Source organism: Acidobacteriota bacterium (assembly GCA_028874215.1).
In the GTDB taxonomy this organism is placed as follows: Bacteria; Acidobacteriota; UBA6911; order RPQK01; family JAJDTT01; genus JAJDTT01.
The window spans coordinates 1-57,671 of the sequence record JAPPLF010000072.1; the positions used below are offsets into that span (position 1 = coordinate 1).

Here is a 57,671-nt window from a genome sequence, read left to right on the forward strand (position 1 = left end):
GGAGAAGTGAGCGACCCCCCTGTTTTCGTGCCTCGCACGTCACGCAAGCGCTGCCGGTGTTCCACTCCGTTGGACACCGGCGCGGCATGCGCGGGGGGGGGGGGCGTTCACTTCTTCATTGATCCCTGCGGGAAGGCGCTAAAAACACCGATGGAGTGGGAACGTTCGGATTTGGAGAATACCACCACCTTATCGGAAACTTCAGATCGAGCCGTTCGCTTGGAAGTCCTTCAACGATGGGAGGCTTTCCGGTACTCTACAAGATAGTGCTGAGCGGTGCCTTGAATTACCCCGGCCGGAGGTCATCGCTTAAAGTGCGAAAGAGGCGCTCAGTTAGAGGAGAAACCTTTGCGAAGAACCAGGACACACTCCAAGCCCAGGCGTCAAGGCGCAGCCAAGGTGGGCTATGAGTCTCAGCTTTGGCAGATGGCTGACGCCCTGCGCGGCAGCATGGATGCAGCCGAGTACAAGCACGTCGTCCTGGGTCTGATCTTCCTCAAGTATATCTCCGACGCCTTCCAGGAAGCCCACACTCGCCTCGAGGCTGAAGTCGGTACGGGGGCTGACCCAGAGGACCCGGACGAGTACCGGGCCCAGAACATCTTCTGGGTGCCGGCCGAAGCGCGCTGGGTGAAGCTGAAGGCACAGGCCAAGCAACCCACCATCGGCCGGCTGGTGGACGATGCCATGGCCGGGATTGAGCGCGACAATCCGGCGCTGAAGGGAGTGCTGCCCAAGGACTATGCTCGGCCAGCGCTGGACAAGACCCGCTTGGGCCTAATTATCGATCTGATCAGCAACATCCGGGTGGGCGATGAGGAGGCCCGATCCAAGGATGTGCTGGGGCGTGTCTACGAGTATTTTCTGTCGCAGTTCGCCAGCGCCGAAGGCAAGAAGGGGGGCGAATTCTACACGCCGCGCTGCATCGTCAAGCTGCTGGTGGAGATGCTGGAGCCTTATCGGGGCCGGGTCTACGATCCCTGCTGCGGTTCCTCGGGGATGTTCGTGCAGTCGGTGGAGTTCATCCGCGCCTACGCCACCGGCAATGGCAACGGCGGGCAACTTCCCAGGGGCGCCCGGGCCGACATCTCCATCTACGGCCAGGAATCTAACTACACCACTTGGCGACTCGCCAAGATGAATCTGGCTATCCGGGGCATCGAGGGTCAGATCGCCCATGGAGACACGTTTCATAACGACCGCCACCCTGATCTGAAGGCCGACTATATCCTGGCCAATCCTCCGTTCAATGTTTCCGACTGGGGCGGTGCCCGCCTGCGAGAAGACCGGCGCTGGCAGTACGGGGTGCCGCCGATCAGGAACGCCAACTTCGCCTGGGTGCAGCACATGGTCCACCATCTGGCCCCCGCCGGCGCGGCCGGGTTCGTGCTGGCCAACGGATCGATGTCCTCCAACCAATCGGGCGAGGGAAAGATTCGCAAGAGCCTGATCGAAGCCGACCTGGTGGACTGCATGGTGGCCCTGCCGGGTCAGCTCTTCTACTCCACCCAGATCCCCGCTTGCCTCTGGTTTCTTGCCCGCGACCGGAAGGGCGGCAAGTTGCGCGACCGGCAGGGCGCGATCCTCTTCATCGACGCCCGCAAGCTGGGCCGCATGGTGGACCGAACCCATCGCGAGTTGACGGATGAAGACATTACTCGCATTTCCGAGACCTACCATGCCTGGCGCGACGGGGAGGATATAGACGAATATGCCGACGTGCCGGGCTATTGCAAAAGCGCGACACTAGAGTTAGTACGCAAGCATGGCCACGTGCTCACTCCCGGCCGCTATGTGGGCGTGGAGCCGCAGCCGGAGGACCTGGAGCCGTTCGAGGAGAAGATGGGACGCCTCACCGCACAATGGCGGGAGCAGCAAGCCGAGGCAGCGAAACTGGACGCGAAGATTGAGGCCAACCTTGTGGCGCTAGGATTCGGCAATCGGGAGTCATCGTAATGAAGCTCGATTATTCGTCTTTGGAACGTGCGGTTGCGCAATTACAAAAGAGCTTTGACTATCTTCACTCCGATCTGGCGCGGAAGGATGCCGGATTGCGTGAGCAGTTTCGCGCAGCCACCATCCAGGCGTTCGAGTTCAGCTACGAGTTGGCCATTAAGATGATCCGAAGACAACTTGCCCAGATCGTTGCCAATCCCGACGAATTGAAACAGATCGATTATGCTGACTTGATGCGCGACGCGGCGGACGCCGGCATCGTTCGCGACGTTTCAGCGTACTTGCGTTATCGGGAGATGCGCAACAAGACATCCCACACCTACAACGTGGACCGGGCGGAAAAGACCGTCGCGGCAATGGACGAGTTCCTGCGCGACGTGCGGTTCCTCTTGAAGGAGCTGGAGAGGCGTAACCGTGCAGCCGATTGATGTCAGTCCCACCAAATTGGAGACGGTGCGCGAAATCCTGGGACAGCACGTACCGGAGTTGGAGGTACGCGCCTTCGGCTCCCGTGTGGACTGGACGGCCAGGGAAACTTCCGATCTCGATCTTGTGCTAATGACCGACGCGCCAATGGACATTGGGAAAATGGTGGCGTTAAAGGCCGCCTTCACCAAATCCAACCTGCCCTTTCGCGTGGACATTGTGGATTGGGCGAGCACGTCCGAGAGCTTTCGGAACGTGATCCAGCGGGAGTACGTGAAATTGCAGCTTTGGGTACGTTCCAAACAGGTAGGTGTTCCGAAGAAGCGGCGGGAGGTTGTGCTTAGCGAGATTGCCGAATTGGTAATGGGTCAATCACCCCCTGGCTCGACGTATAATGATGCCGGAGATGGGCTGCCGTTTTTCCAAGGGGTTAAGGACTTTAACTACCGCTATCCGACTCCAAGGGTGTTCTGTTCGGCACCGGCCCGGATCGCCCAGCCCGGTGAGATCCTGTTAAGTGTACGAGCTCCGATTGGTCGAGTGAATGTTGCGGATCGGGAATGTGCTACCGGTCGCGGTCTTGCCATAATAAGACCGCTTGTGCCATCAGACGCTCGCTATCTTGAGTTTGTCCTTCGGCACATGGAGTCAAATTGGGATGTGCTTGAAAGTGGCGGCTCCGTGTTCGGAAATGCTACAAAGCGAGATCTTCAGTCTCTGCCTCTTCCATGGCCAAGCGATGGCACCGAGCGTCAAGCAATCGCTCACATCCTGGGCACACTGGACGACAAGATCGAACTCAACCGGCGGATGAACGAGACGCTGGAGGCGATGGCGCGGACGCTATTCAAATCGTGGTTCGTGGATTTCGATCCCGTCCGCGATAAGATGGAAGGCCGCTGGCGGCGAGGAGAGACGCTGCCCGGCCTGCCTGCCCATCTCTACGATCTCTTCCCCGACCGGCTGGTAGACTCGGAGTTGGGGGAGATTCCAGAGGGATGGGAGGTGAAGACGCTGGGGGATTGCTTCGACTTAACAATGGGGCAATCTCCTCCTGGCAGCACCTATAACGAACTAGGTGAAGGTTTACCTTTTTTTCAGGGCAACGCCGACTTCGGATCGCGGTATCCGAAGAAGAGAAGGCACTGCACTGCTCCAACTCGGCTTGCCCGTCCAGATGACACCCTTGTCAGCGTCAGGGCACCAGTTGGTGCGATAAATATGGCATGGGAACGTTGCTGCATTGGAAGGGGAGTCGGCGCTCTTAGACACAGATCCGGCTTGAGGTCATTCACCTATTATTCTATCTGGACACTGCAACCGGTACTAGCGGAGTATAAGCATACAGGCACAGTATTCGGCGCTATCAACAGAGAGCAGTTTGAGGCGCTAATGGTGATTGAGCCCCCACCGGATTTGATCAATTGCTTTGAAACCTATTCTCGGGAATGGGACGACCACATCCAGACAAATACATTGGAGTCCGGCGCCCTCGCCGCGCAAAGGGATGCGCTGTTGCCGAGACTAGTCTCGGGTAAGGTTAGAGTGGGTGAGGAACTCCAACATGCCGTATGAAATCAACCTTGAAAATCCACCGGCTGGTTATGCCATAACGCCGGCACGCGCTGGTGAGTGTGTTAAATATTGTATTCGCGAATTTACATCCACGGAAGACGGACAACATTTCATTCAAAGGCTTGAAGGCGGTCCTAGCATCATCCTGCAACGTTTGCCCACCGAGATTCGTCCGTCGAGTGTGGATAATATGTTGGTCATCTATGGTCGTGATGGGAAGGCTACTGTTTATGTGAATGAGCTAGAACTAAAGGCAGCGATTCGCGCTGCAAGGTCGGTGAAAGCCGGTGGTGTCGTGTTAAAGGACCATATTGCCGACGTAGAGTTGCTCGACCTTGGCGTAGAAGTACCCGACAATGCTGGTTTCCTTTTCATTTTTTCCATCGGCTGGCGGAAGGGACTCTTCTACGATTTAGGACCCCTAGGGCCAAATCGGGAGCCACGCATATATGACATCGCAGCAATCCTAGGCCAAGCTTATTGTCAGGTTCTCTTCCAAGAAAGGTTCAGCATTTCGGATTTAGAGTGGGACCGTTTATTGAAGGCGAAGTGGTTTCCGTTCGTAGGCCTCACCAACAAAACCATCGAGGAATTGGTTAGCCATGTCCGGTCTGGGTGGGATCCGGACGAAAAGCTCGACGATATAGTCTCCGAAGTCAGGGGCCGCTCTGCGAAAATGTTGAACATTTGGCGTGAAAATCCCTCACTCGTGGAACATATCGAGATACTCGAACGTGCAGTCGAACGTTTTCAAAACGACGATCCTATGAGCTGTACGAGCTTGTTATTTCCTCGTATTGAAGGAATTCTACGCACCCATCACAATAGTCTTGGGGCTGCGAATCAGCCTTCTCCGCAAAACCTTTCTGCATCAGCAGTAGCAACCGAAATAGATAGAGAAAAATGCCTGCTGTTACCCCACCGCTTTAACATCTACCTTGACAGGGTTTATTTCGCGGATTTCGATCCATCCACACCGAACATCGAAGTTTCTCGGCATAGCGTGGGGCATGGCGTTGCCAGTGAATCCGAGTTCAACAGAAAATCAGCTGCCATTGGCATACTCATCGTCCACCAGTTGTCGTACTTCTTGCAAACCGGGAAAGGCGACAGACTCAAGATGTTGCGGAAAACAGACTCTACCAAGACAAGATAAGGCAATGGTGTCACCATTATTACCGAAGCCGACACTGAGCAAACTGGCCTCGGCTGGCTGGAGCGTTGGGCATGGTCCGCGCATCATCCCTTAACAACCGGAACGCAAAGTGTAAACTCTCGTCATACTGGGGGTGGACTGGCTCTGAACTGGCATGAGTACATATCCGTCGGTCCGAACATCTGTCACGGCCAAGCCTGCATTACCGGCACCGTGTGATGCTCGCTGGCATCCTGGCCAATCTCGTCCCGTGGCTGACCACTGAGGAGATTGTCGAGACCTACCCGTCCGTTTCCGCCGATGCGGTCAAGGCGGCACTGCAATACGCGGTGGAGTTGGCCAGGGAGCGGATAACGCGTTTGGGTGCGTAGAGATTGGTCATGGTGGCTAGGTCAATCCCCAGAGGCCAGCTTTGGATTGTGGAATACGCACAGGTCCGAATCAGGCAGTAACTCATGACCACCCTCACCGAAGCCGATGTGGAGCAGGTGGCCCTCGAGTGGCTGGCAGGCCTCGGCTGGGAGGTGGCGCACGGACCGGACATCGCTCCGGATACGCCCAATGCCGAGCGTGACGATTACGGACAGGTGGTTTTGAAGAAACGGCTACGGGATGCCCTGGCCGACCTGAACCCCACCCTGCCCGCCGCGGCGCTGAAGGACGCCTTCCGCAAGCTGACCCGCCCCGAAGGTGCCACCCTCGAAGCCCGCAACCGGGCTTTCCACCGGATACTGGTGGACGGCGTGACGGTGGAGTACCGAACTTCCGATGAGCAGATAAGCGCCACCCGGGGAGCCCAAGTGCTGGTCATTGATTTCGATAATCCCTCCAAAAACGACTTGGTGGCGATCAACCAGTTCACCGTCAGCGAGAACAACAACACTCGCCGTCCCGACGTGGTGTTGTTCGTCAACGGCTTGCCGCTCGGGATCATCGAACTCAAGAATCCAGCCGACGAAGACGCCACCATCTGGACCGCTTGGCAGCAACTCCAGACCTACAAGGCCGAGTTGCCGGCGCTGTTTGCCATGAACGCGGCCCTGATGGTTTCCGACGGGGTGGAGGCGCGCATCGGGACGCTCACTGCCGGCCGAGAGTGGTTCAAGCCCTGGCGCACCATCTCCGGAGAGAGCTTGGCCGATCCCAAATTGACCCAACTCCAAGTGATGCTACAAGGTGTCTGCACACCCGGCCGGTTTTTGGCTCTGGTCCGGGACTTTATCGTGTTCGAGGACGACGGCAGCGGTGAACTGGTCAAGAAGATGGCTGGCTACCATCAGTTTCACGCCGTCCAGGTGGCCGTGGCAGAGACCGTCCGCGCAACCGAAATGCAACAGGAATTGGCGGCCGTCGCCGAGCCAACCAGCCCGTACGAACCGGTCCGGAAACCGGGCGGTGCTGTCGGGGACCGCCGCATCGGGGTGGTCTGGCACACCCAGGGTTCGGGCAAGAGCCTGACCATGGCGTTCTACGCCGGGCGCATCATCCGCGAGCTGGCCATGGAGAACCCCACCATCGTTGTCCTCACCGACCGGAACGACCTGGACGACCAGCTTTTTGGCACCTTTTCCCGTTGCCGGGACCTCTTGCGTCAGCCCCCGGTACAGGCCGAAAGCCGGGCGGATCTGCGCGCTAGGCTGGCGGTCGACGTGGGCGGGGTGGTGTTCACGACCATTCAGAAGTTCTTCCCCGAGGAGAAAGGCGATACCCATCCTTCGCTTTCCCAACGCCGCAACATCGTGGTGATTGCCGACGAGGCCCATCGCAGCCAGTACGACTACATCGACGGATTCGCCCGCCACATGCGGGACGCGCTGCCCAAGGCCTCCTTCGTTGGCTTCACGGGGACGCCCGTCGAGCTTCAGGACGCCAACACGCGGGCCGTGTTCGGTGACTACATCAGCATCTACGACATTCATCGTTCCGTCGAGGACGGAGCCACGGTTCCCATCTACTACGAGAGCCGCCTCGCCAAGCTGGCCCTGGACGAGACCGAAAAGCCTAGAATCGATCCCGAGTTCGAGGAGGCCACCGAGGGTGAGGAGATAGAGCGCAAGGAGAAGCTGAAGACCAAATGGGCCCAACTGGAAGCCCTGGTAGGGACGGAGAAGCGGTTGAAGCTGGTTGCTAAAGACATCGTTGCCCACTTCGAGAAGCGCCTGGAAGCGATGGACGGCAAGGCGATGGTGGTGTGCATGAGCCGCCGCATCTGCATCGACCTCTATCGGGAGTTGGTGAGCCTGCGCCCCGATTGGCATCATGAGGATGACGGCCAGGGAATTCTCAAGGTGGTGATGACCGGCTCGGCCTCCGACCCACACGACTGGCAACCGCACATCCGCAACAAGCCGCGTCGGGAAGCGCTGGCCAAGCGATTCCGGAACCCGTCCGATTCCTTGCAGATAGTGCTGGTTCGGGACATGTGGCTGACCGGTTTCGACGCACCCAGCCTGCACACCATGTACATGGACAAGCCGATGCGTGCCCACGGGTTAATGCAGGCCATCGCCCGCGTCAACCGCGTCTTCGGGGACAAGCCGGGCGGCCTGGTCGTCGACTACTTAGGCTTGGCCCATGAGCTCAAGCGCGCCTTGGCAACCTACACCGAGAGCGGCGGTAGCGGGAAGACCGCGGTGGATCAGAAAGAAGCGGTGGCCGTGATGTTGGAGAAGTACGAGATCTGCTGCGGTCTGTTTCACGGCTTCGACGGTTCCCGGTGGACTACTGGCACCCCCCAGGAGCGGTTGGGACTGCTGCCGGCCGCTCAGGAGCACATCCTGGCCCAAGAGAACGGCAAAGAGCGCTGCCTGATCGCCGTACGGGAGCTCTCGCAAGCCTTTGCGCTGGCCGTGCCTCACCCGGAAACGTCTCGAATTCGCGACGAGGTGGGGTTCTTCCAAGCGGTGCGGGCGATATTGATGAAACGTGCCGACTCCAAAGTAAGGTCGCAACAGCAACTGGATCATGCCGTCCGCCAGATTATCTCGCGCGCGGTGGCCTCCGAGGGTGTAGTGGACATCTTCACCGCCGCGGGACTGAAGAAGCCGGACATCTCGATTCTGTCGGAGGAGTTTTTGGCCGAAGTCCGGGGAATGCCACAGCGCAACCTTGCCGTGGAGCTGTTGCAGAAGCTGCTCAAAGGCGAGCTCGTCACACGTCGGCGCAAGAACGTGGTCCAGGCGCGTTCCTTTGCCGAGATGTTGGAACAAACCCTGCGCCGCTATCAAAACCGCGCCGTCGAAGCCGCACAGGTGATCGAGGAGTTGATTCAACTAGCCCGAGAGATGCGGGAAGCCAACACTCGCGGCGAGAGGCTGGGACTTTCAGAGGACGAACTGGCTTTCTACGACTCGTTGGAGACCAACGACAGCGCGGTGAAGATATTGGGCGACGAGACGCTGCGGGGCATCGCCCGGGAGTTGGTGGACACTGTGCGTAACAACGTCACCATCGACTGGACGCTGCGGGAAAATGTGCGGGCGCGCCTCCGTGTGCTGGTCAAGCGCATCCTGCGTAAGCATGGATACCCGCCCGACAAGCAGGAAAAAGCAACCCGGACGGTGTTGGAGCAGGCTGAGGTGCTGTCGCCCCAGTGGGCTGCCTGAATGGCCGAAATCACATCAAGATCTGGGGGCAATATTGGGGGCAACTCAATATATAGATGAACTCAAATCCAATAATATCAGTTGTTTAACTTGTACGTATGGTTCCCGCCCTCTCCGCCAGTTCGAACCGGCAGGTCACATCAGACCGCTGTGTGTAGAGCGTCATACTGCCGACACAGCTTGCCGCGCCACGTTTCCGACCCTGAGGAACGATATCAGCCGACCCTCTTCAACCCTCTCGATCTCCCTCGCTCGCCCCTGAGCAATGAGACGATCTCCCGGGTAGAAATGTTCACCTTGATCGAGGGCACGTCCAAGGGTGACGTGGGGGTCCCCTCCGGCACGAGAGCATAGGTCCTCCCGTCTCTTCGACGTATGAACACTTTTCCCGTTGAATCCGCCTCGTCCAATACGGTGGCAAGTTTCCGCCTGGCTTCCAAATAGGAATAGATCTCCATGTTGGTACTCCGAAACCATGACCTCGATTCCTGGTTCTTGCGCGTAAGGATGTGACTATCTACTTCAGGCATGTGCGTTCCACCGGACACTAGTCGACAGAATATCGCCCCGAATTTCGATCTTGTGTTTCAAGCTGCCGATCAGGTCCGCGCCATCCCGACCGTAGGGAAGAACCCGTGCAACCCGCTTGCCATGCCTGGTGACGATCGAGCCCTCCGCATCCAGCCGATCCAAAAGGTCCAAGCACTGCTCTTTGAACTTTGTGGTTCCAATTGTCTTCATCGTCCGAACCCCTATGGATCGGACATAACATATGAACAGTCACCCGTATTGTCCACTTTGAAACTTGCCTTCCATGGCTCGAATCGCGGGGAATCTGCTAGACTGACGCTCGCCGGACGCCCCGGCCCTGGCCGGCGGCGTTTCTCCGGTCTTCCAGCCGTGGGCCGTTAGCTCAGTCGGTAGAGCATCTGCCTTTTAAGCAGAGGGTCGCTGGTTCGATCCCAGCACGGCCCACCCCCATTTCCGAGAGAAGAAGAGGAAAGCTCTCCCGCTGGTCGGCGGGTCCGCGTTGGTGCTTGAGCCGGGGACAAGAGTGTCCTCTCTACTATTCAAGAGTGGGACTGACAGTCCCCCCTCCCAGGGCTTCGAGGATCAGAACCTCCACCCTGTTCCAGACCTCGGGATCGCGGTCCATTTTGGCGTGGGCGATTCGGGCCAGGGTCTTGTACCAGGGGAGATCGGACACGTCGATGGGACTGTCCGCGTAGTCGAAGCGGAAATTGCCGATAATCTCGGTGCGGCTCGGATCCACAGCCCGGATCGGCGCCTCCCCGCGGATCAGGCGTCCGTTGTCCTGGTAGATGTTGGCCGCGGTTCGGACGTTGGGAGGGATCATGCCGTCCCCGCGGCCGACGCTGTCCACCTGGACGGTGAGCAGGATCGGCACATTCAGCGCGTCGAGTTGGCGGGCGAACTTGACGACGGCGGCTCCTCCGAAGCTCTGTCCGTAAACCACGATACGCGCCTGAAGGCGCTCGGCGGACTGGAGCCGGCCGTCGCGGTTCGCATCCAATGCGGCGCGGACCAGGCGAAGGGCCAAATCCCGCTTCCGGTTCTCGACGGTCTCGATGTGTACTCCCGCAAGGCGTCGGTCACGTAGCCGCTGGGCGATGCGGCCCACGCCGACCTCGGTGTTTTTCCAGGAGTCGCGGCCGCCCATGAAACCCAGAATCAGGGTGGCGCCCTGCTTGATGGGAGTGGTTGTGGCGAAGTGGCCATACTGTTGGCCGGAGCGCAGGATGCAGGATGCTGCCGTGGCGGCGGCCAGGAACAGGATCAGGAAGAGCCGGAAAAGCAAGGACCGGGTCATGCGTGACATCACAGGTCCGGAGCCTTGGGCTTGATTTGAAGGCGGACTTGGGACGCCAGTCCCTGCTTGACCTCCAGCACGCGGGCCGTGACCTGTTCCAGCTCCAGCACGTCGCCTCTTGCGGGCAGGCGCCCCAGGTGGCTCACGATCAGGCCGGAGAGGGTGTCGACATGCGGAGCCTCCAGTTCCAGCTCCAGCTCCTGGTTGAGCCAGCCCAGAGAGATCTGACCCCGGACCCGGAATCGATCCTGGCCATCGGCCACAATGTCCGGCGCCTCCTGGTCGAACTCGTCCTGAACCGCTCCCACCAGTTCCTCCAGCACGTTCTCCAGGGTGATGACCCCCACCGCGGTCCCATGTTCGTCCACCACCAGGGCCATGTGGAGGCGTTCGGCCTGCATGCGCCGCAACAGCTTGCTCAAGGGCAGGGTTTCCGGGATCGCCGGGAAGGATCGGGCCAGGGAGACCAGGTCCGGGCTCTGATCCCGGGGGACATTGAGGAGGTCTTTAACGTGGATCAGGCCCATGGCGTCATCCAGCGACGTCCGGCAAAGCGGATAGCGGGAGTGGCGCGTCTGCCGCGCCAGCGCCAGGGCTTCGTCCAGATGATCGTCCAATCTCAGAAAGGCGACCTCGCGGCGCGGCACCATGGCCTGTCGGCAGACCATCTCGTCGAAGCGGAAGACGGAGTTCAAAAGTTGCAGTTCGGTGGGGCTCAACTCTCCCGAACGGGCGCCCAACCGGATCATGGAGAGAATCTCTCCCTCGGTCGGCTGGCCCACCGGAGCCCGGCGGGTCAGCAGCCGGGTCAGCCCCTCCAGAGACCGGATGACCGGGTAGAAGAGCTTCTCCATGCCCGCCAACGGCCAGACGATGAAGGGCCAGAGCCGGCGCCAATGAACGGCGCCGTAGGTTTTGGGCAGGATTTCCGACAACAGCAGAATTCCCAGGGTCAGGCCCCCTGAAAAGACCGGGACCCAGGACACCCCCAGGACCTGGGCGGCGTACATTCCGGCGATGGTGGCGCCGCCCGTATTGGCGAGGGTGTTCAGGATCAGGATGGCCGAGGTGGGGCGGGCGATGGACGTCTTCATGGTCAGGAAGCGCCGCGCCAAGTGGCGTCTCCGGCCTTTGGCCCGGGCGGCCTCGAGGCTGGGGACCGTCGTCGAGTACAGAGTCGCCTCGAAGAGCGAGCACAATCCCGAAATAATCAGTGTGAGCGCGGCCACCGTGAGCAAGGTGCCCATGCCGTAACTCCTTTCTGCGGAGATGAATAGCCGGTCAGGAGAGGATCGGTTTCACCAAGTGGCCATGCACGTCGGTGAGCCTGAAGTCCCGGCCCTGGTACTTGTAGGTCAAGCGGGTGTGGTCGATTCCCAGGCAGTGAAGGATGGTGGCCTGGAGATCATGGACGTGGACCGGGTCCCGGGTGATGTTGTAGCTGAAGTCGTCGGTCTCTCCATGGACGATTCCCGGTTGGATGCCCCCTCCGGCTAACCAGATGGTGAAGCAACGGGGATGATGGTCCCGCCCGTAGTCGTCCTCGGTGAGACGCCCCTGGGAGTAGACCGTTCGTCCGAACTCTCCTCCCCAGATCACCAGGGTGTCCTCCAGTAGCCCTCGTTCCTTGAGGTCCTGAACCAGGGCGGCCGACGGTTGGTCCGTATCGTAGCACTGGCCCCGGATCTGCTTGGGAAGGCGGTTGTGCTGATCCCAGCCCCGGTGAAAGAGTTGGATGAACCGTACGCCTCGCTCGGCCAGACGCCGCGCCAGCAGGCAGTTGGCCGCGAAGGTGCCCGGCTTCCGGGACTCGGGGCCGTACAGTTCGAAGATCCGCTCCGGCTCGTCCGAGAGATCGGTCAGATCCGGGACCGACGCCTGCATCCGGTAGGCCATCTCGTACTGAGAGATCCGCGTGTTGATCTCGGGGTCGTGGTACTCCCGGGCCTTGAGCTCGTTGAGGCGGCCCAGATCGTCCAGAAAACGCCGACGGCTGGCCCGATTCAAACCGGGTGGATTCGAAAGGTACAGGACCGGGTCTCCCACGGACCGGAACTTCACCCCCTGGTAGCGTGTCGGTAGGAAACCGCTGCCCCAGAGCCGGTCGTAAAGAGGCTGACCGCCGGGCGCACCCGTTCCCATGGAGACCATGACCACGAATGACGGCAGGTCCTCGGTGTCGCTGCCCAGACCGTAGGAGATCCAGGAGCCGATGCTGGGCCGGCCGGCCAACTGGGCTCCGGTCTGGAAGAAGGTGACCGCCGGATCGTGATTGATGGCCTCCGTGTGCATCGATTTCACGAAACTGATGTCGTCGGCGATCCCGGCCGTATGCGGCATGAGTTCGCTGACCCAAGCGCCTGACGGGCCGTGCTGGCCGAACTTGAACAGCGTGGGAGCCACCGGGAAGCTGGACTGGGTGGCCGTCATGCCGGTCAGGCGCTGCCCTTTGCGGATGGAGTCGGGAAGCTCCGTTCCTCGCAGGTCCTGCAGTCCCGGCTTGTAGTCGAAAAGCTCCATTTGCGACGGGGCCCCCGATTGAAACAGGTAGATCACCCGTTTGGCGGTGGGGGCGTAATGGGGAAGGCCGGGCAACCCGCCGGTCGTGTCCCCGGAGGAGGAGGCCCTTCCCAGAACCGCAGCGCCCAGGTCACGGTTCAGGAGCGTCGCCAGAGCCGCCGTCCCGATGCCTGTGCTCCCGAGCCCGAAGAAGTGACGCCGGGTCAGGAGCAGACCCATTTCAGGTCGTGGATCCATTTCTTATTCCTTGGAGATGGTCTCGTCCAGGTTCAGGATCAGGCTGGCCACTGTCGTGTATGAGGCCAGCTCCGCCAAGTCCAACTCCGGATTTCGGGCTCTCTCTCCCTGGCTCACCAGTTGGAGCGCCGCCTTTCGATCCTCTTCGTAATTTGACAGATGGTGGCGAAAGCTCTCCAGGAGGATCGCCTCTCTCCGGGCGTCGGGCCGCCGGCCCGTGGCCAGCCGGTAGGCGAATCCGATCCGTTCCTCGGGCGAGGCGCCCCCCTCCAGCATCATCCGCTGAGCCAGAAAGCGGGCGGCCTCCACGTAGGTCACGTCGTTCATCAGGTTCAAGGCCTGCAGCGGCGTGTTGGTCCGTGTCTCCAGCACCTCGCACGCCTCTCTGCCCGACGAATCGAACGTGAGCATGAAGGGAGGAGCGATCGTCCGCTTCCAGTAGGTGTAGAGGCTTCTCCGATAGAGGTCCTCGCCTTCACTCTGGTTGTAGAACTGTCCGCTGGTGAGCTCTTCCCACAGCCCGTCCGGCTGATACGGCTTCACGGACGGACCTCCATTTCTTTCCACCATCAGGCCGGACAGGAACAAAGCCTGGTCCCGAATCACTTCGGCCGGCAGGCGGAAGCGCGGGCCCCGGGCCAGCAGGCGATTCTGGGGGTCCTGCGACCGGAGTTCCGGAGCGGACTGGGAAGACTGCCGATAAGTGGCGCTCAAGACGATGGCCCGTTGGAACGCCTTCAGGTCCCAGCCTGAATCCATGAACTCGGTGGCCAGCCAGTCCAGCAGGAGGGGATGGGTGGGCCACTCTCCCTGGGAGCCGAAATTCTCCGCCGTCCGGACCAGGCCCTGCCCAAAATACATCTGCCAGAAACGGTTGACGGTGACGCGGGACGTCAATGGGTTGGCCGGGTCCACCAGCCAGCGGGCGAATTCCAGCCGATTGGCGGGCGCGCCGTTCCCGAGTCCCGAGAACAGGGCGGGGACGGCGGGACCGACCTTCTCCGTCGGGCTGTCGTAGGCTCCCCGGTCCAGGATGAAGGTCTCTCTGGGGTTGGTGCGCTCCTGCATCACCATGACGGTGGGAAAGCTCTGGACCAGCCGCTTTCGATCGGCCGCCAAGTCCAGGACCCTCCGCCAACTGTCCCGCATTTCCACCGGTGCGTACTGGTCCAAAAAGCCGAGGCGCAGCTTTTCGATCTGCCCCGGAGTCCTTTCGCCCCGCGGGATCCTGGCGATCTGGTCCAAGCTCCGGCTGGTGGCAAGGACGGCGACGCGCTCCGGAGGAAGGACGCCGCGGTAGATTCGAACGTCGTCGATCTGACCCCGGAACCGTTCCTCGGGACCGGCCGCGCCGATCCGCAACGGATCCTTGACGTAGAAGTTCTGGTTCATGAAGTCCAGCAGGACCCGGATCGGCGCCGGCCTGCCGTCGATGTAGATCCGGATGCCCCCGGCCTGGAACGAGGCGTCGTAGGTCGCGGCCACATGGCGCCATTCGCCGGGCTTCAGCGTCTCGACGGTCTCGACGCGCAGGGCGTCATCCAGCCAGCGCACGATCAGGTTCAACTGGAGCTTCCCGTCGCGCAAAAAGAGTCCGTAGCCGCGGGAGCCATGACCCTCTCCCTCGAACTCGGTCTGGGTCTTGGAGAGAATGGCGCCCTCGGTGGTCTCGGGCCGGACCCATGCCGCCAGGGTGAAGCGGTCGGTGACGCCGAAGGCGGCCACCGTGCCGGCGTCTACGTATCTCTTGTCGTCGAAGCTGGCCGCCGTCCCCATGGGACCCGGAACGAAGTGGGGCACTCCGTCCAGGAGACGGGCGACGGGCGGCTCTGCTCCCGGTGTCTCGGCCGTCAGGTGCCCGTCCAGGGAGTAGGCGACCTCCAGATCGTCGCGCAGAGTCCAGTTCACCAGGCTCGAGTTCGCGAGCGCTTCTTCCCACGATTTCTGGAGCCGGTCCAGTTCGGGTCCCTGCTCTTCGAATTTCTCTTTCGCCTCGGCCAGCTCCGCCTCCAACTCCTTCAACCGGCGCTGCTGAGCGTCCGTCGGCGCCTGGATGTAAGGGGGAGAGTTCCCGTACTTGAGCGCGCGCCCTTTCTCCGGGATGTTGTTGAAGTAGGCGAACATCTCGTAGAACTCGCGCTGCGAAAGCGGGTCGTACTTGTGATCGTGACACCGGGCGCAGCCCATGGTCAGCCCCAACCAGACGGTGGAGGTGGTTTCAACGCGATCCACCACGTATTCCACCCGGTATTCCTCGGGAATGATTCCGCCCTCGCCGTTGCCCCGGTGGTTGCGATTGAAGGCGCTGGCGATCCGCTGATCCAGTGTGGCGTCCGGCAGCATGTCGCCTGCGATCTGCTCGACGGTGAACTCGTCGAAGGGGAGGTTCCGGTTGAAGGCCTCGATCACCCAGTCGCGCCAGGGCCACATGGTGCGCTCGGCGTCGGTCTGGTAGCCGTTTGTGTCGGCGTAGCGGGCGGCGTCCAGCCAACGAATGGCCATGCGCTCGCCGTAGCGGGTGGAGTGGAGCAACCGGTCGACCGCCCGCTCGTAGGCGCCGTCGGTGGGGTCTTCCAAAAAGCGGTCCATGGCTTCCGGCTCAGGTGGAAAGCCGGTCAGGTCCAGCGAGACCCGGCGAAGCAGCGTGGCCGGATCGGCCTCGGGAGACGGCTTCAACCCGGCCGCATCCAGACGGGCCAGAACGAATCGGTCGATGGGATTCCGGACCCAGTCCGGGTCGCTGACACTCGGCGGTTCCGGCCGTCCGGGGGGATGGAACGACCAGTGGCTCTGCCACTCGGCCCCCTGCTCGATCCAGCTTCGCAGCAGATCTCTTTCCTGATCCGAGAGGGTTTTCCCCGAGTAGCTGGGGGGCATTCGGGTGACGCTGTCCACGGAATTCACCCGGCCGATGAGGCCGCTTCCTTCCGGGTCTCCGGGAACGATAGCGTAGCGCCCGCCCAGATCGGCCAGAGCGCCATCCCGCGTGTCCAGGCGCAAGGGACTCATGCGCTTGTTTTCGTCGGGCCCGTGACAGGCGAAGCACTTGTCAGAAAGTATCGGCCGGATGTCCCGGCTGAACTCGACCGTCGGATCCGGACGCCTCGCGGTCGAGCCTTCCGCCGCGGAAGCCGAAACGATCGCCAAGGCTATGACAAGTGGAATTGCGGATCTGGTAAACGCCATCGTTTTATCTGCCCGCGCCGAGCAACCGTGTGGATTCGCCACGCCCTCCTGGACGAATTAGTATCAAGAATACGCCCGCCGGGGCTTTTTTCGCAAGACCGGTATGCTAACCGATACTTCCGAAAAAGCCGCCGTGGTTCACGTTTCTGCGAAGCAAGACGTCACCCTGGGAGGGGGGAATTCTTGTCTCCGGACCGGAACCGCGGCTGACAAACCCCCGTTCCTGCCGCTCAGGGATAGATTCCCCGAAGCTGGGTGGCCCGGGCCACCCGCTGGATGGCCAGGACGTAGGCGGCCTGCCGGTGGTTGATCTGCGGGCCGTGAAGACTTTGGAGCCGGTCCAGCTCGGCCGAAACGTCGCGGTAGGCGGCCGTCATGACCCGCTTCAGTTCACGGTAGACCCTGTCCTCGTCCCAGAAAAAGGAGCCCAGGTCCTGCACCCATTCAAAGTACGACACGGTCACGCCGCCGGCATTGGCCAGCACGTCGGGGAGCACCGTCACGCCCCGGTCGTTCAGAATCTGATCCGCCTCGGGAGTCGTGGGGCCGTTGGCGGCCTCGACCACGATGCGGGCCTGAATCCGGTCGGCGTTGGCCTCGGTGATCTGGTCCTCGACGGCCGCCGGAATCAATATGTCGCAGGGTTGTTCCAGGAGCTGCTTCGGATCCACCCGGTCCCCGTCCGGATATTCGGCCGCCGTCGTATTTTTCTCTTTGAGCCGCATCAGCCGGGCCACGTCCAGCCCGTTCGAGTTGTAGACGCCTCCGCGGGAGTCGCAAACCGCCACGATCCGGGCGCCGGCCCGGGCGAAGAGGGAAGCGGCGAAGCTGCCGGCGTTTCCGAATCCCTGAATGGCAACGGTCTTGCCCTCCAGCGTCTCCCCGCGCTCCTTGAGCGCTTCTTCGGCGACGTAGAGGCATCCCCGCGACGTGGCGTCCAGACGTCCCAGGGAGCCGCCGATCTCGATGGGCTTGCCCGTGACCACGCCCGTGTCCGAGAAACCGCTCCGCATGGAGAGCGTGTCCATGAACCAGGCCATGATCTGGGGATTGGTGTTGACGTCGGGAGCCGGAATGTCCTTCTCCCGGCCCACGATGATGGAGATTTCGGAAGCATACCGGCGGGTCAGGTTCTCCAACTCTCCCAGGCTCATGTTGTGCGGGTCGCAGATGACGCCCCCCTTGGCCCCGCCGTACGGAATCCGCACCACGGCGGTCTTCCACGTCATCCACATGGCCAGGGCCCTCACCTCGTCGAGGGTCACCTCGGGTGAGAAACGAATGCCGCCCTTGGTGGGTCCCCGGGCCTGATTGTGCTGAACCCGGTAGCCTTCGAAGACCCGGATGGAACCGTCGTCCATGCAGACCGGAAACCGGACGGTCAGGTCGCGGTTGCAATGGCTCAGAATCTCCTTCAGATCGTCGTCCAGATCGGTCAGCTCGGCCGCTTCGAAGAATTGCTGACGCGCCACATCCCAGATGGTTCTTTCCATGGTGCTCCGTTGCCTCCTGTTCCGGTCTGGATCTCTCACCGCGTCGTTGAGCGTTTCACGAGACAGTTCTCATCGTCAGGCTTTTCAATTCATTCTATTGAAGTTTCCCAAACTCTGGCGGTGCCGGTCGGGTCTTCGCAGGAGTGCGCATCCAGAAACCGTGCGTTCCCGGTTTCGATCGGGAGCGCGCCGCGCAGCGGGATCAACTCGCCCGCGGTTGAGGCACGCCGACTACGAGGCGATGGTGGCTCGGAGACTGGACCGGCCAAGAACGTCCGGATTCACGACCCAGTCCGGGACCTTGCCCGACAGGACGTCGGCGACTTGCCGGGCCGCCGTGGTCTGCAACTCCAGGAGCGACTCCTGGGAATAGAAAGAGGCGTGGGGAGTGATGATGACCTTGGGATGGAGCACCACCGGGTCGTCCGGGTCCGGCGGTTCCTGGGGGAGCACGTCCAATCCGGCGCCTGCGATCTCACCCGCATCGAGCGCCTCCACCAACGCGGCCGTGTCCACCACGGCTCCCCTGGAGGTATTGATGAGGAAGGCCTCGGGACGCATCCGCCGAAAGGCGTCGCGGTTGAAGAGGTGGTGCGTCTCGTCGTTGAGCGGGACATGGATGGAGATGTAGTCGCTGACCTCCATCAGGCGGTCCAGCTTCATCGGCTCCGCGCCCTGCTCCCGTACCGTGGCGTCGTCCAGGTAGGGGTCGAAGGCCGCGATCTTGAGACCCAAGCCCCGGGCCTTGCGTCCCAGCGTGCGTCCGATCTTGCCGAATCCGACTATTCCCAAAGTCCGTCCGCGGATCCGGAAGATGGGCCGGCCCGGCGCCATTCCGTAGCGGCCTGCCTTGGCCTCCCGGTCGAAGAGGACGACCTTGCGGGCCGAGGCCAGAAGCAACGCCAGCGCCTGGTCGGTGACCTCTTCCAGGCAATAGGCGGGAACGTTGGTCACGATGACGCCTTGCTCCGTGGCGAACGGGATGTCGATGTTGTCCAGCCCGATCCCGTAGCGGGCGATGATCCGGCAGCGCGCGGCCTCCCGGATCGTCCGCGTCGACACCGCCTTCCAGCAGGTCAGGATGGCGTCGGCCCGGGGGGCCATCTCCACCAACTCGTCCTCTTCGCCGGTCGAAGCCACCATCAGAGAGGCTCCGATCCGCCCCAGGATCTCCTTTTCCGGATCGAGCGTCGGCCAGGCATAGTCCGTGACCAGGACACGCGGTCCCTGTCGTCCCTCGCTCATGTGCTGTCTCCTTCGACGGCTTTCTTCTCCAGCAGCCCGTTCAAAAAGCGGATGGCCGATTCGTCGTCCCACCGGGCGCTTCCCACGTGGCGAAACACGATCCGGCCCTCCCGGTCCAGAATGAAGGTGGCCGGAATCCCACGACTCTCGAAGACGGAGGGCTTTTCGTCGCTCGAGACATACATGGGCAGTTCCCACCCCTTCTCCTGGACGAACGGCTCGACCACGTCCGGCGGCTCGTCGGAGACCAGGAGAAACTTCACGTCCTCCTGCTGAAACTGTTCGTAGAGGCGCTGGATGCTGGGCATTTCGACCACGCACGGGCCGCACCACGTGGCCCAGAGATTGACGAAAAGCACCTTTCCCTCGAATGCGGCCAACGACGTCTCCTCCCCCTCCAGACCCTGGAGCTTCCACTCGAAGTCGGCGAGCGATCTCTCAACGGGTAACGGCGGCGGGGCCAGGCCTCCCGCTCGATCCCCCAAGTCGTCCAGGTCGCCCATCCGGTGTTTGACCTGGAGCATCATCAAAACGCCGGCGGCTGCGATCAGTGCCACCGTGAGTCCCACACCTGCCGCCAGACCAACGAAGAAGTGCCGGTTGAAGAAACTCATCAGCTTCCTCCTTTTCCGGTCAGCATAACAAATGCCCATGGGAGCGGAGCGGCGACTTTCTTGTCGCCGCAAGCGGCGGCTTTCCTGCCGCCGGGAGAGGCGACTTCTTAGTCGCCGAACTCTTAAGTGCGCAACCGGCGAGCACCCGACGAGACAGTCACCCATCACAACAGGATGCCCGTTTACACCATCGGGCTCCGCCACAGCGACCGTCCCACGAAAAACGGTCCCATCTGCTGCATGAACTCCGAGGTCTGCCGCGTCCGGCGCATTCGCTGGACCAAATGGGAGAGCGGATGCAGTTCCTTGCCCACCAGGCCGATGACGAACTCGTTGTCGTTGGTGTCGATCCCGTGGCAGGCCAGCCGGATGTCGTGGGCGAGATCCTGTTGTCCGTAGAGCCGGCCGACCCCGCCGTGTTCCCGCAGTATGCTCTGCTGCACGTTCTGCGGCTGGGCATTGAAGGCGCCGGTGCGGCGCAGGGGATACCAGATGGCCCATGGCCAATCCGGATTCAGGGCCGTGCGTTGAGGACGTCCGACGAGCCAGTCCTCGACGTCGGGCTCGTATCCGCTGGCGTAGCTCCTTCCCAGCATGGTGAACTCGGGCCGCAGCGTGAGGGAGCCGAAGGACCCGGAGTTGAGGAATGGACGCACCGCGGTGACGAAGTCGGCCGGATCCTCGGACATGGTCAGGAGTCCAACCCCTTGAGGGTGATTCAGATCCAGATAAAGCACGGCGGGCCTCAGGCCGCTCGCCTTGAGCTGTTCGATCAGGGGTCGCGTATCGCGGCAGCCGCTGAAAACGTGAAGCTGCATGAAGAGCCGCCGGTCGGTCGCATGCTCGTTTCCGTCCCGGTCGCGGCCGTGCTCCAGGACGTCGATCCGATGTTGTGGTTTCTGAGTGTCCATGAGCGCCATTCTACTCGATCGGCGAATGCACACCGATCCCGAGTCCCGGAACGAAAGAGCCTAGACTCCAAGTGTTGAGAGAAACCGGGGAGCGTTGACGATCTTGGTGCCGCGGTGTTCTCCGAGGGGCAACAGATGCCGCCGGTCACCCGTTACGAGAAAATCGGCAGCGGATTCGACCGCGCACGCCAGGATCTGGTTGTCGGCTTCGTTATTCACGATTACGTTTGGCAACTGTCGGGGCTCAATGATGGTTGCCGAATCGCCTAACATTGCAATCGCGCGGTCCGAAACTGTCTCCTTCCAACCGAACTTCCGCACCAATACTCCACGAACCTCATCCAAAATCAACGGGGAGAGGACCAATGCATACCGCCCTCGGCGGGCCAGATCGAGAACGAGACGCTCGTTTCCAGGAAAGTTCAGGCCGGAGACAATGACGTTGGTGTCCAGAACGACCCTCATGAGCGAGAAGCGGCTGTCTCGGCCCGAAACTCCTCAACCAGGAGCCCCACATCCTCTGGACCGATGCCCTTCTCCCTCGTCCGCCGTTCACCATACTGGAGCAACTGCCTCCATTCGCACTCCTCGATGTACCGGAGCAGTGCCGTTCGCAGAAGTGCGCTCCTGGTGCGGCCTTCCTGCTTCAAGATCTCGTCGACCCTGTCCGCCAACTCGGGCGGCAGCGAGAACGTAATGGTCCTGCTGGTTCTGGCCATATTGCCTCTAGCTGTGTGTTATCGAGTCTTACTCAAGTCTCCCATCCGACTTGGACGATTGTCAAAGTTCTCAGACTCCAGTCTACGCCATCGTCTCGTCCAACCTCCGGGCCCGGTCGACCTGCGCAGGCCGAACCAGCGGGAGCAGGAGGATGGGCACGATGATCATCAGGCCCGAGACCAGGAACGAGTGCTCGTAGGAAAAGACCTCGCGGACCGGTCCGGCCATCCAGTTCCCGATGACGTGACCCACGTTGGAGAGGGTCATGTAGGTGGTGAAGATGGTGGCTGCTGAACGGGTCCAGGTGATCCGCATGGAGAAAGAAAGGAAACTGACGCCGACCACCGCCCAAAGCGCCGGCGCTGCAATCAGGTAGAGGATCGTGAACCACGAGTCGGACCAGAGTCCGGGCAGGGCCCCGAAGAGCAAAGCCAGGAGAGCCGAGGCTCCCAAGCTGACACCCATGACGCGGCGGCGCCCGAAGCGGTCGGCCAGGAACCCGGCACCGATGGCTCCCAGGAATTCGGGAACCACAGCGTAGGATGAGACCAGGGAGACATCCACGAAGCTCCATCCCAACTGTTGCGTGTAGAGGGCCTTGGAAACGATCTCCGTCACGCCAAAGCCGATGGTCTTGACGAGCGCGAGGAGGGCGAAAACGTACATGGAGCTCAGGGCGAAGCCGTAACGCATGTCCCGAAGGACCTCCATGGGACTGCGGACGCTGGGAGCCTTCACGTCTTCGGAAGCTTGGCCCCGGCTCCAGGGAAAGCGCTTTTCCCCCGACCTCTCCAGCAGCAGCAGGGGCAGCAGCATGATGACCACCATGAAGGCGAACTGCACCAGGACCGCAGCCGGGATCCCCCAGTGGCTCATCACCACGGCCATGAGACCGGCGCCGACCCCCTTGCCCACCAGCTTGGAACCCCACATCAAGCCGTTGACCTGCCCATATTCGTTCCGGGGCAGGATGTCCACTGCCAAGGCATCGGTGGCGACGTCCTGCAGCGAGGCGAAGCAGTTGTGTATGAAGAACATCCAACCCAGGAACTGAAGGTCGCCCTCCAGGTTGCCCATGAGGAGCAGCCCCAGCATGGTGACGCCCATCATCAGTTCCGCACCGATGATCCAGGGGCGGCGCCGGCCCATGGAGCGGATGGTCACGGTGTCGATTAGCGGCGCCCAGACCAGCTTGAAGGTCCAGGGGACCAGGACGATGGCGGCCAGTTCACCGGCCCGAGCCTCGTTGACGCCTTGGGCGGTCAGGTACGAGATCAGGGCGATGGTCATGAACCCCCAGGGGAGCCCCTGGGCGGCATAGAGGCCGCATAAGGTTGCGATACGTTGCCAGCGGCTGTCGGCCATGGACATCAGCGATGGTTCTCCTTCGGCTTCAGGATCGAATAGTGAGCAATCAACAACAACACGGCGCCGGTCAGTCCGATGCAGCCTCCCACGTAAAAGGGAAGGGACGAGGAAAAATCAGGACTGTCAGGCGACTGCAGGTTCCTCATCACCGTGGCGAACAGAGTGGAGGCGAGCCCGCTCAGGGTGGTGGAGAACCCGATGGCTGGACCTCGCAACTCGATGGGCATGTGCTCGGTGATGTAGCCGGTCTGAGACCAGCGCATGAGTTGCCTCAGAAACTCGAACAGTGCGGTGAACAACACTACCCCGTAGACGTTGGGGGACAGACCGATGCCCAGGCTACTGGCGGCATACGCTCCCAGCACCGCCGCGGCCATGAGGGCGCCGGCCTTCTTCCCGGCGATGAGGATGATGAAAAGCCCGCCCAGGAACTGCATGCCGTAGCCGGCGGTGAGGAGCGTGGACCAGCCCTGGTCCACGGCGCCCACCTTCAGCGCGATTTCCTCGGCTTCGGCCCGGTACGGCAGGTAGATGTTGACGGTCTGGAATACGGGTCCGCCCATGAGGCTCAGGGGAATGACCATGGCCAGATACCGGGGCATGCGCAACAGGGAGAAATTGGTTTTCCAGTCTTCCTCCACGAGCTGGCGCCGAACCGGCCCCGCGTGTCTCGCCACGGTCCGGATCAGCAGGGCGCCTGCAACGCACAGGGCCGTATGAAACCAGAGTGTGGGAACGAAGTCTCCGGGAGATGGGTTCCCGTTGGACGTCCACGTCAGAATCGCCGCGCCCAAAGGGGCTCCCAGGAAGCTGCCTCCGCCGAGGGCAATCATCAGCAGGGCGTTGGCCCATCCCCGCTTGCCCGTAGCCGCGGTCTGGACGAAGGCCATGGCCCCGACCCATTGTGCGGCGGCCGTGATCCCGTACAGCAGTCCCGCAAAGGGGACCACCCAGTAGCCCGGAATGAAGATCAGCAGCAGACCCAGCCCGGCAAACCCGGCGACGCCGCTGGACCAGACGTCGCGCTCGTCGACTCGGGACGCCAGCAGGCCGGAGAGGGTGGAGCCTGCGATGAAGGCGACCAGCCAGTAGAAGCTGAAGGTTTCGTAGGCGTCCCTGGGATATTCGAGGGCGCTGAAATACAGCGGCGTGCTGTAGCGGATGAGCGCGTGGGACAGGTAGGTGGACAGCGCGATGCCGAACACCAGACCGAGTCGCGGAGTGCCTGCCCTGGCGTCGCCTGACTGCATCGCTCAGCTCACGACACCGAGTAGAAAGACAGGCCTCCCGGTACCGCCATCGGTGTGGCTGGCAGCGCCACGATTGTAGCCATGGACGCCCATCGTACCCATCAGATTCGTGCCTGGTAAGTGTAAAGCCGGAAATAACGGCCCTGCTGCCGGATCAACTCCTCGTGGCCGCCCCGTTCCACGATCTCGCCCGCCTCCACCACCAGGATCTGATGTGCTTGGCGAATGGTGCTGAGACGATGGGCGATGACGAAGGTGGTGCGTCCCCGCAACAGTCCGGCCAGGCTCTGTTGGATATAGAGTTCGCTTTCGGTGTCCAGATTGGAGGTGGCTTCGTCCAGGATCAGAATCCTGGGATCGGCCAAGAGGGCCCGGGCGATGGAGACCCGCTGGCGCTGGCCTCCCGAGAGCTTCACGCCCCGCTCTCCGATGAGGGTCTCGAGTCCCTGGTCGAATTGGTCGGTGAACTCCTTGACATGGGAGGCCCGCACGGCTTCCAGCAGCTCCTCCTCGCTGGCTTGGGGCCGGCCGAAGAGGATGTTCTCGCGGATGGTTCCCTCGTACAGGAAGTCGTCCTGAAGCACGACTCCCAGCCGGGACCGGTACGATTGCAGAGTCACCGTGGACAGGTCGCGGCCGTCAACCAGGACCCGGCCCTGGTCCGGCTTCAGGAAGGAGGCCGCCAGGCCGGCCAGCGTCGTCTTCCCCGATCCCGAGCTTCCCACCAACGCCGTCACGCTTCCGGCGGGAGCGTCGAAGCTCACTTCCTTCAACACCGGGTTCCCCGGCTCGTAGGAGAAGGTTACGTCTTGGAAGACGACATGGCCTTCCACCTCGTCCAGGACCACGGTCCGGCCCGGGTCGTCGTCTTCCCGGGCCGTGGTCAGGATTTCTTCGCTCCGGTCGAGACCGGCGAAGGCCTCGGTGATCTGGCTGCCGATGTTGCCCATCTGGACGATGGGTGCGATGAGGAATCCCAGGAAGAGGGTGAAGGAGACGAAGTCCCCCACCGTCATCTCGCCCTCCAGAATCATGGAGCTCCCCAGGCCCATGATCCCCACGCTGGCCAGTCCCAGAAGGAGCGTCGACGCGCTGGTGACCAGGCTGGTGGCGGTGAGGGACTTCCTGACGTTTTTGAAGATCCTCGCCACCCCCTTTTCGAAGACGCGGATCTCCTGGCGCTCGGCGCTGAACCCCTTGATGACCCGGATGCCGCCCAGGGATTCGGCGAGCCGGCCGGTGACGTCGGCGTTGATCTTGCCCCGCTCGCGGAAGATGGGCCGGATGTAACCGAAGGCCTTCAGCGAGATCAGTCCCAGGATGGTGAGGGGGACCAGGGTGTAAAGCGTCATCAGGACGCTGATCCTGAAGAGGAAGAAGAGGGAGCCGATGGCGGTCAGGACTCCGCCGAAGAGGTGGACGAGTCCCGTGCCGACCAGGTTCCGGACGCCCTCCACATCGGTCATGATCCGGGAGACCAGCTCGCCCGACTTGGTGTTGTCGAAGAACCGGATGGGGAGATTGATGATGTGGCGCTGGACCTGCGCCCGGAGCAGGGAAATCAGGTGCTGCGCCTCCACGCTCAGGAGCTTGGTGAGGAAGAAGGCGCTGAAGGCCTGAACCGCGATGGCCACCGTCACACCGGCCAGCAGCAGACGGAGCAACTCGACATCCCCTTTGCCGATCACGTCGTCGACGAGGAACTTGCTGGCGGCGGGCAGGGCGAGACCCGACAGCCGGTTCAGCAGGATCAGGGCCAGACCCAGCAGGAGCAGCTTGCGGCGCGGCCAGATGATCTTCCTGAAGGCGTAGCGGACGGTGGCGAGAGAAGGCTTCTTCCTGCTCTTTCGCGATCGCATAGAGAATCCGGCGGGAGAGACGGGGCACATCCCCGGGAAGCGGCCTCATTCTTACCGATTCGGGAAAGCTTTTCCAGGAGAGGGCTGGAGCGGAAGTTGCCCAACCGCCGAACTCGGAAAGGACAATTTTCCACCGAAGAACGGGCGATCGGAAATCGCCCCTCCTATGGGGCGGCGGTTTCCTAACCGCCGGACTCCAGGATGACAATCCCCCACCCAGGAACGGGCGATCGGAAATCGCCTCTCCGGGCGCCACCACAGCCGCCTCCCACAGTGGTCATTGCTCGGCTTGTGCGGCTGAATTTCTCAGACGCTCAATGTTAGAATCAAATAGCCTGCATCCTCATGTTCGTGGAGGACTCGATGGAGTTTGGAAACTGGAAAATTCCGGCGCCGTGGCTGCTCGCGGTGCTCCTTTCCCAGCCTCTCCTCGCCGGTTCGGCGGACGACGGCGAGTATTTCGAAAAGAAGATCCGGCCGCTCCTGGCCGAACACTGCTACGCCTGTCACTCCAGCACCAGCCAGCCGGTCATGGGCGGGCTGATCCTGGACCAGGAAGAGGGCTTTCGCAAGGGAGGCAGCCGCGGGTCTCCCGTGGTCGCGGGCGATCCCGGGTCGAGCCTGCTGATTCGCGCCGTCACCCACCAGGATGACAAGCTGCGCATGCCCCTGGCGGGCCGGCTGGCGGATCGGGAGATCGCCCTGCTCACGGATTGGGTGCGGATGGGCGCCCCCTGGGGGATGACCGCCGACCCGGACCAGACAGCCTCCAAGACGGAAGGCTTCTGGGCCTTCGAGCCTCCGGCGGAACCCTCTCGGCCACAAGTCCGGGACGTCGATTGGGTCCGTTCTCCCATCGACCGATTCATCCTGGCCCGGTTGGAAGCCGAAGGGCTGGAGCCGGCGCCGGCGGCGGACCGGCGGACCCTCATCCGGCGGGCCACCTTCGACCTGACCGGCCTCCCCCCCACCATCGAGGAGATCCGGGATTTCCTCCAGGACCGCTCGCCGGGAGCCTACTCCCGGTTGATCGAGCGTCTCCTGTCCTCGCCCCGCTACGGAGAGCGTTGGGGCCGCCACTGGTTGGACGTGGCCCGCTACGCCGATTCCAACGGGCTGGACGAAAACATGGCGTATACGACGGCCTTCCGCTACCGGGACTACGTGGTCCAGGCCCTCAACCGGGACAAGCCCTACGATCAGTTCGTGCGGGAGCAGTTGGCCGGAGATCTCCTGCCCGAAACGGGTGATCTGGAAACCACGCTGGAGCGCTGGACGGCCACCGGATTCCTCTCCCTGGGTCCCAAGATGCTGGCGGAAGACGACCCCGTGAAGATGCGGATGGACATCATCGACGAGCAGCTCGATACCAGCTTTCGGGCGTTCCTGGGGCTGACCGTTGGCTGCGCCCGTTGCCACGACCACAAGTTCGATCCCGTCTCGATTCGGGACTACTACTCGCTGGCAGGAATCTTCAGAAGCTCCAAGACCATGGAACACCACGACGTTGTGGCCGAGTGGCATGAGCATGTCCTGGCTCCGGCACACGACCGCCTCCAACTGCGGCAGCAGCGGGAGAAGATCGAGGCCAAGACCAAGGCCATCGAATCGGTGACCAGGCGGGAGAACAAGAAGCTGGTCGAGGAGGGCCGCACCCGGGTGGGCGCCTACCTGCTGGCCGCCCAGGAGTTGGCGGAGTATCGGAAGATCCGCCTCAAGAGCGTGTTCGAAGGACGGAATCCCGAAGGGGAACCCCTGGCCGTGCGGAAGGCGGGGAGCTGGGAGCGGGGAAACGTCGAGCGGGAGTTGAAGAAGGGAAAGACGAATATCCCCGAAGCCGAGGGTTCCGACGCGCCTCCCGACGCCTATTTTGCCGAGTACGACATCCGGACCCCCGCAGCCGGCCCCTACCAGTTGGAGTTTCTGGAAGCCGAGACCGGCGCCGGCACTGCGGATATCCACATCAACGGCACCCTGGTCAAGCAGGGGATCGAGGCCATCGAGAACCGGACCGCCTCACCCGACTCGGGGGGTTGGATGGTGGCCGGAATCTTCGACCTCAAGGCCGGACCCAACACGTTGCGCCTGCAGCACAAGACCCGCTTTCCCTATTTCGAGAAGCTGCTGTTGACCCCCAGCCCCCTTCCGGAAGGCGCCCCGATCCCCAGGACCCTGGTCCAGGTGGCCCATCGGGACGGCCTGAACCCCGTCTTTCTGTACCAGTGGATCGATCGCCTCCGCCGGAGCCGCGGTGCGCCCTATTCGGTGCTTTATGCCTGGCACGCCCGGGCCGACGGAAAATCGCGGGAGGGGTGGCAGTCACCGGCGGCGAGGCTCTTCCAGGATTTTGAGGCGACCGATCTGGCGGAGCTGGCCGCCCACTATCAGAAGCAGTTCCGTCTGGCGGAGGAGGCCTGGCGGGCGCTGGTGAGGGAGCGGGAAGTCGTCACCAGGAAGTTCAGCACGGTCCGCGCCGACGACGAGATCGAAGAGACCAAGCTGGAGGATCCGGCCCTGGAGGCCATGAGAGCGATCCTCTACGAGAAATGGGGGCCCTTCCGGCCGCCCGAGAAGACCACCGAGTACTTTCCCGAGGGCGCTCTCCGGGAGTTGGACGCCCTGGAAGCGGAACGGAAGAAGCTGGAGGAAGGCAAACCCGATCTTCCCACGGCCATGGGAATCACCGAAGGACAGCAGATCGACGACTTGGCCATCCATCTGCGCGGCAGCCATTGGGACCTGGGTGAGAAGGTGCCGCGAGGATTTCCGGGACTGGGCCGCAAGTCGCTGGAACGGCTTCGGGACCCGGCAAGCAGCGGACGGCTGGAACTGGCGGATTGGATCACCCGCGGCGACAATCCTTTGGCGGCTCGCGTCATGGTCAACCGGATCTGGCGCTGGCACATGGGCCGGGGGCTGGTGGCCTCCACCGACAACTTTGGCCGGCTGGGCGACGCACCCACTCACCCAGATTTGCTCAACTGGCTGGCGATCCGATTCGTGGAAGGGAATTGGTCCCTGAAACGGATGCATCGTCTCATCATGCTTTCCGCCACCTATCGGATGAGCACCCGGTATTCCGCCCAAGGGTCGGAAACGGATCCTGAGAATCGACTGCTTTGGCGGATGAACCGGCGCCAGTTGGAAGCCGAGGCGATTCGCGACTCCATCCTGGCCGTTTCCGCCTACCTGGACCTGAAGCCGGGAGGATCGTTGTTGGGCCAGAGCGGCCGGGAGTATATCCGGCCCGGAACCCGTTACGACTGGAATCGAAGGTCGATCTATCTTCCGGTGGTGCGCAGTTCCATGTACGATTTCCTGCGGGCCTTCGATTTCGCCGATCCGTCGGTGACGGACGGGGACCGCGGCGCCAGCGTGGTGGCGCCGCAGGCCTTGTTCCTGATGAACGATTCTCTGGTGCTGGAGAACTCGCGGCGGATGGCCACCGGACTCCTGGCCAGGGAAGACCTGGACGAGGCCGCACGGGTCCGCGTGGCCTACGAGCGTGCGTTGGGCCGCCTGCCCAACCAGGAGGAGTCGCGCCGCGCCCTGGAATTCGTGTCCCGCATGGATGCGGGCTGGCGAGACCGGGTCGAAGAGCCCGGCGAACGCCGCCTCCGGTCCTGGCAGGGATTCTGCCAGGCGCTGATGGCGTCGAGTGAATTCGCGTATCTGAATTAGAGGTTCGTGCTATGGACTCACATTGGAATAGTCTGTTGGGGAACCGGGTTTCGCGCCGGGAGATGCTACGGGCCAGCAGTTGCGGCTTCGGCTCCCTGGCCCTGGCGGGCCTCCTGGCCGAGGAGGGCGTGGCCGCGGTTGCTGGGGACTCCGCCAATCCGCTGGCCCAGAGGGCGCCCCATTTCACGCCGCGGGCCAAGCGGATCATCTTCCTCTTCATGCACGGCGGCCCCTCCCAGGTCGATACCTTCGACTACAAGCCCCTGCTCCAGCGGGACCACGGCAAGCCGTTTCCGTTCCAGCGTCCCCGGGTGGTCTCCAGCGAGACCTTCAACCTGCTCAAGTCCCCCTGGGCGTTCAAGCGGCATGGCGAGAGCGGCCAGTGGGTCAGCGAGCTCTTTCCCAACGTGGCCGAGTTCGTGGACGACCTCTGCTTCATCAAGTCCATGCACGCCTCCAACTCCCGTCACGGGGCGGCCCTGTTGGAGTTGCACACCGGCAGCGACACCTTCGTCCGGCCCAGCATCGGTTCCTGGCTCACCTACGGCCTGGGAAGCGAGAACCAGGACATGCCGGGATTCATCACCATCTGCCCCACTCAAGGGCACGGAGGAGCCAACAACTACGGATCGGCCTTTCTGCCCGCTCCCTACGCCGGCACCGCCGTCGGCACCAGCCGAATCGAGGCCAAAAACGCCAAGATCCCCTTCATCACCAACGAACAGGTGCCCCGGGACATCCAGCGCATGCACCTGGATTTCATCCGGGAGATGAATCAGCACCAGTTGGCCCAAACGGGTCCCGACCGGAATCTGGAAGGCCGGATCCAGGCCTTCGAATTGGCGTTCCGGATGCAGGCCCAGGCACCCGGGTTGCAGGATCTCTCGCGGGAATCCGAGGCCACGCGGAAGCTTTACGGCCTGGACGACCGGATGACCGAGGATTTCGGCCGCCAGTGCCTGATGGCCCGCCGTCTGGCCGAGGCCGGCGTCCGCTTCGTCCAGGTGAGTCACAGCTACAAGTGGGATCAGCACCGGCGGCTGCGCCGGGACCACACCCAGAACGCCCGGGAAGTGGACAAGCCCATCGCCGGCCTGCTCCGGGACCTCAAGGGAAGAGGCTTGTTGCAGGACACGCTGGTCCTCTGGGGTGGCGAGTTCGGACGCACCCCGGTGGCCCAGGGCTCCGACGGACGGGACCACAACCCCCAGGGGTTCACCATGTGGATGGCCGGCGGCGGCGTGAAGCCCGGCTTCTCCTACGGCGCCACCGACGACTACGGCTACTACTCGGTGGAAAACAAGGTGCACATCCACGACCTGCACGCCACGATCCTGCACCTCATGGGGCTGGACCATACCCGGCTGACCTACCGCTACGCGGGACGGGATTTCCGGCTCACCGACATCCACGGCAACGTGATTACGGACATCATGGCCTGAGTTTCCGGTAGCTCCGGCATCCGCGCCGATCACCACGCAAGAAATTTCCAGCACCGAAAGGACCCAAATGAGCAGTTTCAGAGGGCTCTATCCGGCCGTCATCACTCCCATGGACCGGGACGACCGGCTCAACGAAGAGGCTTTTCGGCAGGTCCTGGAATTCAACATCCGGGCCGGAGTCCACGGTTTCTGGGTGGCCGGCGGCAGCGGTGAGAGCGTGCTGCTCCAGCCCGGCGAGAACCGGCGGGTCGCCGAGATCGCCGCGGATCAGTGCCGCGGCCGCGCAAGGACCATCATGCACGTGGGCGCGGCGACCACGTCGGCCGCCGCCGGCATGGCCAAACAGGCCGCCCGCGCCGGCGTCGACGCCGTCTGCGCCTTGCCCGGTTCCTTCTACGGGGCGGGCGCGGACGAATCCATCGGCTACTACAAGGCCATCGGCGCGGCCGCCGGCCTGCCCCTGTTCGTCTACAACCTGCCCGACGCCACCGGCCTGGAGTTCACGCCCGATCTGATGAAGAGGCTCCAGGACGAGGTGCCTCAACTGGCCGGTCTCAAGCATTCGGCGGCCAATTTCAAGAACGTCTGGATCTTCGCCCGCATGGGCCTGGCCTGCTTCAAGGGTTTCAGCTGCCTGATGTTGCCGGCCCTGGTCGAGGGAGCCGTGGGGTGTGTGGACGGACCGCCCGGCGTGGCTCCCGAAGCCTTCCTTCAAGTCTGGGACGCGTATCAGGAAGGGGACTGGACGCGGGCCCGGAGGGCGCAGGACACGGCCACGGAGATCTTCGGCCTGTTCGACGGGGAGTACGGCCCCTACGTCGCGGTCCTCAAGGAGCTCATGGGAAGGCGTCTCGGAATCGACTGCGGAGTCCCGCGGCCTCCGGGAATGCCGTTGACCCGAGAGCAGGCGGACCGTGTCTGGAACCGGTTCCGGGAGCTGATGCCTGAGGCCTGAGCACCCAGGGAGGGGGGACTTTCAGTCCCGACTGCTCCAAAGTCAATAACTACCGAAGGTTAACGTTTTCAATGTATTACCGGGTTCTTCGCCGAATCGGTAAAGTAGTTGACTCCCAACATTCGACGTCCTGAACAGGCAACAAACAGGCAGCATAATCAGCCCCCGACAGCCGACACAACCTTCCTCGTTTCCGATCTGCCCTTCCGGACAGACTCGCATAATCCCTTTTTTCGGAGGCTATACCCCGCGTCTCTGCCGCCCTGGGTCTTACCTAGAAGTATTCACTCGATTGACCACGTGCACTTTTAACCTGGGTCCCAGGCGCGGGTGATCAACCTGGATCATCTCTTCAAGAGCCGGGATCCGAACAAAGCACGGTCGATCTGGTGACCCGCACGGCTCAGACTGCGCCCGGGCGACTGGTTCCACCGAACATGCCCCTTGGCCCGCCAGCATTGCGAGCGATAGCGCAATCACTCCAAACACCACGCGGCTGTACCAATCAACCAACATTACTTTGTGTCTCGATACCATGGTTCCTCCTATCCCTTTCGTCTGTCCCGTTTCGCGAAGCGGTTGAATCACCCAAGCTGAAGATTGTGTTCATCACTACCTTGGATGCGTGCCAAAGCGAGATATCTCAGCACTCTACTCGTTCCATGGGTGAGTCCACGTCAGCCGACCGTTGAAGTCTCCGGGTATTCCCACTACTGAGTACAACGGCTGAAATCGGGATCGGTCACACTCTTTTTGACGGCAGCGGCTTCGGGCATGATTTGAGGGGCAGACTAGAGCGGGCATCGAGGCGCTGGGAAATCAGCGTGACGGCACGGTTCAATGCCAGGTCTTCAGGAGTTCGATTTGGAGCTTCGATTTCCGAAGTCGAGCCTGCCGACGTGGTGACGCACCCGACAGGCCCTGAGCCAACTCGTCCTATGCCGGAGGAGGAGCCAGCCTGCAAGTCATTTTGCTTCGCCAGTCCCTGGGGTTCAACCCAGCAAAGGATCCCGTATCCGAGTTGGGATTTCCAGACGGTGGATTATCGCGTCCTACACTTCGCCCACTAGCACCTCGTTTGCGGCCGTCGGATGGCCCGTTTCCGATCGAGTGTTCTCCTTGCTCGGCCTATTCGATGAGCCTGACCCGCGACAAGCCCGCCTGTGCCTCAGACCTGTAGCCACGCTCACGGGGAAGGCAAGGGCTCTCGACTCATACCGTGGGGTGACGGCCGCACTGGAGAGGACGGTCGAGTTGCAACCAGCGGTGTAAGGTCGCTCCTTCCAGGTCGTGATTGACGGTGAACGCACTCGGCAGTCGCAAAGGCTGATGGAGGGCCGTTTCGTTTGTGCGAAAAGAGGGTCTCGCGCCCGATCCGGGATGTGAATGGGACAAGGGGGGTGGATTCACAAAAAGCGGTCCCGGTGATTCACAAATGCGCTGTCCCCGATCTGTTTTCCTTTCAGTCAGTTACGGACCCATGCCCCCAGGTCCGCGTGGCCGATCGGGGAGATCGGAGGTGGACGGGAGCGACCCCCCCTTTTTGCTGCCCGGTGCGGGCGCGGGGGTGTTGCGCAATTCACATTGCTCAACACCCCCTGGGGGGGTCGCTCCCGTCCAAAATATCCCTGGCGGGAAGGCAATTCGTACACCCTATGAAGTGGCCGTATACGGTTCTCATTCTGGCTGATTCGTCGGCAATGATCTGGCGGACCAAATGCGAATCATTCCCTGGGCCTGGATCCCGTACTGGATCTGATCTCCTCTCACGATTCGCCCGTGCATGCCGGGCACCAGGCTTGGTCCGACTTGGCTTCAGGCATTGCCCTCGCGCTTACCAAGTCGCTTTCGGTGTCCGTGTGGCGCAGGCCGCGCCTGTGCCGGTGAACTAGACCATGGATTATCGGCACAGGCATGGTGGCGTAATGTGCAAGAATGAACGCGATGAGCATTGCCGGTCCATTCCAAGGAAGTCTCTTCGCCCATGATTTCCTTCAAGATTCAGTCATTCATCTAGATGACTGGCGGGACATCTCTCCCATTGAACTTGGCACCTTCGAAGCCTTTGTGCGGGAGGTTTTCGACGCCTTTCCAAGTGCCAGTTTACCCAATGAAAGCCAGACGGAAGACGATCTGATCTGGCCTATCCTGGTGCATCTCGGCTGGACCGCGAGCCTGCGGCAGCAAAACCTCTCCGCTCACGGTCGGGCGGACGTGCCCGACGGCCTGCTGTTCCCGGACGCTGAGGCGAAGGCCCGAGCCAACAGCTTTGCCGAAGAATGGAAGCGCTATGAGTTCGGAGTCGCAGTGGTCGAGTCGAAGCGCTGGCGGCGGCCGATTGATCGCCGTTCCGGGCGACGGGGGGAGGAAACAGCGCCGTCGACCCAGATGCTCCGCTATCTTCGTCGTGTGGACGACTTGACCACCGGCAGGCTCCGCTGGGGCATTCTCACGAACGGTGCCCGGTGGCGGCTCTACTATCAGGGAGCCCGTTCCGTCTCGGAACAGTTTTTTGAGATGAATCTAGCGGCGCTTCTCGGACTCCCCGGCTACAGCGACGGGCCATTATCCATCACAAGAGATGATCGCCGCCACTGGCTGAAGGTGTTCATGCTCGTCTTCCGGCGCGAAGCCTTCCTTTCGGGAACGACCGACCCGCGCACGTTCCATCAGCGAGCCATTGAGGAAGGCCGGTTTTACGAGGAACGCGTCGCCGCCAGCCTTTCTGCTCTAGTTTTCGACCAAGTCTTCCCCGAACTTGCCCGTGCCATCGCAGCCAACACGCCCGAGTCATCATTGCCGGACGTGCGCGAGGCCGCCCTGGTTCTCCTCTATCGTCTCCTGTTCATCTTCTACGCCGAGGATCGTGACCTTTTACCTGTACGCAATACGAGTTACGACGACTACGCGCTACGTGAGAAGGTGCGCGGTGATGTCGGGCGACGCAAAGATCGTGGTGATGTCTTCTCCGCACAAGCCGCCCGGTACTGGTCGGCCGTTGACGACCTTTGCCGGGCCATCGATCAAGGAGACGAGTCCATCGGCCTACCACCCTACAACGGCGGGCTTTTCGACCGGCCACGCGTGCCACTGCTCAACAACATTCGGCTCAGCGATGAAGTAATGGCCAATGTCATTGACGCGCTTTCATTTGAGCAAACCCCCAATGGCCGCCGCTACATCAATTATCGCGATCTCGGCGTTCAGCAGCTTGGCACGATCTACGAACGCTTGATCGAACAGGAGATCGTTCGCGCCGGCCGTGAGATTGTCGTTCGCCCGAACGTCTTTGCACGGAAGGGATCTGGCAGCTATTACACGCCCGACGATCTGGTCGGCCTGATCATCAAGGAAACGGTAGAACCACTAGTCCAGTCTCGGATGGACGCCTTCGCTGCTAAGATTTCCGATCTCTCCACGAGTCATCTGCCTGAAGACCGCAAGATAGGTCAATTGAAGCGCGTCGATCCGGCCGAGAAGCTGCTCGACCTGAAAATCTGCGATCCCGCCATGGGTTCAGGACATTTTCTGGTCAACTTGGTGGATCACCTCGCTGATCGAGTGATCTCTGCCATGGCCGAGGCGGAAGCCTTGATTGACGATTACATCTCGCCGTTGACCGAGAGGATCGACGTGATCCGAAACACGATCATAGGCAACGCCGAGGACCGAGGTTGGACCATCGATGCGCAACAACTCGACGACCGGCATATCGTCCGACGCATGGTTCTCAAGCGCTGCGTCTACGGCGTCGACAAGAACCCCATGGCCGTCGAACTGGCCAAGGTCGCGCTCTGGCTACACACGTTCACAGTCGGGGCACCGTTGAGTTTCTTGGATCATCACCTTCGTTGCGGCGATAGTTTGTTCGGTTCATGGGTCCGTGTCGGCATCGACAAGGCGAAGGAGCAAGGCGGCCCACTTTTTTTGAAAGGGCCACTACAACGGGCCACACGGGCTGCGGCTCCCATGCAGATTATCGAGGGACTGACCGATGCCGAGATTGCGGAAGCCCACCGTTCTGCGGAAGTGTTCGCTGAAATCGAGGCGATGACGACGCCATTAGATGCGTTCCTGTCTCTGGTCCTTGCCTTCGATTGGCTTCATATCCGTAATCGCGACGACAAGAATGCGCTTTTTGCATACTTCACCGGAATCTTCGGGGACCCTGTGGACATTGCCTCGGGCACAGTCAAAGTCTCAACGGAGATAGAGGGCAGTGAGCGATTTTCCGAACTGCTTGACAAAGCAAAGCAGATTCACAGTGAAGAACACTTTTTCAATTGGCAGGTGACTTTCCCCGGTGTGTGGTCGGAGTGGGAAGCCGCCGAGCTGCATGGCGGATTCGACGCGGTGATCGGCAATCCACCCTGGGAGCGAATGAAGTTGCAGCAAGTTGAGTGGTTCGCTGCCCGCCACCCTGAGATCGCACACGCGCAGCGGGCCGCTGACCGAAAGCGCATGATCGCCGCGTTGCGCGATGCAGGGGACCCGCTTGCCTCAGAGTTTGAACGTGCGAGCGAGCGGGCCGAGTCCGCTGTCCGGATTGCGCGGACGAGCGGCGATTATCCGTATCTTTCTCGTGGCGATGTGAACACCTACTCTCTGTTCGTGGAGCGGGCGATGACGCTCGTCGCACCCGGTGGCATGGTGGGGCTACTGACCCCAATCGGTATTGCGACGGACAAAACTTCGGCACCGTTCTTCGCTAAACGGATTCGCACTCGTTCCGTGAAGGTGTTCTTCGCTTTCGAGAACCGGCGTGGATGGCTTTTCCCAGATATTCATCATGAGGAACAGCCGTCGGTATTTGTGTTCGCAGAGTCCCAGCACCATTTCTCTGACTTTGATTTCTGTGTCCGCATCTCGTCGTGGGAACAATTCAACGACTCCAATCGACGTTTTCGCGTATCCGCGAATCTCTTGCGACGGGTCAATCCAAACACCGGAACCGTACCGATCTTCCGGTTCCGCCGTGACGCCGAACTGACCTCGGCGATCTACAGCCGCCTGCCGATCCTCGTTGATCGGTCAACGGGCGGGGAAGTTAAGGCATGGCCGGTGAAATACAAGACGATGTTCCACATGACCAGCGACTCCGGCCTGTTCCGCACCCGCAAGGAGCTCGATGAGACGGAGGGTGCATGGCACCTGGGAGCTAACCGCTTCGCCAGTCCTTCCGGTGACTGGATGCCCCTCTACGAAGGCAAGATGATCCAGATTCACAACCACCGCTATGCGGGCGTTCGCATCAATCCCAATAGCATCAGCAGTCAAGGGGTGGCCGTAAGAGCAGGTCTGGCGGACCTCCAAGATCCCGCGTTCGTACCGCATCCGAGGTATTGGGTCAATGCGACCCATATTTCCGAAGTCGATCGTGGAAACTGGCGGATCGGTTTCAACCACATCTGCAATACGAACAACGCACGAAGCCTTATTGCGTGCGTTGTCCCAGACGCTGGATTTGGCAATTCGTTACCGATCCTCTCTTTTGCGGATGGAATGACTGAATTTGATCTCGCTCTGTTGGTCGCGAACCTCTGTGCGCTCGTTTGCGATTATGTCGCTAGGCAGAAGATCCAATCACGGAACCTGAACAAATACATCCTGGAGCAACTCCCACTCGTCCCGCCTGACCGTTACGAGGCCGTCCGCTTCGGCCCCAAAACGGCCAGGGAGATTGTCCGAGCGGCCGTTCTTGAGTTGACCTACACTTCTCATGAAATGGCGCCCTTCGCGTGCGATATGGGTTACGTTGACGAGGCGGGAGTCGTAAAGCCACCCTTCATCTGGAACGAAGAGCGTCGTCTGATCCTGCGCTCCAAGCTCGACGCTGTGTTCTTCCATCTATACGGCGTCACGAACCGCGACGATGTCCGCCATATCTACTCGACCTTTCCCGTCGTGAAACGTCGGGAAACAAGAGTCCACGGCTGCTACTACTCCCGTGATGTTTGCCTTGCCTGGATGAACGCGCTAAGCGCCGGCGCGCCAGATGCGGAGATCAATCTGTGAAGGCGTATCTCTGTTCTGCGTGGGAGGTGTGTGGCTACTTCAGGGCGTAGGCTGATTTGCTCAAGCGGTGCGGCGAGAAGCTCTCAATGTGCTCGATTCACAGCTTTGGGGGTTGTGATTGTTCCAACGCAACGACTCCTACAACGCCTCCATCTCAGCCAGCGCCACTCGCAGGCATGCACTGGTGCTGGGGACAAGGGAATCGGGACTGTCGGTACAGTCGATCTGAGCCCGAGCCAACATGACAGGACGGGCTAGTAGTATGAGTTGCTCAATGAGTTCAGTTTGACTTGGCTGAATGGGCCAGGGCGAAAGAGGGCGGGACATACTTAAATGGATTGTTCAGATGGCGAGCAAATCCGCAATCGAATGGACTGATGCAACTTGGAACCCGGTAACCGGCTGCACTAAAGTCTCTCGCGGTTGCGACAATTGTTATGCTGAGCGCCTTTCCGAGCGGTTCCGCGGCACACCCGGGCATCCATTTGAGAGCGGGTTTGATCTTACGCTTCGCCCAGAGCGCCTTTCCCAACCGCTTTCGTGGAAACGACCGAGAAGGATCTTCGTCAATTCGATGAGCGACCTGTTTCACAACAGAATTCCAACAAAGTTCATCGATCGTGTTTTTGAGACGATGGAGTCTGCTGACCAGCATGTGTATCAGGTGCTCACGAAGCGAAGCTCACTGATGAAGAATTACCTGCTACAAAGGTACGATGGCAGCGCGACGCCGCGCCATATCTGGTGCGGAGTGTCCGTTGAAGATCACAAGGCAACCGCCAGGATTCAACACCTTAAGACGGCTCCGATCACCATTCGTTTTCTTTCCATCGAACCGCTTCTCGGCCCTGTGGGAGAGATTGATCTGCAAGGGATTTCCTGGGTCATCGTCGGCGGGGAGAGCGGCCCGAAGGCACGCCCCATGGAACTACGCTGGGTCCTTGATATCAGGGATATGTGCAAACAAAGTGGAGTTGACTTTTTCTTCAAACAATGGGGGGGGCGTACGCCGAAGGCGGGCGGACGCAAGCTTGAGGGCATTGAGCATAACGCCATGCCTGGTTACCCTTGACGGAGACGCGAGACCGTGAATTTCAGTTGGCATCCTGACGAATCCCCACCTCTGATCGAGGCACACAGCAAGGCAAAGCTCGATGTTTTGCGCAGCTACCTGCACGCCTATCTCGATAGGCTGAACATCAATCCTCATCGCGAAGAATTCAAACTCGATCTTGTTGATGGTTTTGCCGGAGGGGGTACGTTTCTGGACGGCAAAGAGGTAGTTTCGGGATCCCCATTGATCATGCTTGAGGAATCCGAAAAAGCAAAAGGGAGACTGAATCGACGCCGTACTAATCCTCTGCGTTTCGACTTCGGGTACTACTTTGTCGATAAGGAGGCCGCCCATATAGGTCATCTCAAGAAAGTTCTGGATGAACGCGGTTACCAAGTTGATGGGGAACGGATTGTCGTTATTAACAAACGATTCGAGGAAGTGCTTGACGATATCATCGCGAAAATTCGCCGCCGACAACCTCGCGCCGGACGCTCAATTTTTCTTCTTGACCAGACCGGATTCGCACAGGTCGCGCTGGAACTCGTAGCTCGGATTTTTCGTGAACTGCCGGCTGCGGAGGTCATACTTACGTTTGCCACAGATGCGCTCGTCAACCATCTTGCGGAAACACGGTCGCAGATCAAGGCAGTCGCTCCGATCGATTTGTCGGAAGCACAAATACGCGAGTTGATCGAGTACCGGGATGGAGATGGCGGTCGAGCCCTTATTCAGAGAACGTTGCGTAATCATATTCGCACCGGGACGAGAGCGACCTATGATACTCCATTCTTCATCCGACCTCGTCGGTCACGCCGTGCCTTGTGGTTCCTCCATCTGTCGAGACATCCTACTGCGCGCGATGTCATGATTCAGCGGCATTGGGAGATTTCAAATACCTTCGAACACTACGGTCCCGGCGATTTCGGGATGCTGGGATGGGAAGGATTGCACTCCAAGACACTGCCCCTATTCCATTTTACAGGGCATGACGCCGAGCAGATGCGGTCGGAACTTTTGAATTCCCTGCCGGAGAAACTGTTCGGTTTGGTATCCGAAACCCCGATCACCGTTGACACGATGCGGCATATGCTTGCAAACAAGACAGCCGCTCGATTCTCGGATCTTGACGAGGCGGTCCTCCAACTTTTCCGGGAAAGAGAACTTAGAATTTTGGATCCCGATGGCAAAGTGCGCTCCCATACTCTGAGACGTCTTCGGCCTTCCGATCAGATTGCACTTCCCAATACGCTGTTGCTTCCCGGAATTTCCCGCCGCCGTTAAGGTTTTGCAGACAGGCAATTGGAGTTTCCAATAAGCATGAAGGGATTCCCCGAGGAAATCTAAGGCGCCGCTCCGCGGTCTCAGAGACCTACCTCCATTTATTTGTGATCACAGTTCCCCTGTCATCCACTTGACTTTCCCGATTACCTCGTCCTCGCCCCATGTCTCGGGCTCCCAAGCCGGGTGATCGCTGACCAGCAGCCAGTTGCCTGAATCGTCGATCACGGATCGCTTGACGACCAAGCCATCGCTCTTGCGAACCACATAGAAATGTCCTCGCAGCCGTCGCCTCCGGTTGTGGTCGACCGGGGTCACGCAGCCTTCCGGCAAGGCCATCGGCACATTTCGCAAACTGGCCGATCTGATCATCATTACGGCCAGAGTCGATTCTCTGGAACCGTGGTACGATTCTTCCCACGGCGAAGAACCCGGATCCAGAAAGGAGGAGATGCATATGGGCATCTATAAGGTGAAGGATCGCCGGGGGAGACGACGTTTCGTCGTCAGCAAGTACTGGCCGCATGGATCCGGTCGGCTCCGAATGTACGCCCCCAACTACCGGAGCGCACAGGCGCTTCAAACACGAATCGAGTCCAGCATCCTGGACGGCACATGGAAGCAGCTCAAGGAGGAGCTCGCCGGCGGGAACCGTACCGTCTGGACGGTCCGGAGCTTCTACGAGCGATTTTTCGAGGAGTATTGCAAACCTCGCATGCGCTCCCGGCGTCGCTATGCGCTCTCGTTCAAGAGCCTCAACGCCATGCTGGGGAACATTCCCCTGAAGGAGTTCCGCCGCAAGGACCTGTACCGCTACGTCGCCAAGAGGAAGAAGCAAGTGCAGCCGGCCACGGTGAACCGCGACATTGCCGCCATCAGCAAGCTGTTTTCCTACGCGCTGGAGTGCGGAGAGGTGGACACGCACCCGCTGGTGAGATTCCCCAAACTCAAAGAACCCAGGAAGGTCTTCCGGCCCTTGACGGTTCAACAGTTCCGCGACCTGGTCGAGGCGATGGACAACCCTTACCTGCAAGCCATGGTTGCGGTGATCGGCGAGACGGGGATTCGGAAAGGCGAAGCGTTGTCGCTCACCTGGAAACGGGTGGACCTATCCCGGAGGCTGCTATGGGTGGAATTCACCAAGGACGACGAGCCGAGGGAGATTCCGCTCTCGAAGTACGCTGCTGGATACCTGGCCAGGCTTCCACGTTACCTGAACACCTCATACGTCTTTGTCAACAGCAGAACAGGGACAAGATGGGTGAATCCGGACAAGCCGCTACATCGAGCCGCCGAGAGGGTGGGTTTGAAGGTCGGTTTTCACGATCTGAGGCGATTCCGGTGCAGCCATTGGCTGATGCAGGGGGTGGACGTGAGGACGGTGCAGAAGTTGATGGGGCACTCGGCCATCAGCACGACGATGCGCTACGCAGGGTACGTCAGTTCTCATGCGCTTGCCAGCATACGGGAGGCACAGGCTAACGAAGACTCACAATCGCAACAGGCAACAAACAGGCAACGGGTAATAAACAAGGTGGAATGATTCGAGGGGAAAGTTGGGACAACCTGTTGAAAATAAAGGATCTAGTTCGTAGCTCATCTGGACAGAGCAACGGACTTTCAGTCCTATCCGAGACCGGAGGGCCGCCGAGCGCGTCGGATCAGCGGATTGGATCGGTCTGCGGCCTTGAACTTCGCGGGCCAGGGAACTCGCCCCGTCGTCCATCCGTCGGAAGTTCTGCCCGAGCAGGTCTGTGGGCCGGCCCGCGGCCTCGATTTGGTCTTGGACCGGGTTGACGGGCGGTCCGGAGTTGATTCATGCCCACGAGAGACACAGAGGAATTTCGATGTCTTCCCATTCCGGAGGACGCCCGTGAACTCAGCTGAGGGGCGTAGGTGGGAGTTTCGTCGGCTCCGGCCGTGCCCGACACAGCGTCATTGAATTGGCACCACCGGAAGCGTCGTGAAGATCCGGCGGCCGACGTCCATCTCCAGAGCCACTCCGGTGAACCTCAGGCCCTCGGGAGCGGCACAACGAACCGATCCCAGGAAGTCGGAAGTATCGGCCTCCTTGAACATTTCGTCGATGAACCGGGCCGTCTGTGCGTTGGCTTCCAACTTGATCGGGGTTTCGGCTCGTTCGTGGCCATTCCGCGTCAATTTGCAGGTCACCGTCAGGGTTTCCGTTTCCAGGTTTCGGATCGCCACCCCGGTGTTGATTCCGTCCGCTTGGCGGCGGGCCGGGAACACGGCCGCCGTGAGCGGCTGGCTTGCCCCCACTCCGGCCACGCCCAACTCCGGGTGGTCGAAGCGCAGGACCCCGCCGATGGGGCCGTCGGAGACCACCCGCACCGATCCGACCTTCAGCTCCCCTTCTCCCGTGGTGGTGAGCGTCCGCTCCCCCAGGGGCCTGAGCGTCCGCCCGAAGGTCAAGGCGCCGTCTTCGCTCACTTCCAGATCCCCCCTCACATCGACCACCGCGGCCGGGGCGATGAGACCTCCCTCCTGGTCATAGAAATAGATGGCGGGTCGAACCGGCCCCGCGGCCACGTTCACCAACACCAGGTCGGAGGCAATGGAGGACCCGTTGGCGAAGTGGGCGAAATGCAACTGCGTGTCCTCCTGGGTCCGCACGGGAGACACGGGCACGACCGGCAAGGTGGTGAAGATGCGGTTTTGGAAATCCATCTCCAAGGCCACACCGGCGAACGATGCCCCAGCGGGCGCCCGGCAGCGCACCGAGCCCACGAAGTCGGACGTGTCGATGTCCGGAAACAGCTCGTTGATGAACCGGGCCGCCTGCCCGTTGACCGCCAGCGGGATCTGCGCCTCCATCCGCACGTTACCCTCTTGCAGCAGTTGGCAGCGCACCGTGATGGCGTGCTCTCCCAGGTTGCGGACCGCCGCGCCGGTGTTGATCCCGCCGGCCTGACGGCGAGCGGGGAAGATGGCGTCGTTGACGGGTTGGCCCGCTCCCACTCCGGCCACGCCGGCGGTGGCGTCGTTGAAGCGCAGGATCCCGCCGATCCGCCCGTCCGAAATCACCCGCACCGATCCCGTCACCAGTTCGTTTCGTCCCCGGGTGGAGAGCGTCCACTCGCCGGAAGGCTCGATCGCCGTCGTGACGCCGCCGTCCACGGTCGCTTCCACGTCGCCCCGCACGTCCACCACCGACTCGGGAGCGATGAGGTCGCCCTTCGGACTGTAGAAGTAGACGGCCGGGTGGATCACCGAGGTGTCCACGTTCACCAGAACCAGGTCGGAGGTGGTGGATTGGCCCTGCCAGACCCCGTCGGCAAAGTGTGGGAATTCCTGAGTGATCCGGGGACCCACACGGGTGGTGATCCGGGAGCGTCCGCCCGTTATGTGAAACCAGTACTCGATCACCTTGTCGCGGTAGTCTCGGTGCAGACGGAGCAGCTCGGGCTCAGGCTTCCGCCCCGGCTCCAGCAAATAGACGAATCCCGCGTTGAAGTCCTTTTGCGCGGTCGCCGCCGACGGCTCTCGCGGACCCTCGGCCGCAATGACCTGATCGATCGCCACGATTTCCTTGTCGGCATGATACGTTCCCAGATACCGCCCGCTCCATCCCGCCCTGTCGTTCCCGGGTGCCGGCTCCAGGTTGCGCAACACGTACAAGTCCGGTACCTCAGAGGCCTCCGCCAGACCCATGGCGTAGAGATCGAGCCACGACAGTCCTGAAGCGCCCCCGAAGTCGGTTATGGCCGTAAAGGTTCCGTTGCCGTTGTCGCGCCAGAACCCTCCCCCTTCTCCTCCCATCATCAATGAATGCGCTTTTTCCCCGCCCCAGGGATACGCGGCCGGAGCATGAAGCTCACCCCGCCAGTGGCATCGGCAGCCATCGGCCAAGGAATCGGCGAACAAACGTCCGCGCATCCCGTTGCTCTCGACATATGAAAGATATGCGGTCCACGAGTGTGTCAATTCGTGCGCGAACCAAGTCAGATCGCCCTTGAAGTTTCCGTTTCTCCAGTCGTGGCTGCGGCCTCCTGCTTGCTCGATCCAGACGGCTTTTCCGAAGTGGCCCAGAAGGCGCCCGTCGCCGCACGGTGCTTCCCCCCAGGTATGCTCGCGCCCAATTCCCCTTATGCCGTTGTAGTAGTTCTGCCACTGGGTATTGTTCACTTGGGAATCGACGCGGAACTCGTTATGGAAGATCAACAGGTCGAACCGGTCGCCCAGGTTCTCGGTAATGCGGCAGGCGATCACCGCCATGTCCGGCAGGTCCCGATAATGGAAGACCTCCCTCTGCGTCCGGGAAGACCCGTGATCAGGTTCCGACAAATCGGCGGGCGCCATGGTGGGCAGGCGCAAGGACACCGGAGTGGTGCCATCCCCCCTCACAAACGAGCGGTTGTCATCGTACTCGTGGGCGCCCGCCCAGACCGACGCGGAAAGTCCCTGGAGATCGCCGATGTCGGCCACCAGTTCGATTCGATTCGCCCTGTCGCCCGGGCGGGACTTGCCGCCCCAGACGCTGTTGTCGCCGCCGATCTCGATCTTCCAGACGAGATCTATGTCCGACGAGTCCTGCGAGTACGGCGGCTCGGTGTCGAAGAACAGCCGATAGTTGTAGAAACCCGTGGTCGGCTCGGGAATGGGGTCTCTGGTAGTGAATTCTAGAATCACAGTGTCAGCTTCGGTCTCGTACAGCGCCACCTCCAACAGATCGAGGTGGCCGGGAAGGCCAGGGTCGGTGGCATCTGCGACAGACGCGATCAGGTCGCCCTTTTCGACCACGTCTGAGAACAGGCCGACGACGCCGTCGCGGACCGTGATGCGGCCGTAGTTGAACTGGATGGCGCCATCGGCGTACAGGATCGTCTGGAAGCGTTCCGCGTGGTCAGGAACGTCTAGTCGGAAGGCGTCGTACTCGGACGCGAACCAGGTGACCACGACGCGATCCGGAAAGCGCGCCACGAACTGGGATGCAAGAGGATCGAGCCCATAAAGCCCTCCAAACGCCGGCTTATACAGTGCGCTGATCGTCGGGGTGGTGGCGAGCCGCGCTGCCGATTCGGTCATCGGGGAAAACCACGCCGCGAAATGTTTCGAGTGCTCGAGCGGTGCGCCGAAGGCAAGCAGGCCGTGCTTGCTCATGAAGACCGAATTCCACCGGCGACCAGAGTAGTCGAACTCGAAGTCCCCGAACTCGACTTCGACGCCATCCCGGAACTTTTCCCACTTGAGGGTTACTTCGGCACCGAGGGTTTCCTCCCATTCCAGGCTTCGGACGTCACGCGAGTACCCGCCCCGTCCGTCTGGAGTGAAGACGAGCGTCATCCCATTCAGGTCGAAATGGTTGGCCGGCTGGGTGTCTTCGGGCTGGAGTTCGACGAGAATCCGATTGTCCGCCGTCGTCGAAATGCCGTTGACCGCGCTCGGCCGTGTGTGAGACGCGAGAGCTCCGGAACCCGACAGGAGCGCCAAGGCGAAAATGTAACGGCCAGAGGTCACAATCAGCTGCTTCAACAATGTGCTCCAGTTTGAGTCTTGCCTCTTTTCTCGGGACCCCGAACCGGCAGGATGTTCGGGCCGGGAAGCGGGCATCGCTCACGAGCATTTCAGATCATGGGGCGATCCTTCGCATTGCCCCGATCCGGTCGAAATCTCTGTCGTAGCTAACCAGCTCAGTGATCCCCCGTTGCTCCATATGGCATACGGTCAACGCGTCCTCGAAGTCTAGAAAGGGTGAGGAGGCATAGAGATCGAGCGCACGCAGATAGACTTTTTTTTGTGGGAGCTTCAGCCCTCGGAGGGTCAGTATCGGCAAGAGCCGGGCTCTGATCTCCTCGTGGCTAAGGCGATATGGAGCACGATGCGAAGATAGTACGTAGACGACCTCAGTAACGATGGCTTCACAGACAAAAAGTTCCTCTCGCCCTTGTTTGACTTGCTGAAAGAGGCGATAGCAGGCTTCGGCCTTGACCTCGTCATCACGAGTCAGGTAGCGCAGGATGACGTTTGTGTCCAAGAACTTCATGTGTTTTCCAACGCCAGTCCGGTCTTCTCAGCTTTGGAATCCTTGGCCGCCTGGGTGATTCTCTCGAAGTCTTCGGGTCGGCCTGAAGGCTTCACAGACCCGTAGGCCGACTCCAGGCTGAAGGGAACCGGCTCTAGACGCACTTCGCCCTTTTCAATGGTGAATGCGACTTTGTCCCTGGGTTTCACACCCAACATTCGCCGCACTTCTGCGGGAATGGTGACTTGGCCACGCTGTGTAATTGTTGTCGTGATCTGCTTCATATGTTCTCTCAATGGGAAATCACTATTCAATGAATTTATAAAATATCATTGATACACGCTAGAGTCCAGGAGCCAGCAGACATGGTTCCCGTACAAGTGTGAAATTGGTGTGCACTTGGTCCCAAGAACTCGCGAACCACCCCGCTCGCGCAGGATCTCCACCGGACGTAGAAAATCTCTCGCAGCGTTGTTGCGCAACAGGACAAAACACGTCGGCAGCTGAAACGCGACGGTGGATTTGATTGCGACTCCGCAGCGTTTCCGATTCTACTTGAATTGAAACGAGAACAGGCTCGAGTTCCGGATCCAGAATCGAAGCTGGACGGGGCGGCCCTCCAGTGAGCTCACGTCGCTGTTGCCCTGCCAACTGGCCTGGACGGCTCCCCGGACGGCCATGGGGTCCGACTCCTTCAACGAGAAGCCGGGCAGCGGCCGGGTCTGGTGGTCCAGGATCTCCACCTTGATCTGGGGAATCCCGGCCCCGTCGTTGTGCCGGGCGGCCTCCATGTTGACGTGCAGGCCCGAGCCTTCGAAGCTGAAGGTCTGGGTGAGCAGAATTCCGGGCTTGAGCTTTCCCGCGTCGATGGAGACGAATCCGTCCTCCGGCAGGGTCGCCAGGCCGGGCGCCCGCAGCGGCGCCTCACCCTCGGCCTCCTGCTTCAGATAGAGCTGTTCGGGCCCCCGCCAGTTGGCGCCCGTGTAGTAAATCCAGATCTTCCCCCCCTGCATGATCGGCGCCTGGGAGTAGACGCTGACCGAGTCGAAGCTCCCCTCGGGGCCGGGACGGACCAGGGGCTCCCGGAATTTCCGTTCGTAGTTCACGCCGTCACGGCTGAAGGCCAGCGTCGGGTAATGGAGCGTCCGCGTGGTTCGAAAGATCCACGGGGTGGCGATGTAGGTGCCCTCGTAGGCCACCACCGGAAAGAGATAGAACTCGGCGTCCGGGTAGTCCTCATCGTCCGGTAGGAGGATGTTCTGGGGGAGACTCCAATTCCTGAAGTCGGGGCTTTCGGACCGTCCCACGGTCCTGATGCCGGTGGGGCACCTGCGGTGCAGGCAGTTCTCGATGTGGGCGGCGTAGACCCTCCGGATCGGGTCCCATCCCATGTAGTGGGTGGGGCCCCAGCGGCCCGGCTCCGGCGTCGTGTCCATCACCGGATTGGTCGGCTCGGGGGTCCAGTTGAATCCGTCCGGGGAATAGTAGACGTGCAACTGCATGCCGGGCGGGTCCGTGGTGCGGGTCATTGCTATCGACTTGTACCGCTTGGCGGGATCGGTCTCGTTGGGGTCTTCGAAAGTCGGCGCCCGGCTGTCGGCCGGCAGCAGGTTGTTGTTGCGGCTGCCGTCGAACTCCACCTTGCCCAGGTTCGGCTTCACCCAGTGGACTCCGTCCCTGGAGGTGGCGTAACAGAGCCTGTATTTGTAATTGTGGTAGATCCCCACGTAACGGTAGGGAGCTTCAACCCGCTCCCAGACGGCGCCGGTGTCGGTCCAGTGGTATTCGGAGAGCTGCCCGCCCGGTTCCGCGCGCCATTCGCCGCTGGTGGAATACCACATCTTGAAGAGCTTCTCCTCGGGGTCGTAAATGACCTTGCCCACGGGCGTGAGATGTCCCTCCCAGGGCCGGTCCGGGCGGAGAACCGGGTTGCTCGGCTCCTTGGCCGCAGTGTTGAGCACCTGCTTGGCATCGCTCAGGCTCTGGATCATGTAGTCGTCGATGAACAACTGCTTGCGATTGCCGATCTCCAACAGGCTCGGAACGTCGGAAGCGGCGGCGGTGATGGTGGACAGTACGATGACGCAGAGCGTTCGCGTCCAGAAATGGGTTTTCATGGGCTCCTCTGTGGATAGGATCGAAGGGGTGACATTCTTGTTCGGGAACACCGAAAAGTACCACACAGGTGTTGGCCGTTCACGTCCGGCAGGTGGAGCAGTCTGCGGGTTTGGCTCCGGGCCTGCAGCGCTGCCTATAACTGCAGGGGGACGTCAACTCGGATTCAGGCGACTCTGTCTTCGACAACCAGATAGCGCCCAACGATCCGAAGCGCTCTCTCGACTTGGTTGATATGGGATCGATGATCCAGGTTCAGGAGTTTTCGGACGGCAGCCTCGCTCACACCCAAGCGCTTGGCAAGCGCAACCTTGGTGATACCCTTCTGGCGCATGCACCTGTAGAGGGCCAGCTTGGCGGCCACGACGGGCGGGACGGCGATCATTTCTTGCCCGTTGGCGGCTGTGCCCGGCGCTGGAATCTCCCACCGTTCCTGAACGTATCCCGCCAAGGCTGTCGCCAGAGCATCCTCAGCCATGGCCAAGGCTTCAGTCCGGTCGTTTCCGCCAGTCAGTGCCTCAGGAACGTCCGGAAAGGAAACGGAAAATCCTCCCTCTTCTTCGGGGACCAAGACACAAGGGTAGGCGTATCGCATCTCAGAAGTTCTCCTTGCAGATCTTCAACTGTTTCAACATTCCGAGAAGGGCTCCCCGCGGCAATTCACCCCGCTTCACCGTGGTGAGATGCTCGCCGATCCATAAGCGGGCGTAGCTGCCCTTGCCGCGACTGGGCTCCAATCGGTAATCCTGGCCGGTTCGTCTCGCATAGCGCCTCGCGCGACGGATGAACTCAAGTCCAGTCATGGTCTATTTTCGTACCGAAAGGTACGAAGTTCAATACGCAGTTCCCTGTCTCGTGCCGGCTGCCATAGTCCTGAATCGAATGCGCAAACGTGCGCGAGACAATGGACAACGAGGTGAGAACCGTGAGGACATGACCTTCGGAGTGCCTCTTCTTCTTAAGAACGTAGCCAGGGGCGAAAACCATGGCGGATTTTTCTTCACGGTGACTACGGCGTAGAATTCCAGACTTCTACTACCAGTTCGGAAATCACCTGTTTGAGGGGCGGTCGTGAATCGGCTCGAGACTGAACTCCAGCGGCGAAGCCAGGCACAGCGGGCCGCCAACCGGAGCACCAGGGAGAACTGGCGCTCCTTCACTCGGCACCGGAACCGGGTCATGGAACTGTTGGGCGAGGAGAGCCGGCGTCAGGGCAAGGTGGCGATTTTGGGAGCAGGGAACTGCAATGACCTGGACCTGGTCCAGTTGGCGTCCGAGTGCGGCGAGGTCCATCTCTTCGACCTGGACCGGGAGGCCATGGAGGGCGCGCTACTCCGCCAGGGAGTGCCGGAGCGGTCCAACATCCATCTTCGGGACGACCTGGATCTCTCCGGCCTCTCCGATTCGGAGCATGCCACAGGGCCGGAACCGGCGGGCGACTTCGACCTGGTGGTCTCCACCTGTGTCGTGAGCCAGCTCCTGGAGACGGTGAGCCGCGTCCTGCCACCCGGGCTCCACCGCGACCGGATCATGTTGCAGGTCCGGGACGCCCATGTTCGCCTGATGACCGGCCTGACGGCTCCCGGCGGGACCGGGATCGTGGTGACGGACATGGCCGAGGCCGATTCTGACCCCGATTCGCCCTCACCGCCGGAGACGGCACGAAAAGGCAGTCACTTTCTCGGTCTGGATCCAAAAGGGATTCGGCAAGCACTCGGGGCGGTTCGGAATCTGAAGCAGTCGGAGCCGTGGACCTGGCAGTTGGACCCGGTCCGGCGCTACCTGGTGCAGGCCGTCCGATTCACCAAGTCCGCGCGCGGTTGAAGTTCCGTTACCGCGGCTTCCTACCAGTCGACCCTGAGCCGGGTCCAGCGCACCCCGAACCGGCCCCCTTCCTGGGACCAGTGAGTGGCCAGAAAGTCGCCGTCCTGGAGGCGGATGGCCGTGGGGAACCCGAACTGGAAGCCGCCGTACTCCTCGACACCGCGGCCGGTCGGCCCTTCCTGGCGGGTTCCCGGGTCGTACATCAGACCCTCGTAGTGAATCTCCCATCCTTCGGGAGAGAAGGTGACCAGGTTCATGACGATTCCCTGGTCCCCGTACCGCCGGTTGTAGAGGACCATCAGCCGGTCACCGCCCAAGGGGATCGGCGTCATGGTCTGGCCCCGGATGCCGGTGCTGCGGGGAGCGCTCCAGGTGAGGCCGTCGTCCCGCGAGAGCACGTAGGAGTCCTCCTGGTCGACCACGTCCCCCAGGGTCACGGTCCAGCAGGTGGCGATCAGCAGGCCGTCATCCGCCTGAGCCAGCTTCTGCTCCAGGTAACCCAGCTTCCCCTCCGGGTCTTCGAACACGACGGCATGGCGCGGCCACGTTTCTCCGCCGTCGTCGGAAACGGCCGCCAGGACCTGCTTGCCCAGCGTGTCCGCCGAAACCAGGGTGGCGGCCGGCGCCAGCAGGCGCCCGGACCGCAGCGGGAGGATGCCGTGGGAGATCTCCAACTTCCTGTGCCCCTGCATGGGGATGGTGCGGCGAGCGGACCAGGTCCGTCCTCCGTCAGTGGAGCGGAGAAACACGGCCTCGTTTTCCGAATCGCCGAACACCTTGGTGGCCCGGGCGTGGTGTCGGGATCCGTAGGCGTAGACGGTCCGGCCGTCGGAGGAAAGGCTCAGCTTCAGCGCGTTGGTGGAACCTCCGACCCGGGGGAGGAGCGTTCCTTCCACCTTCCAGGTTTCCCCTCCGTCTGTGGACCGGGCCCAATCCGAACCGCCGGTGACGTGAGCGCCGCCTCCCACGTTGAAGGAGCAGAGGATGTCTCCGCCGGGCAGTTGGACGGCCTGGGGAAACGCCGACTCACGCTCGTCGATCCGTCCCGTACCCAGAATCTCGATGGTTGCCATATCGGACTCGTCGGCGTCAGCCGGCCTGAATCGTCCGCTTGACGGGATCGAAGGTCATGCGCCGGCCGCTCCAATAGGAATCGGTGGACATGATGCAGGCGACGGAATGACCGTAACCGGCCTCCACCGGACAGTGCAGCCGCTTGCTGTCCCGGGCGCGAATGGCGTCCAGCCAGTTGGCGACGTGGCTCCTTTCGCCCGGCGCATCGGGAATGGGGACCTGGTCCTCGATCTTGCCGTCCGCCTCCACTCCCCGGCCCGAGAAGTGCCAGGGAACGTTGGGGTTGGCGCTGGGCTCGGCCCGGCCCTCGCTCCAGTCTTTCCTGTTGGTGGAGCCGCCGGCCTCGAAGCTGCCCAGTGTGCCGTGCACCTGCGTCGCCTTGCCGTATCCGTTGATCAGGTTGGTGGAGTAGACCATGAGGAATTTACGGCCGTCCTTTTCATACTCCAGCGAGACTTCGATGGTGTCGGCGTTCTCCCGCCAGTCCTTCCAGGCGTAGATGCCGCCGTGGGCCACCGCGTTCAGGGGGTAGGAAGTGCCGGTGAGCATGTGGGCCATGTCGATGCCGTGGGTCATCCACTGGTCGATGATGCCGCTGGAGAAGTCCTTCCAGAGGCGGAAGCAGCGGAACACCCTGGGATCGAAGGGGCGGTGCGGCTTGCCCATGAGCCAGGTGTTCCAGTCCACGTCGCTCTCCCTGATCTTGGCCAATTGCTCGTCCGACTTGGCCCAGCGGTAGGCGCTGTACCAGCTCCAGTGGAGGTCGACCTTGACCACGTCACCGATGATCCCGTCGGCGATCATCTTGGCCGCCTGCCGGTACTTGGGAGAACTCCGCCGCTGGGTGCCGATCTGAACGATGCTGCCCGATTCCTTCACCGCGTCCAGCGCCGCGTTGGTCTCCGACAGGACGTTGCCCATGGGCTTCTCGCAATAGGCGTCCTTACCCGCCTTGGCGGCCATTTCCAGGATCTGGGCGTGAGCGTGATCCGGAGTGGCGATGATGAGAGCATCGATTTCCGGGTCGTTCACGATCTGTTCGTGGTGCTTGTAGACCTTGGGGGACGACCCTTGCCTTTCCTCGGTCAGCGCCTTCGCTTGGTCCCGGGCGTCGTTCCAGACATCGCAAACCGCCGTGAGGCGGGCGTTGAAACGCTGGTTATGATCGAAAAACTCCCTCATGATGCCCCGGCCGCGGCCGCCGGGACCGGCGATGCCGACCCGGATCTGGCCGTTCACGTCACGGGACTTGGCGATGGCGGGAAATCCGGCCAGTGCGAGTCCGGCTCCGGCTCCGGCCGAACGGGACAGGAAGGAACGCCTGTTGATGGAAGATTGACTCATGGCTCATACTCCGTCAGGTTTGATCGGCGGGTTCCGGTTGTCGGAACCGATTGGACAATGGTAGCGAAGCGGTGGGACCGCGACAAGGCGGATACGGCCCCTAAACGTAAACACTGACTAAGGATAGGAACCCCCCATGGCTCAGAAGAGATTCCTGATTACAGCCCCTGTGGAAGAAGTCGTGATCGAGTTGCTGGAGGGCCATGCGCCGACGGTGACGTCGCCCGCCACCGACCAGAAGACGTTGTCAGGCCTGCTCTCGGGAACCATCGGGATCGTCGCCCGGGGCGAGGCCCGGATCACCCCCGAGCTGGTGGAGGCCGCGCCCGATCTCCAGGTCGTGGGCAGGACCGGCGTCGGGTACGACAACGTGGACGTTCCGGCTCTGACCCGCCGGTCGATTCCCCTGATCATCGCCCCGGTGGGTGGATTCTCCGTGGCCGAAGGGGCGCTGGGCATGCTGCTCTGCCTGATCAAGAACATGCGCGCCATGGACTCGGCGGTCCGCGAAGGCAACTGGGACATCCGTTACGACGGCCTGGTCGGGGACGTGGCCGGCCATACGGTGGGCATCGCCGGGATGGGACGGATCGGTTCCTACCTGGCCAGGCTGCTTCAGCCCTTCGAAGTGACGGTCCTGGGCTACGATCCTTACGTGGACGCCGGTCGAATGGCCGAGATCGGGGTCCGCAAGGTTGAGTTGAAGGAACTGCTGGCCCGGTCCGACTACGTCTCCTTTCACATGCTTCTGAATGACGAGACCCGGGGCATGATCGACCGGGACGCGGTCGCCGGCATGAAGCGGGGGGCGGTTCTGCTGAACCTGGCCCGCGGCGGAATCACCGACGGCCTCGATACCCTGGCCGACGCCCTGGACGATGGGCAACTGAGCTACGTGGGACTGGACGTTTTTCCCACCGAACCTCCCGATGTCTCCCACCGGATCTTCAAACATCCCCGGTGCCTCTTCGCGCCCCACTCCCTGGGCATGAGCGAACTGGCCATGGACCGGGTCGGCCGTTCCATGGCCAACGACATGCTGGCCGTGTTGGAGGGGAAACGACCCCAGCACTGCGTCAATCCTGAAGTCTTCTAGGAGTGGGGGTTTTCCTATCCCGACTGCTCCATAGTCAAAAACTACCAAAGGTTAACGTTTTCAATGGATTACCGGGTTCTTCGCCGAATCGGTAAAGTGGTTGACTCCCAGCGTTTGACATCCTGAACAGGCAACAAACAGGCAGCCGAATCGGTTCCTGAACGCCGACAATCTCTTCTCTTTCCCCTTGTTCCTCAGGTTCGAAACACATTATGGTTGCGCTGTGTTGATCTTTGGACAGCAACGCACGGCAACGCTTTAACCCTGACAAATTTGTTGCCCATTGACAACGGTTTCCCCGCCTTCACTCACCTTCATCACAAGGTGATCCTTGGAAACAATATCTAGTTGCCGGTCTTCGATTCCGGTCGTCCAGGACCACCCTGGCTCCATTCTCCTCTTTGCGATGGAGGGATCTCGTAAACGCCTCCCATCTTTGAGCCCATGAAGAACGGGATGGAGACGCCGACGGGAAGGGCAATTCCGAATAGAACCTGGGCACTGGGAGCGAAGTCGTCACTCAGGAAACCTGAGCAAAGCGCCAATCCCAGGCCCAGGGCGACCCATCCGGCCCACCGCTTGCCGAAGACACGCTTGACCAGCACCTTGCGGATGTCCGGTCGCTGGAACGTCTGCGACGTCCCATCCTTGGACACAATCGTCATGGACCGAGAGGACGCTCCGTAAAACTGACCCGTGTACTTGGCAGGACCGGTATCAAGAGTATTGTCCTCATACAGTTCCACCCGCGTGATCGCGTTGTCACGGATGTTCTCCACCTTGTCCCAATCCGGCATGTTCCGGGCAACGCAGCCCGGCAGGACCACCAGGAGCAGCAAGGGGACCAATCCCGCTGCCATCGTTTTCCGGAACCGCCTGTTGCGCATGCCTTTAAGGATTCTCATGATGCCCACCTCCCAGTAGTGATCAGACTCGCATCATGAAATGTGAATTTTTCTCCGCAATCAGCTCACTGGGTAGGTTCAGATGGAGTGAACTTAGGAAAGGTCTGAACAACCCCATGGTCCTCTAGCGGAGAGCCTCACCTCTTTCCTCGCCTCGGCGGGAGATGACTCCGGCTGAGTGACCTGGCAAGAATGGTGCCGTCTGGCCGTCGGCTGCCCGTGAGAAGCGACTTCCCTCGGCCCGGATGAGCGTCAAGGTCACGGTCTCGCGGTACGCAACGGCGTGGAACATCACGCCCGCCACAGAGCCATCGGCAACAATCAGGCCAGAGGCGATCAGGCTCATGTCTCATGATTGCCGTTGTGGCCGTAATCTCCGGGAGCGGTTCCCGGTTTCCCAGGACGGCGTCTGGCCTTCACTAGAGTCGGATTCGTCCGTTCCTTTGCTCAGCTCGATCTCTATAGCGGACCGGCTCACAGACCTGTTCGGGCAGAAGCGCCGACGGATGGGTGACGGGGCGAGGTCCCTGGCCGGCGAAGGTCAAGACCTGGAGACCGATCCATCCATTGATCCGACGCGCTCGGTGCGGGGAATCTCGGGAGCCTGGTCACCCGAACCGATCCCGGCGTCCATGAGCTTCGAGCGGACCTGCGTCGGACGGCGAGACTATCGGGTCGGGCTTGATCTCCTCCCCTCAAATAGGTCCACCCCGAAAGTGAGTAATGCCGTCTAATAGACGGCGGGAGGGTCGCCGAGACAGTTCCGCACTTGGCAGTCGCAAAGGGTTACGGCGACTCGCTTCAGCTGTGCGTAAAGGGGGTCTGGTGGCCGATCCGGAATGTGAATGGGACAAAGGGGGTGGATTCACAAAAAGCGGTCCCGGTGACTCACAAATGCACTCTCCCCGATCTTTTTTCCTTTCAGTCAGTTGCGGCCCCATTTCCGGCCACCGGGTGGCCGCACGGGGAAAATGGAGGTGGACGGGAGCGACCCCCCCTTTTTGCTGCCCGGTGCGGGCGCGGGGGTGTTGCGCAATTCACATTGCTCAACACCCCCTGGGGGGGTCGCTCCCGTCCAAAATATCCCTGGCGGGAAGGCAATTCGTACACCCTATGAAGTGGCCGTATACGGTTCTCATTCTGGCTGATTCGTCGGCAATGATCTGGCGGACCAAATGCGAATCATTCCCTGGGCCTGGATCCCGTACTGGATCTGATCTCCTCTCACGATTCGCCCGTGCATGCCGGGCACCAGGCTTGGTCCGACTTGGCTTCAGGCATTGCCCTCGCGCTTACCAAGTCGCTTTCGGTGTCCGTGTGGCGCAGGCCGCGCCTGTGCCGGTGAACTAGACCATGGATTATCGGCACAGGCATGGTGGCGTAATGTGCAAGAATGAACGCGATGAGCATTGCCGGTCCATTCCAAGGAAGTCTCTTCGCCCATGATTTCCTTCAAGATTCAGTCATTCATCTAGATGACTGGCGGGACATCTCTCCCATTGAACTTGGCACCTTCGAAGCCTTTGTGCGGGAGGTTTTCGACGCCTTTCCAAGTGCCAGTTTACCCAATGAAAGCCAGACGGAAGACGATCTGATCTGGCCTATCCTGGTGCATCTCGGCTGGACCGCGAGCCTGCGGCAGCAAAACCTCTCCGCTCACGGTCGGGCGGACGTGCCCGACGGCCTGCTGTTCCCGGACGCTGAGGCGAAGGCCCGAGCCAACAGCTTTGCCGAAGAATGGAAGCGCTATGAGTTCGGAGTCGCAGTGGTCGAGTCGAAGCGCTGGCGGCGGCCGATTGATCGCCGTTCCGGGCGACGGGGGGAGGAAACAGCGCCGTCGACCCAGATGCTCCGCTATCTTCGTCGTGTGGACGACTTGACCACCGGCAGGCTCCGCTGGGGCATTCTCACGAACGGTGCCCGGTGGCGGCTCTACTATCAGGGAGCCCGTTCCGTCTCGGAACAGTTTTTTGAGATGAATCTAGCGGCGCTTCTCGGACTCCCCGGCTACAGCGACGGGCCATTATCCATCACAAGAGATGATCGCCGCCACTGGCTGAAGGTGTTCATGCTCGTCTTCCGGCGCGAAGCCTTCCTTTCGGGAACGACCGACCCGCGCACGTTCCATCAGCGAGCCATTGAGGAAGGCCGGTTTTACGAGGAACGCGTCGCCGCCAGCCTTTCTGCTCTAGTTTTCGACCAAGTCTTCCCCGAACTTGCCCGTGCCATCGCAGCCAACACGCCCGAGTCATCATTGCCGGACGTGCGCGAGGCCGCCCTGGTTCTCCTCTATCGTCTCCTGTTCATCTTCTACGCCGAGGATCGTGACCTTTTACCTGTACGCAATACGAGTTACGACGACTACGCGCTACGTGAGAAGGTGCGCGGTGATGTCGGGCGACGCAAAGATCGTGGTGATGTCTTCTCCGCACAAGCCGCCCGGTACTGGTCGGCCGTTGACGACCTTTGCCGGGCCATCGATCAAGGAGACGAGTCCATCGGCCTACCACCCTACAACGGCGGGCTTTTCGACCGGCCACGCGTGCCACTGCTCAACAACATTCGGCTCAGCGATGAAGTAATGGCCAATGTCATTGACGCGCTTTCATTTGAGCAAACCCCCAATGGCCGCCGCTACATCAATTATCGCGATCTCGGCGTTCAGCAGCTTGGCACGATCTACGAACGCTTGATCGAACAGGAGATCGTTCGCGCCGGCCGTGAGATTGTCGTTCGCCCGAACGTCTTTGCACGGAAGGGATCTGGCAGCTATTACACGCCCGACGATCTGGTCGGCCTGATCATCAAGGAAACGGTAGAACCACTAGTCCAGTCTCGGATGGACGCCTTCGCTGCTAAGATTTCCGATCTCTCCACGAGTCATCTGCCTGAAGACCGCAAGATAGGTCAATTGAAGCGCGTCGATCCGGCCGAGAAGCTGCTCGACCTG

Annotated in this window: 39 protein-coding genes and 1 tRNA gene (1 of these 40 running past the window's edge); 17 read left to right on the forward strand and 23 right to left on the reverse strand. The window is 61.2% G+C overall.

The window, feature by feature from the left end; genetic code table 11:
- Window positions 1–348: 348 nt before the first annotated feature.
- The 7 genes from OXT71_14455 to OXT71_14485 all read left to right on the forward strand — a co-directional run bounded on the left by OXT71_14455 (window position 349) and on the right by OXT71_14485 (window position 9,693).
- A complete protein-coding gene (locus OXT71_14455; protein ID MDE2927593.1) occupies window positions 349–1,956 on the forward strand; it encodes a class I SAM-dependent DNA methyltransferase in 1,608 nt (535 codons plus the stop codon).
- A complete protein-coding gene (locus OXT71_14460) occupies window positions 1,956–2,384 on the forward strand; it encodes an HI0074 family nucleotidyltransferase substrate-binding subunit (GenBank protein MDE2927594.1) in 429 nt (142 codons plus the stop codon). Before OXT71_14455 ends, OXT71_14460 begins: the two co-directional genes overlap by 1 nt.
- Window positions 2,371–3,957, forward strand: coding sequence for a restriction endonuclease subunit S (locus tag OXT71_14465; protein MDE2927595.1), 1,587 nt, complete (start codon window positions 2,371–2,373; stop codon window positions 3,955–3,957). Before OXT71_14460 ends, OXT71_14465 begins: the two co-directional genes overlap by 14 nt.
- The gene (locus tag OXT71_14470) at window positions 3,947–5,113 is read left to right on the forward strand and encodes a hypothetical protein (GenBank protein MDE2927596.1); all 1,167 of its coding nucleotides are present in this window, start codon (window positions 3,947–3,949) and stop codon (window positions 5,111–5,113) included. Before OXT71_14465 ends, OXT71_14470 begins: the two co-directional genes overlap by 11 nt.
- Window positions 5,114–5,331: 218 nt before the next feature.
- Complete coding sequence (locus tag OXT71_14475; GenBank protein ID MDE2927597.1) at window positions 5,332–5,484, forward strand: DUF433 domain-containing protein; 153 nt, start codon at window positions 5,332–5,334, stop codon at window positions 5,482–5,484.
- A gap of 84 nt (window positions 5,485–5,568) precedes the next feature.
- Window positions 5,569–8,718: a type I restriction endonuclease subunit R gene (locus OXT71_14480; protein MDE2927598.1), complete on the forward strand. Its 3,150-nt coding sequence runs from the start codon at window positions 5,569–5,571 to the stop codon at window positions 8,716–8,718.
- A 902-nt stretch (window positions 8,719–9,620) separates the two neighbouring features.
- Window positions 9,621–9,693, forward strand: a tRNA-Lys gene (locus tag OXT71_14485).
- Between the two features lie 91 nt (window positions 9,694–9,784).
- Here OXT71_14485 and OXT71_14490 read toward each other — a convergent pair.
- The 13 genes from OXT71_14490 to OXT71_14550 form a co-directional block, all read right to left on the reverse strand.
- Complete coding sequence (locus tag OXT71_14490) at window positions 9,785–10,549, reverse strand: hypothetical protein (protein MDE2927599.1); 765 nt, start codon at window positions 10,547–10,549, stop codon at window positions 9,785–9,787.
- Between the two features lie 8 nt (window positions 10,550–10,557).
- The gene (locus tag OXT71_14495; GenBank protein ID MDE2927600.1) at window positions 10,558–11,796 is read right to left on the reverse strand and encodes a hemolysin family protein; all 1,239 of its coding nucleotides are present in this window, start codon (window positions 11,794–11,796) and stop codon (window positions 10,558–10,560) included.
- Window positions 11,797–11,830: 34 nt separating this feature from the next.
- Window positions 11,831–13,306, reverse strand: coding sequence for a DUF1501 domain-containing protein (locus OXT71_14500; GenBank protein ID MDE2927601.1), 1,476 nt, complete (start codon window positions 13,304–13,306; stop codon window positions 11,831–11,833).
- A gap of 3 nt (window positions 13,307–13,309) precedes the next feature.
- Window positions 13,310–16,492, reverse strand: a complete 3,183-nt coding sequence (locus OXT71_14505) for a DUF1553 domain-containing protein (protein MDE2927602.1) — start codon at window positions 16,490–16,492, stop codon at window positions 13,310–13,312.
- A gap of 230 nt (window positions 16,493–16,722) precedes the next feature.
- Window positions 16,723–17,985, reverse strand: a complete 1,263-nt coding sequence (locus OXT71_14510) for a Glu/Leu/Phe/Val dehydrogenase (protein ID MDE2927603.1) — start codon at window positions 17,983–17,985, stop codon at window positions 16,723–16,725.
- A gap of 231 nt (window positions 17,986–18,216) precedes the next feature.
- Window positions 18,217–19,230, reverse strand: a complete 1,014-nt coding sequence (locus tag OXT71_14515; GenBank protein ID MDE2927604.1) for a C-terminal binding protein — start codon at window positions 19,228–19,230, stop codon at window positions 18,217–18,219.
- A complete protein-coding gene (locus OXT71_14520; protein ID MDE2927605.1) occupies window positions 19,227–19,844 on the reverse strand; it encodes a TlpA disulfide reductase family protein in 618 nt (205 codons plus the stop codon). The genes OXT71_14515 and OXT71_14520 overlap by 4 nt, the downstream gene beginning before the upstream one ends.
- 182 nt (window positions 19,845–20,026) lie before the next feature.
- On the reverse strand, window positions 20,027–20,755 hold the full coding sequence (locus tag OXT71_14525) for a chlorite dismutase family protein (protein MDE2927606.1): 729 nt from the start codon (window positions 20,753–20,755) through the stop codon (window positions 20,027–20,029).
- A gap of 60 nt (window positions 20,756–20,815) precedes the next feature.
- Window positions 20,816–21,220, reverse strand: coding sequence for a putative toxin-antitoxin system toxin component, PIN family (locus OXT71_14530; protein ID MDE2927607.1), 405 nt, complete (start codon window positions 21,218–21,220; stop codon window positions 20,816–20,818).
- Entirely contained in the window at window positions 21,217–21,474 is a 258-nt protein-coding gene (locus OXT71_14535; GenBank protein ID MDE2927608.1) for a ribbon-helix-helix domain-containing protein, read from the reverse strand. The genes OXT71_14530 and OXT71_14535 overlap by 4 nt, the downstream gene beginning before the upstream one ends.
- A gap of 82 nt (window positions 21,475–21,556) precedes the next feature.
- On the reverse strand, window positions 21,557–22,846 hold the full coding sequence (locus tag OXT71_14540; GenBank protein ID MDE2927609.1) for an MFS transporter: 1,290 nt from the start codon (window positions 22,844–22,846) through the stop codon (window positions 21,557–21,559).
- Window positions 22,846–24,093 (reverse strand): MFS transporter, encoded by a 1,248-nt coding sequence (locus OXT71_14545; protein ID MDE2927610.1) that lies wholly within the window; start codon window positions 24,091–24,093, stop codon window positions 22,846–22,848. Before OXT71_14545 ends, OXT71_14540 begins: the two co-directional genes overlap by 1 nt.
- A gap of 101 nt (window positions 24,094–24,194) precedes the next feature.
- A complete protein-coding gene (locus OXT71_14550; GenBank protein ID MDE2927611.1) occupies window positions 24,195–25,952 on the reverse strand; it encodes an ABC transporter ATP-binding protein in 1,758 nt (585 codons plus the stop codon).
- Between the two features lie 363 nt (window positions 25,953–26,315).
- Here OXT71_14550 and OXT71_14555 point away from each other — a divergent pair, with 363 nt between their 5' ends.
- The 6 genes from OXT71_14555 (at window position 26,316) to OXT71_14580 (ending at window position 40,383) form a co-directional block, all read left to right on the forward strand.
- The gene (locus tag OXT71_14555) at window positions 26,316–29,633 is read left to right on the forward strand and encodes a DUF1553 domain-containing protein (protein MDE2927612.1); all 3,318 of its coding nucleotides are present in this window, start codon (window positions 26,316–26,318) and stop codon (window positions 29,631–29,633) included.
- Window positions 29,634–29,644: 11 nt separating this feature from the next.
- Window positions 29,645–31,075 (forward strand): DUF1501 domain-containing protein, encoded by a 1,431-nt coding sequence (locus tag OXT71_14560; GenBank protein ID MDE2927613.1) that lies wholly within the window; start codon window positions 29,645–29,647, stop codon window positions 31,073–31,075.
- Window positions 31,076–31,142: 67 nt separating this feature from the next.
- On the forward strand, window positions 31,143–32,030 hold the full coding sequence (locus OXT71_14565; GenBank protein ID MDE2927614.1) for a dihydrodipicolinate synthase family protein: 888 nt from the start codon (window positions 31,143–31,145) through the stop codon (window positions 32,028–32,030).
- 1,935 nt (window positions 32,031–33,965) lie between these two features.
- The gene (locus tag OXT71_14570) at window positions 33,966–38,045 is read left to right on the forward strand and encodes a restriction endonuclease (GenBank protein MDE2927615.1); all 4,080 of its coding nucleotides are present in this window, start codon (window positions 33,966–33,968) and stop codon (window positions 38,043–38,045) included.
- Between the two features lie 346 nt (window positions 38,046–38,391).
- Window positions 38,392–39,117 (forward strand): phage Gp37/Gp68 family protein, encoded by a 726-nt coding sequence (locus OXT71_14575; GenBank protein MDE2927616.1) that lies wholly within the window; start codon window positions 38,392–38,394, stop codon window positions 39,115–39,117.
- Window positions 39,118–39,132: 15 nt separating this feature from the next.
- The gene (locus OXT71_14580; protein ID MDE2927617.1) at window positions 39,133–40,383 is read left to right on the forward strand and encodes a three-Cys-motif partner protein TcmP; all 1,251 of its coding nucleotides are present in this window, start codon (window positions 39,133–39,135) and stop codon (window positions 40,381–40,383) included.
- Between the two features lie 108 nt (window positions 40,384–40,491).
- On the opposite strand, the gene OXT71_14585 is transcribed toward OXT71_14580, so the two are convergent.
- A complete protein-coding gene (locus OXT71_14585; protein ID MDE2927618.1) occupies window positions 40,492–40,845 on the reverse strand; it encodes a S24 family peptidase in 354 nt (117 codons plus the stop codon).
- On the opposite strand from OXT71_14585, the gene OXT71_14590 reads away from it, so the two are divergent.
- Window positions 40,838–41,923, forward strand: coding sequence for a site-specific integrase (locus tag OXT71_14590; protein ID MDE2927619.1), 1,086 nt, complete (start codon window positions 40,838–40,840; stop codon window positions 41,921–41,923). The two genes, OXT71_14585 and OXT71_14590, sit on opposite strands and share 8 nt — an antisense overlap.
- Before the next feature lie 392 nt (window positions 41,924–42,315).
- Here the strand turns inward: OXT71_14590 and OXT71_14595 are convergent, their stop codons facing one another.
- The 6 genes from OXT71_14595 to OXT71_14620 form a co-directional block, all read right to left on the reverse strand.
- Entirely contained in the window at window positions 42,316–45,873 is a 3,558-nt protein-coding gene (locus tag OXT71_14595; protein ID MDE2927620.1) for a hypothetical protein, read from the reverse strand.
- Between the two features lie 97 nt (window positions 45,874–45,970).
- Window positions 45,971–46,384: a PIN domain-containing protein gene (locus OXT71_14600; GenBank protein MDE2927621.1), complete on the reverse strand. Its 414-nt coding sequence runs from the start codon at window positions 46,382–46,384 to the stop codon at window positions 45,971–45,973.
- Window positions 46,381–46,647 (reverse strand): type II toxin-antitoxin system PrlF family antitoxin, encoded by a 267-nt coding sequence (locus OXT71_14605; GenBank protein MDE2927622.1) that lies wholly within the window; start codon window positions 46,645–46,647, stop codon window positions 46,381–46,383. The genes OXT71_14600 and OXT71_14605 overlap by 4 nt, the downstream gene beginning before the upstream one ends.
- 267 nt (window positions 46,648–46,914) lie before the next feature.
- Window positions 46,915–48,480 carry a hypothetical protein gene (locus OXT71_14610; protein MDE2927623.1) on the reverse strand — a complete coding sequence of 522 codons (1,566 nt, stop codon included), beginning with the start codon at window positions 48,478–48,480 and terminating at the stop codon, window positions 46,915–46,917.
- A gap of 164 nt (window positions 48,481–48,644) precedes the next feature.
- Window positions 48,645–49,073 (reverse strand): type II toxin-antitoxin system HicB family antitoxin, encoded by a 429-nt coding sequence (locus OXT71_14615; GenBank protein ID MDE2927624.1) that lies wholly within the window; start codon window positions 49,071–49,073, stop codon window positions 48,645–48,647.
- A 1-nt stretch (window position 49,074) separates the two neighbouring features.
- On the reverse strand, window positions 49,075–49,281 hold the full coding sequence (locus OXT71_14620; GenBank protein ID MDE2927625.1) for a hypothetical protein: 207 nt from the start codon (window positions 49,279–49,281) through the stop codon (window positions 49,075–49,077).
- Window positions 49,282–49,549: 268 nt separating this feature from the next.
- Between OXT71_14620 and OXT71_14625 the strand changes: the two genes are divergently transcribed.
- A complete protein-coding gene (locus tag OXT71_14625) occupies window positions 49,550–50,302 on the forward strand; it encodes a class I SAM-dependent methyltransferase (GenBank protein ID MDE2927626.1) in 753 nt (250 codons plus the stop codon).
- A gap of 20 nt (window positions 50,303–50,322) precedes the next feature.
- Here OXT71_14625 and OXT71_14630 read toward each other — a convergent pair whose 3' ends face one another.
- Window positions 50,323–51,375 (reverse strand): sialidase family protein, encoded by a 1,053-nt coding sequence (locus OXT71_14630; protein MDE2927627.1) that lies wholly within the window; start codon window positions 51,373–51,375, stop codon window positions 50,323–50,325.
- A gap of 16 nt (window positions 51,376–51,391) precedes the next feature.
- A complete protein-coding gene (locus OXT71_14635; protein MDE2927628.1) occupies window positions 51,392–52,720 on the reverse strand; it encodes a Gfo/Idh/MocA family oxidoreductase in 1,329 nt (442 codons plus the stop codon).
- Window positions 52,721–52,856: 136 nt separating this feature from the next.
- Between OXT71_14635 and OXT71_14640 the strand changes: the two genes are divergently transcribed.
- A complete protein-coding gene (locus tag OXT71_14640) occupies window positions 52,857–53,816 on the forward strand; it encodes an oxidoreductase (GenBank protein ID MDE2927629.1) in 960 nt (319 codons plus the stop codon).
- Window positions 53,817–54,160: 344 nt separating this feature from the next.
- Here OXT71_14640 and OXT71_14645 read toward each other — a convergent pair whose 3' ends face one another.
- Window positions 54,161–54,721: a hypothetical protein gene (locus OXT71_14645; protein MDE2927630.1), complete on the reverse strand. Its 561-nt coding sequence runs from the start codon at window positions 54,719–54,721 to the stop codon at window positions 54,161–54,163.
- Window positions 54,722–56,114: 1,393 nt separating this feature from the next.
- Here OXT71_14645 and OXT71_14650 point away from each other — a divergent pair.
- On the forward strand, window positions 56,115–57,671 hold the 5' portion of the coding sequence (locus OXT71_14650; protein ID MDE2927631.1) for a restriction endonuclease. The gene runs 2,523 nt beyond the window's last position; 1,557 of the gene's 4,080 nt are visible here — the first part of the coding sequence; its start codon is at window positions 56,115–56,117; its stop codon lies off the right edge, out of view.

What these genes read in the sequence shown, in the direction of transcription:
- OXT71_14505 (MDE2927602.1), bottom strand. Translation starts at nt 16,492, where the DNA reads ATGGCGTTTACCAGATCCGCAATTCCACTTGTCATAGCCTTGGCGATC.
- OXT71_14510 (MDE2927603.1), bottom strand. Translation starts at nt 17,985, where the DNA reads ATGGAAAGAACCATCTGGGATGTGGCGCGTCAGCAATTCTTCGAAGCG.
- OXT71_14555 (MDE2927612.1), top strand. Translation starts at nt 26,316, where the DNA reads ATGGAGTTTGGAAACTGGAAAATTCCGGCGCCGTGGCTGCTCGCGGTG.
- OXT71_14605 (MDE2927622.1), bottom strand. Translation starts at nt 46,647, where the DNA reads ATGAAGCAGATCACGACAACAATTACACAGCGTGGCCAAGTCACCATT.
- OXT71_14550 (MDE2927611.1), bottom strand. Translation starts at nt 25,952, where the DNA reads ATGCGATCGCGAAAGAGCAGGAAGAAGCCTTCTCTCGCCACCGTCCGC.
- OXT71_14610 (MDE2927623.1), bottom strand. Translation starts at nt 48,480, where the DNA reads ATGAAAACCCATTTCTGGACGCGAACGCTCTGCGTCATCGTACTGTCC.
- OXT71_14540 (MDE2927609.1), bottom strand. Translation starts at nt 22,846, where the DNA reads ATGTCCATGGCCGACAGCCGCTGGCAACGTATCGCAACCTTATGCGGC.
- OXT71_14645 (MDE2927630.1), bottom strand. Translation starts at nt 54,721, where the DNA reads ATGAGAATCCTTAAAGGCATGCGCAACAGGCGGTTCCGGAAAACGATG.
- OXT71_14530 (MDE2927607.1), bottom strand. Translation starts at nt 21,220, where the DNA reads ATGAGGGTCGTTCTGGACACCAACGTCATTGTCTCCGGCCTGAACTTT.
- OXT71_14615 (MDE2927624.1), bottom strand. Translation starts at nt 49,073, where the DNA reads ATGCGATACGCCTACCCTTGTGTCTTGGTCCCCGAAGAAGAGGGAGGA.
- OXT71_14525 (MDE2927606.1), bottom strand. Translation starts at nt 20,755, where the DNA reads ATGGACACTCAGAAACCACAACATCGGATCGACGTCCTGGAGCACGGC.
- OXT71_14560 (MDE2927613.1), top strand. Translation starts at nt 29,645, where the DNA reads ATGGACTCACATTGGAATAGTCTGTTGGGGAACCGGGTTTCGCGCCGG.
- OXT71_14585 (MDE2927618.1), bottom strand. Translation starts at nt 40,845, where the DNA reads ATGCCCATATGCATCTCCTCCTTTCTGGATCCGGGTTCTTCGCCGTGG.
- OXT71_14535 (MDE2927608.1), bottom strand. Translation starts at nt 21,474, where the DNA reads ATGGCCAGAACCAGCAGGACCATTACGTTCTCGCTGCCGCCCGAGTTG.
- OXT71_14490 (MDE2927599.1), bottom strand. Translation starts at nt 10,549, where the DNA reads ATGACCCGGTCCTTGCTTTTCCGGCTCTTCCTGATCCTGTTCCTGGCC.
- OXT71_14515 (MDE2927604.1), bottom strand. Translation starts at nt 19,230, where the DNA reads ATGAGCGAGGGACGACAGGGACCGCGTGTCCTGGTCACGGACTATGCC.
- OXT71_14590 (MDE2927619.1), top strand. Translation starts at nt 40,838, where the DNA reads ATGGGCATCTATAAGGTGAAGGATCGCCGGGGGAGACGACGTTTCGTC.
- OXT71_14600 (MDE2927621.1), bottom strand. Translation starts at nt 46,384, where the DNA reads ATGAAGTTCTTGGACACAAACGTCATCCTGCGCTACCTGACTCGTGAT.
- OXT71_14630 (MDE2927627.1), bottom strand. Translation starts at nt 51,375, where the DNA reads ATGGCAACCATCGAGATTCTGGGTACGGGACGGATCGACGAGCGTGAG.
- OXT71_14500 (MDE2927601.1), bottom strand. Translation starts at nt 13,306, where the DNA reads ATGGATCCACGACCTGAAATGGGTCTGCTCCTGACCCGGCGTCACTTC.
- OXT71_14460 (MDE2927594.1), top strand. Translation starts at nt 1,956, where the DNA reads ATGAAGCTCGATTATTCGTCTTTGGAACGTGCGGTTGCGCAATTACAA.
- OXT71_14575 (MDE2927616.1), top strand. Translation starts at nt 38,392, where the DNA reads ATGGCGAGCAAATCCGCAATCGAATGGACTGATGCAACTTGGAACCCG.
- OXT71_14565 (MDE2927614.1), top strand. Translation starts at nt 31,143, where the DNA reads ATGAGCAGTTTCAGAGGGCTCTATCCGGCCGTCATCACTCCCATGGAC.
- OXT71_14470 (MDE2927596.1), top strand. Translation starts at nt 3,947, where the DNA reads ATGCCGTATGAAATCAACCTTGAAAATCCACCGGCTGGTTATGCCATA.
- OXT71_14640 (MDE2927629.1), top strand. Translation starts at nt 52,857, where the DNA reads ATGGCTCAGAAGAGATTCCTGATTACAGCCCCTGTGGAAGAAGTCGTG.
- OXT71_14620 (MDE2927625.1), bottom strand. Translation starts at nt 49,281, where the DNA reads ATGACTGGACTTGAGTTCATCCGTCGCGCGAGGCGCTATGCGAGACGA.
- OXT71_14495 (MDE2927600.1), bottom strand. Translation starts at nt 11,796, where the DNA reads ATGGGCACCTTGCTCACGGTGGCCGCGCTCACACTGATTATTTCGGGA.
- OXT71_14520 (MDE2927605.1), bottom strand. Translation starts at nt 19,844, where the DNA reads ATGAGTTTCTTCAACCGGCACTTCTTCGTTGGTCTGGCGGCAGGTGTG.
- OXT71_14570 (MDE2927615.1), top strand. Translation starts at nt 33,966, where the DNA reads ATGAACGCGATGAGCATTGCCGGTCCATTCCAAGGAAGTCTCTTCGCC.
- OXT71_14635 (MDE2927628.1), bottom strand. Translation starts at nt 52,720, where the DNA reads ATGAGTCAATCTTCCATCAACAGGCGTTCCTTCCTGTCCCGTTCGGCC.
- OXT71_14475 (MDE2927597.1), top strand. Translation starts at nt 5,332, where the DNA reads ATGCTCGCTGGCATCCTGGCCAATCTCGTCCCGTGGCTGACCACTGAG.
- OXT71_14545 (MDE2927610.1), bottom strand. Translation starts at nt 24,093, where the DNA reads ATGCAGTCAGGCGACGCCAGGGCAGGCACTCCGCGACTCGGTCTGGTG.
- OXT71_14480 (MDE2927598.1), top strand. Translation starts at nt 5,569, where the DNA reads ATGACCACCCTCACCGAAGCCGATGTGGAGCAGGTGGCCCTCGAGTGG.